Annotated in this window: 53 protein-coding genes and 5 pseudogenes (1 of these 58 cut by a window edge); 28 read left to right on the top strand and 30 right to left on the bottom strand. The window is 71.3% G+C overall.

Annotated elements, in window-relative coordinates:
• A protein-coding gene (locus IF17_RS0134915) for a glycoside hydrolase family 19 protein (RefSeq protein WP_280518097.1) crosses the window boundary here: on the bottom strand, positions 1-455 show its 5' portion. The gene continues 430 nt to the left of window position 1, outside the view; 455 of the gene's 885 nt are visible here — the first part of the coding sequence; its start codon is at positions 453-455; its stop codon lies off the left edge, out of view.
• A 311-nt stretch (positions 456-766) separates the two neighbouring features.
• Here IF17_RS0134915 and IF17_RS1000000140190 point away from each other — a divergent pair.
• Together IF17_RS1000000140190 and IF17_RS1000000140185 are read left to right on the top strand one after the other, a co-directional pair.
• Positions 767-922: pseudogene (locus IF17_RS1000000140190) on the top strand (DUF885 family protein); the annotation flags it as partial.
• A 106-nt stretch (positions 923-1028) separates the two neighbouring features.
• Positions 1029-1307 (top strand): DUF885 family protein, encoded by a 279-nt coding sequence (locus tag IF17_RS1000000140185; RefSeq protein ID WP_256859287.1) that lies wholly within the window; start codon positions 1029-1031, stop codon positions 1305-1307.
• A 605-nt stretch (positions 1308-1912) separates the two neighbouring features.
• Here the strand turns inward: IF17_RS1000000140185 and IF17_RS0134905 are convergent.
• On the bottom strand, positions 1913-2368 hold the full coding sequence (locus tag IF17_RS0134905) for a winged helix-turn-helix transcriptional regulator (RefSeq protein WP_030575063.1): 456 nt from the start codon (positions 2366-2368) through the stop codon (positions 1913-1915).
• A 90-nt stretch (positions 2369-2458) separates the two neighbouring features.
• On the opposite strand from IF17_RS0134905, the gene IF17_RS0134900 reads away from it, so the two are divergent.
• Entirely contained in the window at positions 2459-3706 is a 1248-nt protein-coding gene (locus tag IF17_RS0134900) for an MFS transporter (protein WP_051884209.1), read from the top strand.
• A 700-nt stretch (positions 3707-4406) separates the two neighbouring features.
• Here the strand turns inward: IF17_RS0134900 and IF17_RS1000000139555 are convergent.
• The 3 genes and pseudogenes from IF17_RS1000000139555 to IF17_RS1000000139130 all read right to left on the bottom strand — a co-directional run.
• Positions 4407-4636, bottom strand: a pseudogene (locus IF17_RS1000000139555) (transposase); the annotation flags it as partial.
• Between the two features lie 69 nt (positions 4637-4705).
• Positions 4706-5311, bottom strand: coding sequence for a hypothetical protein (locus IF17_RS0134890; protein ID WP_030575058.1), 606 nt, complete (start codon positions 5309-5311; stop codon positions 4706-4708).
• A gap of 364 nt (positions 5312-5675) precedes the next feature.
• The gene (locus IF17_RS1000000139130; RefSeq protein ID WP_143660173.1) at positions 5676-6026 is read right to left on the bottom strand and encodes a lipoprotein; all 351 of its coding nucleotides are present in this window, start codon (positions 6024-6026) and stop codon (positions 5676-5678) included.
• A 518-nt stretch (positions 6027-6544) separates the two neighbouring features.
• Between IF17_RS1000000139130 and IF17_RS1000000139550 the strand changes: the two genes are divergently transcribed.
• Positions 6545-6721 carry a hypothetical protein gene (locus tag IF17_RS1000000139550; protein ID WP_244890579.1) on the top strand — a complete coding sequence of 59 codons (177 nt, stop codon included), beginning with the start codon at positions 6545-6547 and terminating at the stop codon, positions 6719-6721.
• A 488-nt stretch (positions 6722-7209) separates the two neighbouring features.
• Here the strand turns inward: IF17_RS1000000139550 and IF17_RS0134875 are convergent, their stop codons facing one another.
• The gene (locus IF17_RS0134875) at positions 7210-7518 is read right to left on the bottom strand and encodes a glycosyltransferase (RefSeq protein WP_237666994.1); all 309 of its coding nucleotides are present in this window, start codon (positions 7516-7518) and stop codon (positions 7210-7212) included.
• A gap of 665 nt (positions 7519-8183) precedes the next feature.
• Positions 8184-8699, bottom strand: coding sequence for an HNH endonuclease family protein (locus IF17_RS0134865; protein ID WP_417159503.1), 516 nt, complete (start codon positions 8697-8699; stop codon positions 8184-8186).
• A gap of 169 nt (positions 8700-8868) precedes the next feature.
• On the opposite strand from IF17_RS0134865, the pseudogene IF17_RS0134860 reads away from it, so the two are divergent.
• Positions 8869-9081: pseudogene (locus IF17_RS0134860) on the top strand (hypothetical protein); the annotation flags it as partial.
• A 207-nt stretch (positions 9082-9288) separates the two neighbouring features.
• Entirely contained in the window at positions 9289-9546 is a 258-nt protein-coding gene (locus IF17_RS0134855; RefSeq protein ID WP_030575045.1) for a hypothetical protein, read from the top strand.
• A 102-nt stretch (positions 9547-9648) separates the two neighbouring features.
• Here IF17_RS0134855 and IF17_RS0134850 read toward each other — a convergent pair whose 3' ends face one another.
• The 3 genes from IF17_RS0134850 to IF17_RS0134840 form a co-directional block, all read right to left on the bottom strand.
• Positions 9649-10695 carry a Rieske 2Fe-2S domain-containing protein gene (locus tag IF17_RS0134850; protein ID WP_030575044.1) on the bottom strand — a complete coding sequence of 349 codons (1047 nt, stop codon included), beginning with the start codon at positions 10693-10695 and terminating at the stop codon, positions 9649-9651.
• A gap of 723 nt (positions 10696-11418) precedes the next feature.
• Positions 11419-12564, bottom strand: a complete 1146-nt coding sequence (locus tag IF17_RS0134845) for a serine hydrolase domain-containing protein (RefSeq protein WP_030575042.1) — start codon at positions 12562-12564, stop codon at positions 11419-11421.
• Positions 12565-12637: 73 nt separating this feature from the next.
• Positions 12638-14899: an MMPL family transporter gene (locus IF17_RS0134840; RefSeq protein ID WP_030575040.1), complete on the bottom strand. Its 2262-nt coding sequence runs from the start codon at positions 14897-14899 to the stop codon at positions 12638-12640.
• Positions 14900-15146: 247 nt separating this feature from the next.
• On the opposite strand from IF17_RS0134840, the gene IF17_RS0134835 reads away from it, so the two are divergent.
• From IF17_RS0134835 to IF17_RS1000000140465, 6 genes and pseudogenes are all read left to right on the top strand, one after another.
• Positions 15147-16343, top strand: coding sequence for a sensor histidine kinase (locus IF17_RS0134835; protein ID WP_030575038.1), 1197 nt, complete (start codon positions 15147-15149; stop codon positions 16341-16343).
• Positions 16344-16402: 59 nt separating this feature from the next.
• The gene (locus IF17_RS0134830; RefSeq protein ID WP_030575036.1) at positions 16403-17143 is read left to right on the top strand and encodes a response regulator; all 741 of its coding nucleotides are present in this window, start codon (positions 16403-16405) and stop codon (positions 17141-17143) included.
• Positions 17144-17197: 54 nt separating this feature from the next.
• Complete coding sequence (locus IF17_RS1000000140300; protein ID WP_157851198.1) at positions 17198-17335, top strand: hypothetical protein; 138 nt, start codon at positions 17198-17200, stop codon at positions 17333-17335.
• 20 nt (positions 17336-17355) lie between these two features.
• Positions 17356-17598 (top strand): annotated as a pseudogene (locus IF17_RS1000000140295) (hypothetical protein); the annotation flags it as partial.
• Positions 17599-18369: 771 nt separating this feature from the next.
• Positions 18370-18972 (top strand): hypothetical protein, encoded by a 603-nt coding sequence (locus IF17_RS01000000136835; RefSeq protein WP_030575033.1) that lies wholly within the window; start codon positions 18370-18372, stop codon positions 18970-18972.
• Positions 18973-18988: 16 nt separating this feature from the next.
• On the top strand, positions 18989-19342 hold the full coding sequence (locus IF17_RS1000000140465; RefSeq protein ID WP_373036935.1) for a DUF6886 family protein: 354 nt from the start codon (positions 18989-18991) through the stop codon (positions 19340-19342).
• Between the two features lie 572 nt (positions 19343-19914).
• Here the strand turns inward: IF17_RS1000000140465 and IF17_RS1000000140460 are convergent.
• Positions 19915-20045 (bottom strand): annotated as a pseudogene (locus IF17_RS1000000140460) (MerR family transcriptional regulator); the annotation flags it as partial.
• Positions 20046-21077: 1032 nt separating this feature from the next.
• On the opposite strand from IF17_RS1000000140460, the gene IF17_RS1000000139120 reads away from it, so the two are divergent.
• The 4 genes from IF17_RS1000000139120 (at position 21078) to IF17_RS0134785 (ending at position 24356) form a co-directional block, all read left to right on the top strand.
• The gene (locus IF17_RS1000000139120) at positions 21078-21248 is read left to right on the top strand and encodes a hypothetical protein (RefSeq protein ID WP_157851197.1); all 171 of its coding nucleotides are present in this window, start codon (positions 21078-21080) and stop codon (positions 21246-21248) included.
• A 508-nt stretch (positions 21249-21756) separates the two neighbouring features.
• Positions 21757-21918, top strand: coding sequence for a hypothetical protein (locus IF17_RS0134795; protein WP_157851196.1), 162 nt, complete (start codon positions 21757-21759; stop codon positions 21916-21918).
• 160 nt (positions 21919-22078) lie between these two features.
• On the top strand, positions 22079-22525 hold the full coding sequence (locus tag IF17_RS0134790; protein ID WP_030575024.1) for a hypothetical protein: 447 nt from the start codon (positions 22079-22081) through the stop codon (positions 22523-22525).
• Between the two features lie 514 nt (positions 22526-23039).
• On the top strand, positions 23040-24356 hold the full coding sequence (locus IF17_RS0134785) for a phytase (RefSeq protein ID WP_030575022.1): 1317 nt from the start codon (positions 23040-23042) through the stop codon (positions 24354-24356).
• A gap of 557 nt (positions 24357-24913) precedes the next feature.
• Here IF17_RS0134785 and IF17_RS1000000140180 read toward each other — a convergent pair.
• Entirely contained in the window at positions 24914-25042 is a 129-nt protein-coding gene (locus IF17_RS1000000140180) for a hypothetical protein (protein ID WP_280518095.1), read from the bottom strand.
• Between the two features lie 25 nt (positions 25043-25067).
• On the opposite strand from IF17_RS1000000140180, the gene IF17_RS0134775 reads away from it, so the two are divergent.
• From IF17_RS0134775 to IF17_RS0134765, 3 genes are all read left to right on the top strand, one after another.
• On the top strand, positions 25068-25343 hold the full coding sequence (locus IF17_RS0134775) for a hypothetical protein (RefSeq protein WP_157851195.1): 276 nt from the start codon (positions 25068-25070) through the stop codon (positions 25341-25343).
• A gap of 2 nt (positions 25344-25345) precedes the next feature.
• A complete protein-coding gene (locus IF17_RS0134770; protein ID WP_030575015.1) occupies positions 25346-26383 on the top strand; it encodes an NUDIX hydrolase in 1038 nt (345 codons plus the stop codon).
• 67 nt (positions 26384-26450) lie between these two features.
• Positions 26451-27053 carry a hypothetical protein gene (locus IF17_RS0134765; protein WP_425315178.1) on the top strand — a complete coding sequence of 201 codons (603 nt, stop codon included), beginning with the start codon at positions 26451-26453 and terminating at the stop codon, positions 27051-27053.
• Here IF17_RS0134765 and IF17_RS0134760 read toward each other — a convergent pair.
• Together IF17_RS0134760 and IF17_RS0134755 are read right to left on the bottom strand one after the other, a co-directional pair.
• The gene (locus tag IF17_RS0134760) at positions 27050-27745 is read right to left on the bottom strand and encodes an MBL fold metallo-hydrolase (protein ID WP_030575011.1); all 696 of its coding nucleotides are present in this window, start codon (positions 27743-27745) and stop codon (positions 27050-27052) included. The two genes, IF17_RS0134765 and IF17_RS0134760, sit on opposite strands and share 4 nt — an antisense overlap.
• A gap of 582 nt (positions 27746-28327) precedes the next feature.
• A complete protein-coding gene (locus IF17_RS0134755) occupies positions 28328-28867 on the bottom strand; it encodes a hypothetical protein (RefSeq protein ID WP_030575009.1) in 540 nt (179 codons plus the stop codon).
• Positions 28868-29051: 184 nt separating this feature from the next.
• Here IF17_RS0134755 and IF17_RS01000000136830 point away from each other — a divergent pair, with 184 nt between their 5' ends.
• A complete protein-coding gene (locus IF17_RS01000000136830; RefSeq protein WP_244890578.1) occupies positions 29052-29402 on the top strand; it encodes a hypothetical protein in 351 nt (116 codons plus the stop codon).
• Between the two features lie 158 nt (positions 29403-29560).
• On the opposite strand, the gene IF17_RS0134745 is transcribed toward IF17_RS01000000136830, so the two are convergent.
• The gene (locus IF17_RS0134745) at positions 29561-30925 is read right to left on the bottom strand and encodes a dipeptidase (RefSeq protein ID WP_030575007.1); all 1365 of its coding nucleotides are present in this window, start codon (positions 30923-30925) and stop codon (positions 29561-29563) included.
• 195 nt (positions 30926-31120) lie between these two features.
• Between IF17_RS0134745 and IF17_RS0134740 the strand changes: the two genes are divergently transcribed.
• Positions 31121-32338 carry a geranylgeranyl reductase family protein gene (locus IF17_RS0134740; RefSeq protein WP_030575004.1) on the top strand — a complete coding sequence of 406 codons (1218 nt, stop codon included), beginning with the start codon at positions 31121-31123 and terminating at the stop codon, positions 32336-32338.
• Positions 32339-32355: 17 nt separating this feature from the next.
• Positions 32356-33042, top strand: a complete 687-nt coding sequence (locus tag IF17_RS0134735) for an alpha/beta hydrolase (protein ID WP_030575002.1) — start codon at positions 32356-32358, stop codon at positions 33040-33042.
• Here IF17_RS0134735 and IF17_RS0134730 read toward each other — a convergent pair.
• Positions 33026-33487, bottom strand: coding sequence for a nitroreductase/quinone reductase family protein (locus tag IF17_RS0134730; protein ID WP_030575000.1), 462 nt, complete (start codon positions 33485-33487; stop codon positions 33026-33028). The two genes, IF17_RS0134735 and IF17_RS0134730, sit on opposite strands and share 17 nt — an antisense overlap.
• 214 nt (positions 33488-33701) lie before the next feature.
• Between IF17_RS0134730 and IF17_RS0134725 the strand changes: the two genes are divergently transcribed.
• A complete protein-coding gene (locus IF17_RS0134725) occupies positions 33702-34421 on the top strand; it encodes a TetR/AcrR family transcriptional regulator (RefSeq protein ID WP_030574998.1) in 720 nt (239 codons plus the stop codon).
• A gap of 21 nt (positions 34422-34442) precedes the next feature.
• Here the strand turns inward: IF17_RS0134725 and IF17_RS0134720 are convergent, their stop codons facing one another.
• From IF17_RS0134720 to IF17_RS0134710, 3 genes are all read right to left on the bottom strand, one after another.
• Positions 34443-34757: a DUF6332 family protein gene (locus tag IF17_RS0134720; protein WP_018514808.1), complete on the bottom strand. Its 315-nt coding sequence runs from the start codon at positions 34755-34757 to the stop codon at positions 34443-34445.
• Positions 34758-34886: 129 nt separating this feature from the next.
• Positions 34887-35669, bottom strand: a complete 783-nt coding sequence (locus IF17_RS0134715; protein WP_030574996.1) for a maleylpyruvate isomerase family mycothiol-dependent enzyme — start codon at positions 35667-35669, stop codon at positions 34887-34889.
• A gap of 84 nt (positions 35670-35753) precedes the next feature.
• Positions 35754-36890 (bottom strand): MFS transporter, encoded by a 1137-nt coding sequence (locus IF17_RS0134710; protein ID WP_030574994.1) that lies wholly within the window; start codon positions 36888-36890, stop codon positions 35754-35756.
• 217 nt (positions 36891-37107) lie between these two features.
• Between IF17_RS0134710 and IF17_RS0134705 the strand changes: the two genes are divergently transcribed.
• The gene (locus IF17_RS0134705) at positions 37108-38322 is read left to right on the top strand and encodes an ROK family protein (RefSeq protein ID WP_030574992.1); all 1215 of its coding nucleotides are present in this window, start codon (positions 37108-37110) and stop codon (positions 38320-38322) included.
• A 79-nt stretch (positions 38323-38401) separates the two neighbouring features.
• Here IF17_RS0134705 and IF17_RS0134700 read toward each other — a convergent pair whose 3' ends face one another.
• Together IF17_RS0134700 and IF17_RS0134695 are read right to left on the bottom strand one after the other, a co-directional pair.
• A complete protein-coding gene (locus IF17_RS0134700; protein WP_030574989.1) occupies positions 38402-38920 on the bottom strand; it encodes an ATP-binding protein in 519 nt (172 codons plus the stop codon).
• Positions 38921-39175: 255 nt separating this feature from the next.
• Positions 39176-39493, bottom strand: a complete 318-nt coding sequence (locus tag IF17_RS0134695) for a hypothetical protein (protein ID WP_030574987.1) — start codon at positions 39491-39493, stop codon at positions 39176-39178.
• Positions 39494-39745: 252 nt separating this feature from the next.
• Here IF17_RS0134695 and IF17_RS0134690 point away from each other — a divergent pair, with 252 nt between their 5' ends.
• Positions 39746-40891, top strand: a complete 1146-nt coding sequence (locus IF17_RS0134690; RefSeq protein ID WP_030574985.1) for a PLP-dependent cysteine synthase family protein — start codon at positions 39746-39748, stop codon at positions 40889-40891.
• 50 nt (positions 40892-40941) lie between these two features.
• On the opposite strand, the gene IF17_RS0134685 is transcribed toward IF17_RS0134690, so the two are convergent.
• The 5 genes from IF17_RS0134685 to IF17_RS0134665 all read right to left on the bottom strand — a co-directional run bounded on the left by IF17_RS0134685 (position 40942) and on the right by IF17_RS0134665 (position 46694).
• Positions 40942-41421, bottom strand: coding sequence for an SRPBCC family protein (locus IF17_RS0134685; protein WP_030574982.1), 480 nt, complete (start codon positions 41419-41421; stop codon positions 40942-40944).
• A 70-nt stretch (positions 41422-41491) separates the two neighbouring features.
• Positions 41492-43066, bottom strand: coding sequence for an SDR family oxidoreductase (locus IF17_RS0134680; RefSeq protein ID WP_030574980.1), 1575 nt, complete (start codon positions 43064-43066; stop codon positions 41492-41494).
• A 77-nt stretch (positions 43067-43143) separates the two neighbouring features.
• Positions 43144-45147, bottom strand: a complete 2004-nt coding sequence (locus IF17_RS0134675; protein WP_030574978.1) for a hypothetical protein — start codon at positions 45145-45147, stop codon at positions 43144-43146.
• 122 nt (positions 45148-45269) lie between these two features.
• Complete coding sequence (locus IF17_RS0134670; protein ID WP_030574975.1) at positions 45270-45701, bottom strand: SRPBCC family protein; 432 nt, start codon at positions 45699-45701, stop codon at positions 45270-45272.
• A 138-nt stretch (positions 45702-45839) separates the two neighbouring features.
• Positions 45840-46694, bottom strand: a complete 855-nt coding sequence (locus tag IF17_RS0134665) for a DeoR/GlpR family DNA-binding transcription regulator (protein WP_030574973.1) — start codon at positions 46692-46694, stop codon at positions 45840-45842.
• A 267-nt stretch (positions 46695-46961) separates the two neighbouring features.
• Here IF17_RS0134665 and IF17_RS0134660 point away from each other — a divergent pair, with 267 nt between their 5' ends.
• The gene (locus IF17_RS0134660; RefSeq protein ID WP_030574971.1) at positions 46962-49391 is read left to right on the top strand and encodes a hypothetical protein; all 2430 of its coding nucleotides are present in this window, start codon (positions 46962-46964) and stop codon (positions 49389-49391) included.
• Here IF17_RS0134660 and IF17_RS0134655 read toward each other — a convergent pair.
• The 4 genes from IF17_RS0134655 to IF17_RS0134640 all read right to left on the bottom strand — a co-directional run bounded on the left by IF17_RS0134655 (position 49361) and on the right by IF17_RS0134640 (position 54045).
• Positions 49361-51802 carry a right-handed parallel beta-helix repeat-containing protein gene (locus tag IF17_RS0134655; RefSeq protein WP_030574969.1) on the bottom strand — a complete coding sequence of 814 codons (2442 nt, stop codon included), beginning with the start codon at positions 51800-51802 and terminating at the stop codon, positions 49361-49363. The two genes, IF17_RS0134660 and IF17_RS0134655, sit on opposite strands and share 31 nt — an antisense overlap.
• Before the next feature lie 212 nt (positions 51803-52014).
• The gene (locus IF17_RS0134650) at positions 52015-52605 is read right to left on the bottom strand and encodes an Rv1733c family protein (protein ID WP_030574967.1); all 591 of its coding nucleotides are present in this window, start codon (positions 52603-52605) and stop codon (positions 52015-52017) included.
• A 53-nt stretch (positions 52606-52658) separates the two neighbouring features.
• A complete protein-coding gene (locus tag IF17_RS0134645) occupies positions 52659-53483 on the bottom strand; it encodes an MOSC domain-containing protein (protein ID WP_030574965.1) in 825 nt (274 codons plus the stop codon).
• Between the two features lie 73 nt (positions 53484-53556).
• Entirely contained in the window at positions 53557-54045 is a 489-nt protein-coding gene (locus tag IF17_RS0134640; protein ID WP_030574962.1) for a DUF6643 family protein, read from the bottom strand.
• Between the two features lie 701 nt (positions 54046-54746).
• Here IF17_RS0134640 and IF17_RS0134635 point away from each other — a divergent pair.
• Entirely contained in the window at positions 54747-55427 is a 681-nt protein-coding gene (locus tag IF17_RS0134635) for a 2-phosphosulfolactate phosphatase (RefSeq protein ID WP_030574960.1), read from the top strand.
• 88 nt (positions 55428-55515) lie between these two features.
• On the top strand, positions 55516-56152 hold a 637-nt coding region (locus IF17_RS0134630; protein WP_032773050.1), incomplete at its 3' end, for a TerD family protein.

The following is a 56152-nucleotide window of genomic DNA, read 5'->3' as shown; positions in this document are numbered from 1 at the left end:
TTCAGCCCCACCGACTCGAAGTCGGCGTGGGTCAGGAAGGCGGCCGCCTCCCTGGCCCGGGTCTGCGGCGTCCCGGTGTTGGCGAAGCGCGGGTAGGCGTGCAGCGCGTCGATCAGGCCCTGGTAGGTGTAGAAGGGGTGGCGGTCCGGGAAGATCTCGTCGAACCGCTCCGGGCTGATGACGAAGTCGGAGACCCCTCCGGTGCAGGCGCCCCGGTCGGACCAGGCGGACCCGGCACCCGGATTCTCGTTGCGTGACCACCACTTCGCGGTCCAATTGCGTCCGTGGTGCGAAACGGTGTCCCCGGCGCGGTAGTCGACCGAGGCGCTGTGGAGCGGGGCGCACGGCTCGGCGCCGGGTGAGGCGGCCGACGCGGCGGGGGTCGCTGTCAAGAAGCCGGCGGCGAGCGCGGCCAGGGCCGCCGGTACGGTCAGGAACCTCTTGATGCGGTGCAGGGCTGCTCACTCCTTCGGCGCGGCGCACCGGGGAGTTCTCCGTACCTGTCCGTCCCGTGCCGACGGTGTTCATCGCCCGTGCACGTGAACTCGGGGCTGTCGGCCGCCCGGTGGCTGCCGGGCGGACACATACGCGGAGCACGCTCAACCAGGACCTGACAGCCGCTCGAAGAGGAGACTGGCGCCCGGCGAGTACCTGTCGCGCCCCGGCACGATCTGGTGGACGCGGACCGACCCGGACGCGCTGATTCCGACGTGGACAGTACCGGGCACGATGTTCCACCAAGGGGGTTCCGGGCCATCACCTCCAACTGGGCACGACGGCGCTGAACACCACCACCCTCAACCGGTTCCAGCGGCTGGCGTGCGAACTGCACCCGGGGCATTGCGAAGGGTGGGGTCTGTACGCCGAGCGGCTGGTGGACAAGCTGGGGTACTTCGTCGACCCCGCGCACCGTCTGGGCATACCGGCCACCGGTCAGCTGCTGCGCGCCGCGCAGATCGTCCCGGACGTCGGCCTGCCCTTGAGGCTCCCCCATCCCCGCGGGCGCCGGCTTCCACGAGAGGGAGCCGGTGGACTACCGAACTGGACCGCGCATTCCTCGCCGAGCACTGCGGACTCTGTCCAGCGGGTTCGTCGACTTCGAGATCGACCGGTACCTGGGGAGCCCTGGACAGGCCATCTCTTACAAGCTGGGGGAGAAGGTGTGGCTGGAGCCGAGGGACGCGGCCCGCCGCCGCGACGGCGCTGGCTTCGACCTGAAGCGGTTCCACCGGCGGGCCCTGGACCTGGGACCGATGGGCTTGGACCTGCTGCGCGCCGAGCTCACCCGCGCGGACCGGGTCGGCTGATCACGGAGACCCCAGACAGGACGAACACGAGCGGAGCACATCACATGGCGAGGAGGCGAGCGAGCGGATGATCACGGCATTGGGGCGCTCCGACCTGACCCCGGACACGTGGGAGCTGGTCCGGAACGACCTGCGGGAACGCCTGAAGGGGATGCCGGCGGACGCGACCGGACTCGTACGCGCCGGCGCGGGACTGCCCCTGGAGTTCGGGCGGCTGGTGCGTGAAGCGGGGCAGCGCCTGGTGGCGCTCCTCCCGCAGCGGGCGGGTGTCCTCGCAGGAGCCCGCCCAGGAGTGGGAGGCGCACCGGGAGCTGGTGGCGTTGGCCGAGGGTTACAGATGTGGCCTTTCGATCAGCTGGACCGGAACGCCTGTGTGGCCGTGGACGAGCAACTTGTCAGCGGCTGCGGCAGGGTGCTGGCGGTCTGGGGCGGCTCTGCGTCCTGCGTCCGGGGCGCCACCGCTCACATGGTGGCGTACGCCCGTGCCCACGGCATCCCGGGGGACGTCGTCTGGCCCGCGGGGGCGGCCCGCGTGAACGGTCCGACCGTGCGGCTGCGGCTCAGCGCGCGCGGACAGAGGCGCTGGCGGTCGTTCCGGGCGCGCCTCACCTGCTTTTGCCGGTCTTCCGCACGTTCGTGGAATCGGCCGTGAGGGGGGCGCCGTCGGCCCCGGTCGCTGTGAGGTCCGGAACGCGGACGCCCTGCTCGTCGACCAGGGTGGAGTGAGGCTCGCCGGGATCGAAGGCGTGGCGCTCCCCCCACTGGCGCAGGGTGAGGAGCACGGGGAAGAGGTCGCGGCCCCTGTCGGTGAGCACGTACTCCAAACGGCGGCCCGTGGGCGCGGTCTGCTGGGTGAGGAGCCCGTGGGCACTGAGCTTCCGGAGCCGGTCGCTGAGGATGTTGCGGGCGATGCCGGTGCGGCGCTGGAACTCGGTGAAGGAGCGGGCCCCGTCCATCGCGTCCCGGACGACCAGAAGGCTCCAGCGATCGCCGACAAGGTCGAGCGTGCGGGCGACGGGGCAGTCGGGATCGGTCCAGGCGACGTTCGAGGGGTGCGGCACGACACCTCCTGGATGAGTTGCAGATTGAGACCATTATGCCCTAACCTCAAATGAGTTGCATTATGCTACTTAATTTTGGGTCGGAGAGTGATGGACGTCTGGCGACGGGTGCTACTGGCGGTCGTGTGCGGTGTCGCGGTGGCGAGCGTCTACGCCGCGCAACCCGTGCTCGTGCCGATGGGGGACAGCCTCGGCGTCTCGGCGGGGCAGTTGGGGTGGATCGTCTCGATCGGCCAGTTCGGCTACCTGATCGGCCTGGTGCTGCTGGTCCCGCTCGGCGACGTGATCGTCAACAGGCGTCGGCTCATTGCGGTGCACCTCGCGATCACCGCCATCGGTCTGCTCCTGACCTCCGCGGCCTCGACCGCGTGGATGGCCTTCGCAGGACTCGCTCTGGCCGGGATGTTCGCGGTCGTGGTGCAAACCACGGTGGCCTACGCGGCGTCGGTCTCGCCGCCTGCCGAGCGTGGGCGGAACATCGGGATCGTGACGTCCGGCGTGGTGATCGGCATCCTCGGCGCGCGGATCGTCACAGGCCTGCTCGCCGAGCAGTGGGGCTGGCGGAGCATCTACGTGCTGCTCGGCGTGCTGACGCTCGGGCTCGCCGTCCTCGTCCCGCACGCCCTCCCTCCGGAAGAGCATTCCCGGCGGCCCGCGGGATACGGGCAGGCCCTCACCGCGCTCTGCGCGCTGTTCGGGGAGTGGGTCTTCCTGACGCGCGGCCTCATCGCGTTCTTCCTGTTCGCGTCCTTCGGAACGCTGTGGAGCGGGCTGTCGCTGCCGATGACGGACGCGCCGTGGCATTTCAGCGAGAGTCAGATCGGCATGTTCGGCGTCGCCGGACTCGCCGGCGCGCTCGGCGCCGCACGCGCGGGACGCTCGGCGGACGCTGGGCGGGCAGTGCCGATGGCGGGCGTCGCACTCGCCCTGCTCATCGTCTCCTGGGCCGCGATCGCCCAGCTGTCCTGGTCGCTGTGGCTGCTCATCGTCGGCGTCGTGCTGCTCGACTTCGCGGTCCAGGTCGTCCACGTGAGCAACCAGCACACACTCACCAGCGCGTACACGGAGCGCACCAGCGGCGTCATCGGCGCCTACATGGTCTTCTACTCCCTCGGCTCCGCCCTCGGCGCGGCCACCACCACCTCCGTCTTCACCTCCCACGGATGGGCCGGATCCAGCGTCCTGGGAGCCGGATTCGCGCTCTGCGCCCTGATCACCTGGGCGGTCGGTAGGGGCCGTTCCTCCAACGGCACCAAGCCTGTGCCCGGTGCCGGGGCCCGCAGCTGGGAGAAGGCGATGCAGGAGGCGGAGACCGCTCGGACTCAGCCAGTCAGGTGAACAAGACCGCACCACGCGGTCGAACAAGACCGCGTGAAGCGGTTCCTGACCACACCTCATGACACACGCACTCGACTCGGACGCAGATGGAGGCGTCCCCAATCACGGCGAACGCCTCGACACCGCCCCCGCCTTGCACGATACTCCGCGTCCTGCACCACCTCTCCCGCCAGAGCGCCCCCGCCCCTCCTCCGCCACCGTCACCAGCCTGATGACCTACATGCCCACCGCCACCGCCGTCGGTTACCCCCGCGAACCAGACATGGAACTCCCCCTCCCCGGGAACCGAATGCGCGCGCACCATCCGCAATGGTGCGTTCGAGGAACTCGATGACAGAGACGGGTGGTGCGGCCAAAGGCTGTCCCGTGACTCCGAAGACCACTTGCGGGTGTCCGGTTCAACCTGCTTGACCGGGATCCTATGGAGGCCGCGAGTCGGCCCAGAACCGGACAAGGTGATCCTGCGGCGGCGTCCCGCTGACCTCTGCGTCGAGTTACGGGACAGCCCTTAGGTTCGAAGTGCTCGACCCGCGAATCGAATTCCCAGCTACTCGGCACTCTCCGTAAAAGATTCGTCTATTTCCACCGTGCGTACGCCGTCGTCGAGGAAAATGCCCAAGCCCTTGACTGCGGGCCGCCGCACCAGCGGATCAGGGTCCCTCACCCAGCGAACGAAGGCCTCGGCGCGCCCGCCCCCGAGCAGCTGCTGCCAGACACCGGCCTCGTTCCAGTCCCGCAACCTCCGCCAGCACGTCATACCCGACCCGACCCGAAGCCCAACTCCTGCGGCAGATACTCCCACTGGATGCCGCTGTGCGGCACAAAGAGGTTGCCCCACAGCACCTGCCGCTCCGGCAGCGACTTCCGCCCAGCGTGCCGAAACCGGCGTTCCTTGCGGAGGTGGTCGCTGCCGGCGGGGCGGGTGGGCTCGGCAGTGGCGCGCCTGGTTCCGGTCGCGCGGCTGTCGAGCTGTGGTCAGCTCTCGGGGAAGCTTCCGGGTCAGTGGAGCTTGTTGACGGCGGTCTTCGTCGTGGTGCGGAAGGTGGTCAGCGGGGCGTCCTCGAGGTCGCCGATCTGGCCCCAGCGGACGAGGGTGACGGTGCGGCCGTCGCGGCCGACGGAGAACAGGTGGATGTCGGAGATGCCGATCTGCGGGTCGGCGGTGTCCAGGCTGTAGACCCAGGCGCCCTCCTCGACGGCGAGCTTGCCGTGGGAGGCGCTGACGGCTTGCAGGCCCGGGTTCTGCTGCTCCAGCAGGGGGCCGCAGCCGGCGAGGGCCCCGCGGAGGATGTCGACCAGCTTCACGGCGTCGGCCTCGGTACGGGCGACGGTGGTCACCTGGACGCCGTTGGTGTCGAGCTCGGTGCTGAACTCGCGGTAGCGGGTGTTCTGCGCCGGGATCTTGTACGGGGCACAGAGGACACCGCCGTTCTCCGGGACGCCGGTGAAGACCTGCGTGGCGGTCCACGGCGTCGACGACGACGGCATCTGGGAGGCGGCGAGGAAGGCGGGCTGTGCAGCGGCCTGCGCCGGGGCCGTGGCGAGGGCCGCGAGGCCCAGTGCGGCAGCAGCTGCGGCGGCGAGTGCGGTGCGGAGCTTGTTCATGGTGATGGATCCCCCGTCGGGTCGCTCTTCGGTCAGTGCTCCACCAGCGTGCAGCCGGCGCCCGCCGGCTGCAACGATCACGCGCCCACCAGCCGTCCCGGAACCATCCCACCCCCGCTGACGTGCAAGGACGTGAAGGGGTGGGACGCAGGGGCGAGGGGGATGGAATGCCGAGACTGGCGAATCGACGCCGGGCCGGCCGCAGATCCGGGTCACGATGCAAGGGCTGCGTTACCCGCACGGGAAGCTCGGTGGAGTCACGGCGCTGCGCATCGATCAGCAGCGGCTGCCCGAGGCCGGGTAGCCGACACCGCTGAAGCTCCCGATTACGCGGCGGTGGTCGGGAACTTCGTGGTGCGGGAGGTCAGCTGCCGGTTCGCTTCCAGGTGTCGGTTTCGTTGTCCGGTTCAGTGACGCTCTCGGCGGTCTTGCCGTCGCCGATGACCGTAAAGGTCATGACCACTTCGGTGAGGGGGCAGTCAAGTTCTATGCGGTACTCGCTGCCCTGTCTTTCTGTGGTGCCGTTGCAGCGGAATCCACCGGCTTTGACGTCGGTCTTCCCGTCGCTGTGGATCTTGATAATTTCCGTTTCATCCGGTTCATCAGGGTCCTGAAGTTCCCACGTCCCGGCGACTCCCCCAATTCCACTATCGCTGTTGGAGGAGCATCCGGTGAGGGCGAGCAGCGCTACGCATACGAGAACAGGGCGACGCACGGCGATCCTTAAGGTCAAAGTCAAGTCTCAGGGTCGGCAGTCTGCCGAAGCGCGCCTCCTCCTGGTAGCCAAGTTTCGGCCCCTCTGACGCCCGCTACGGAGCGGGTACGGGGTCCTCTGCGGCGATCCGGCCGTCCAGTTGGCGGCGACAGCAGCCGCTTCATCGCCCTCGTCTCCTTGACCAACGGCCTCCAGCCCGGCCAGATGATCGCCGTCGCAGCACGCCCCGGGCATGGACAAGTGCACCCTCGCCATGGACATCACCCGCTCCTGCGCCGTCATGCACCACATCCCCGCCGCCTTCATCTCCCTGGAGGTGGGAGGCTTCTGCCTCTGCCTGAAACGGACAGCTACACGCGGCTCTGGCCGGTCTCAAGGACAGTTCCTCCCGCCGCCGGCCTCGAGCACCGCGGCCGGGTGGTTGTCGGCTTACGTTCTCGCGGCAACAACACGGCGCGGAGGACTGCAGTGACGAGCTCCGCGACTTCTTCCAGAACGATCGGTAGAGTCTTCCGCACTTGTCGAGCTATGGAGCGCCATCGACGGCCTGGCTGTCATCTCACCAGCGACGTGCCACCACCGTCGTACGTCGCGACGGCCGTGAGCCACTCGGGCCGGGCAGTGCGATCGGCATGATGATGACCGAGCGCGGCATGGCCGCCCCGGCCGTGGGCGGCAGGGTCCTCGCCGACTAGGACACCATCCTGGTGGCGGTCGTGCCCGAGCTCGCCGGGCGGGTTCAGACCGTGGCTTTTGACGCGGAGATCAGCCACCTGGTTTCCCCCGTCTGCCGCTGATACATGCGGGGGATCCGTCCGGACAGCGAGGGCACAATCCGCCGCGAACAGATCAGGGCCTATGTCTTCGCCGCCCCACCCATACCTGCGCTAGCTCGGAGGGCACCGGCCCACTCCTGCTGCGCCTTGCCTGGCACTCTGGCTCACCTTCGCTCGAGCGAAGGTGAGCCGCGGACGTCCGCGCGCCGCGGCAGCCCTTGCCGGTGCTCTCCGCTCAAGAGGGGATGATCGGGGGCGAGGCAAAGGGGCGTCCGCTGTTTCTCGCCCCCCGGGGGGGATGTGCCCGAACGACGTTCCGACCGGACGCATGGCGTTCGCTGGAGCGCCTCGTTGTGGAGGGGGGGCCTGAGGTGTGAACGGGCCCGGCCTGGAGTAGTGCGGGAGCGTCAGATCTGCACGACGGCTTGGTCGCGTATCCAGCCTCGGCCGTCGGCTGCCGCGTCGGTGGTGACGAGAACGTAACCGTACTCGTTGTAGGCGGCGCCTTCGCAGGTCGAGGCGCCGACTATGTCACCGGCGTGCTTGGTCTTGACGACCACGCTGTTGGGGTTCGGGTTCTCGTACACGCCTGCGGTCGGCCACAGGACTTTGTACTGGCATCCCAGCTGCGCGGAAGCGCTGGCTGCGGGGCCGACGGTGAGGATACCGGCGCAGCTGAGCGTGGCGGCCAGAGCGATGGTTCTGAGGCGGGTCATGCGCATGGTGGTGATGTCCTTCAGCCGGCAATGTGTTAGCGCACAGACTTGCAGGACGGCTGCGGTGCTGTCGCTCGCCTCCGTACGTCTTCACCGGTTGTGCACCGGTGGCGTGGGTTTGCTGCTGCCCGAAGGTCCGGCCGTGTTCGGGTTGTTTAGTGTGCTCGCCGAGTTCGCCCTCGACGTAGGCCGGGGATGCAAGAGGGACAGGAAGGGTGACCAGGGGGAGTGCATGGTGGCCGATACGTGCGGCCTCGCTGTGGGACCGCGGCGGTATTGGCCGAAGAACGGGAAGTGGGAGACGAGGCGTTGCCGCTGCTGACCTGTTTGAGCGGCGCCTGGACTTCGGTAGCGCAGGCCACACCCACACGGCCGTGCTGGCCTGGCAGGTGTGGACGGGCGAGCCGCCCGCCGATGACAGCGAGCCGTGGGAAGCGCGGGACGAGGCTGAGATTTACGCCTTGACCGGTGTGCTATCGGTGGAGGCCGCGGCGGGGGATGCCCGTCTCGACCTGGGCTTCGCGGACCGACGGTGGAAAGTGTGGGTCTCGTGTGCGGGGCGGGCGGATGTCGCCCGCCGGGCCCCCGTTGAGGTCCCCGAGGGGGTGGAGCGTTACTTGGCGCAACTCTGGCCCGCCGCCGCGTAGATCCCCACCGCCCGTCGGCTACGGCGCAGCCTCGTACGCGACGACGGAGTCCTCGCACGGGGCGGCGAGTTCGAGGAGCGCGGCCCGCTCGGCGTCGTCCGCGCTCAGGCCCCAGTGTGGCTTGGTTGCGGCCCAGTCTTCGAGGTAGATGCAGCGGGCGGATCCGGCGGGCGGCACCCACGCAGTCGGGTCCTTGTCGGCCTTGGTCCTGTTGGTTTTCGCGGTGACCGCGGCCAGGGACCGCTCGGACCCGAGGTCCTTGGCGTAGGCCTCTCGGCGCTCGGGCATCCAGGTGTGGGCGCCGCTGTTCCAGGCCTCGGCCAGGGGGACCATGTGGTTGATGTCGAGCTTCCTGGCGTCGGTGACCTCGACCTCGTCTAAGTACGAGAGCCAGCTCCAACACTTGGAAGGACCACCGGGACGGGGAGTTGGAAGGCGTCGTGGAACCGCTCCGAGGCGACCAGCACGTGGCGGGGTTAAAGGCCGAAGGCGCCGCCCTTGATGAGGATGAGCAGGCCGATGGGTACCGTGCACTGGGCGCCGGGCGGAATCACGCTGGGTGTCTCGGACCGCCGAGGCGGTCACCGCGCCGGAGCAGGGGGCCAGGTGCTCGCTGACCGGGGCCTGCCCCTGCCCTCTTGGACGCTGTGGTTCAGGGGCGGGGCGGATCTACGTGCCTGCGGGCCAGAACTGTGCCAAGTAATACGGGGGCTACACCAAGCAGCCGGTGAAGCTCCAGTTCAAGAAGAAGGGCGACAGCACCTACACGACCCTCAAGACCGTTACGACGGACAGCAAGGGCAACCTGAGGGCGACGACGAAGGCCACGGCGGACGGCTGCTTCCGCTACTCCTTCACAGGCACGCCCACCACCCCGGCGGTCGCTTCCGCGGCAGACTACGTCGACGTGACGTAACCCTTAGGAGGGTTATCTGTCCTCCAACAAGCGCAGAAGGCCCAGGGGAGGCCCTCTGTGGAGGCTCCGTCTGCCTGCGGAAGCGGCAGCCGCGGTTCCGTCCAGCCGACCCGAGCTCCAGGAAAGCTCCCGAGGGCAGGCGTTGCTCGTCGGCCCGTTCGGTGGAGCGCGACGTGACCTGCCGGGGTGTGGACGCGTTCACCGGCCATGCGAAAGATCATCACCTGCGGCCTGCTGGCCACCGCGGCTCTCTGTTCCGCCACGCCCGCCCTCGCCGACAACGACAGCAACTTCGGCAGCGGCGTCAACGCGGCGAACAACTGGAACTTCACCGCCGCCGACGTATGCATTCAGGAACTCGCCGTGGTTCCCGCTCTGAACGACTGGAGCGGGAACCACGAGAACAACTGCTCCAACGGCAACGACGTCGACCACGCCGGCAGCATGGTGGCCCCCGGCCACTGACCAGCACCACCACCCTGTGTGCCGTTCGCCCATGCGCGGCACGCGGGCGCGGGCGTGTCCTGCTGCCTTCTCCGTACTACCGGGTGTCGTGGTGAAGGTGTTCTATCGGGGGCCGTCGGCCGGCTGCGGGTAGAACCGCTGCGCCCAGCGGCGGAACGGACCGATGGGTCCGTCCCCGGGGGCCAGTCGGGGCGGCTGCTGGTACTGCTTGGTGTGCCAGATCGGGAAGTCCGCGGCGGTGAACTCGCAGCTGGACCTGAAGACGGCGCGGTTCAGAAGGCGGCCCGCGGTACGGCTGACCGCTCGAGCGAGCGGCTTCGGCAGCCTGCCGGGCTCGGCAAAGGCGATGCGGTTCAACTGCCTGAACTGCATTCGGTTGGGTGCGATCGGGGTCGGCATCACCATCGTGCACATTCGAAGCCCGAAGCGCGGCGTATGGACGTCAGCGTGCAGGCAGCCCAGTCCATAGCCGTCCACCTCCACATCGACGGTGAAGTCGCCGATCAGCGGGGCGGTTTCGTGGGCTCGCATGGACACGTGGAAGGTGGCGCCGTCGTAGAGGACGGGTCCACCGATCTCCGCCCTGGCCCAGCCGTGCAGGGTGGCGAAGTGCCCCAGGTCGACGGAGTTCTCGATGACCTCCTGAACGTTTCCGGCCATCTCCCAGGCAGCCGTGCGCGCGGGACGGCTACCGATCTCGTGCCAGAGGGGGATCTCCCAGTCCGGCTCCCGGCCGTCGTAGTGCCTCCAGACGAAGACCGCGCCGTTGGCCTCGTGCACAGGCAGCCGGGTGAGGGTGGAGCGCGGCGGCGGTGTGCCGTACCCGGTGCGCACACAGGCGCCGTCGGGGCCGAAGGCGAAGGCGTGGAACGGGCAGACGAGATCGTCGCCGTCGACCTTCGCCAGGCCCAGGTGGGCCCCGAGGTGCGGGCAGTAGGGCCGTACGGCGCGTAGGGAACCTGAGCCGAGCCTGTAGAGCACGACGTCGCTCCCCGCCAACGGCCGAGTCAGCACGCTGCCGGGCCGTAACTCATCGGAGAAGGCTAGGGCCGCCCAGCCGCTCGGATACGGCAGAGCCGTCGCCCCCGCGGCATCAGCAGGTGTCGGACCCTCCGTGATGGCGCGCCCGTACTCGCGTGCAGTTCCCACGTTGTTCCCTCCCACGGCCGGTCGCCCAAAGAATGCCCATACCGTTCCAGGGATCCACTCGTCGCGCTGCGAGTCAGCCGAACGGGGCGGGGTGGGTAGATCGGTTGACGACCAGGGGAGAGCAACTCGATCAGGGCACGCCGTAGCCCGTACAGCACGACGACCCGGCCACCGATCCTGGTCAGGTCATCGTGCTGGGTGAGTAGGTGAAAGGCCGACACCGTCGGAAAGCGCGGAGTCTCTCGGGAGCCGACAGTGGGTGGGAGGGGTTCAGTCCAGGGAGGCGATCAGGTCGTTGCGCACCTGCTCGCACCGGCGGCAGGCCTCGGCGCACACGCGGCGGTGGTCGTGCGTGTCAGCGTGCCGCCTCTGGCCGGATAGAGGTCTAGACCTATTGCAACCGGGTATACGCAGAACCGGGCCCCGGGGCGACCCCCCTGATGCAGTCCTGCCAGGCCTCCCCACCGCCGGCAGGACGCCCGCCCCGGGGCCTCCCCGCCCATCGCCCGCTCCGCGGGAGTGGGCGAAAGTCCACCTTCCCCTTCCGGCGTCTGGCAGCGGGACGAGACCTGGGTCTACATCGTCACCCAGGTCCAAGCTGACGCAGAGGGGCTGACCACCTGGGACGTGAACGGTGGCTCAGCCGTCTGCCGGGTATACCTGCACCCGCCAAGGCTGTGAGATGGGGATCTCCAGAAGGAGCCGATCCCGCAGCGGCCGCTGTCAGCGGCACATCGCCGTGTCCACGGCGGCAGCCGCCCGCGTACCGGTCCTACCGTTCGGAAGGGTGGTGAGCGTGACGTTCACCGCCCGACCATCCCGGGTGACGCCGCCGTACGTGCTGAAGCCGGGGAGGGAACCGCCGTGGCCCCAGTATCGGCCACCGCAACTCAGCGAGATGCTCTGGACGCCCAAACCGTAACGGGTGCCGGGGGCAACTCCCTCGGCGTCGACGGGGACCGTCGCGCGCATCTCGCCGAGCTGAGCCGGGGCGAGGAGACGGCCAGAGAAGAGCGCCCGGTAGAAGCGGTTGAGGTCGCTGTTGGTGGAGATCATGCCGCCCGCCGCCCACCCCCACGAGGGGTCCAACCGAGTGTAGTCGCGCCAGGGGCCGCCGGCGGCGAGCCGGTGGTAGCCGCGTGGATGCCTGCCTCGTATGGTCGTGTCGCCGGGGTCTGGGAGGTAGGTGTGCCTCAGGCCGACGCTGTCGGTGATCCGGCTTTTGATCTCCTCGCCCAGCGGGCGTCCGGTGACCTTCTGTACGAGCAGCCCTGCGACGATGTAGTTGGTGTTGCTGTAGGACCACCTGGCCCCCGGCGCGAAGTCGGCCGGGTGGTCGAGGGCGCGGTCGACGAGTTCCCTGGGTTCGTAGTAGCGGCGCGGATTGGTGAGTACCGCGTGCTGGTCCAGGTATTCGGGGAGTCCGCTGGTGTGCTGGAGGAGTTGGCGGATCGTGATGGTCCGGCCGTCGATGCCGTCGCCGCGCAGGAGGCCCGGAAGATGCGTTTCCACTGGCTCGTCGAGGGCGACCTCACCCTCGCCGACTAGTTGGAGCACGACCGTCGCTGTGAACGCCTTGGTGTTGCTGCCGATGCGTACGGAGCCGTCGCTGGGCACGGCGGAGCCGGTCGCCAGGTTGCCGGTGCCCGAGGTGTAGTGCCGCGCCCTGCCTCCGGCCTTCACGACGTGGGCGAGGGCACCTGGCACGGCGCTGTCGCGGACCAGCGCGTCCAATTGCCGCTGCACGGGGTCAGGGGTGCGGGCCGGGGTCGCCGCGGCGGCCCCGGGGGCGGTGGCGAGACTCGCGGTGACGGCGGCGAGCGCGGTCAGAGTGGCCACGCGGAACGCGGCCCGGGTGGATATGGACATGGATGGCTCCCTCGGTTGGGGTCGGGCCTGGAGCGTTCGTGTGCACAGGCCGGGGGGTTGGGGAAGGAGGCGGTCAGCGTGCGGGCGGGACGGCGAGGGGACGCGGGTGGTGGTCCGTCGCGGCGTCCTTGGGTGCGGTGGCTTTCGGGTGCTCGCCGTGGCCGGTATGCCTGCGCGGGCGTACCGGCCACCAGATTCCGCGGCCGAGAAGCGCAGCCGCGGCCGGGACGAACACGACCGACACAACGAACGCCGAGAGCAGGATGCCGAGCCCCGTCGCGAAGCCGATCTGCTGGGTTGATGGGTTTGAGCCGACGGCGAGGCTGCCGAAGGACGCTGCAAGGACGATGCCTGCGGTGGCGATGGCCGGAGCGGTGTGCCGTACGGCGCGGGCGACGGCGTCGCGGGTCCTGCGCGGACCCTGCATCTCCTCGCGGATGCGGTCGCTGATCAGGATGTTGTAGTCGGTACCGATCGCGACGACGAAGAGGAACAGCACGAGCGGCAGGACGAAATTGACGCCGGGCTTGTCGAGGGCGTGCTGGAAGACGAGGGTCGACGCACCGAGCGTGGCGGCGAAGCACAGTCCCACGGAGAGCAGCAGGACGACGGGGGCGAGCACGCTGCGCAGCAGCACGAGCAGGATCAGTGCGATCAGGCCCGCGGCCACGGGGAAGACAGTCCTCAGGTCCTCGTCGACCGCGGTGGAGAGGTCCGCGAATATGGCCGCAGTGCCGCCGACATGGGCTTCGAGGCCCTTCGGGGTGTGGGCCGCGACGGTGTCGCGGACCGGACCCGAGACCAGGTCGCGGGCCGCCTGCGTCTGGGACTCGGAGGTCAGGTAGAGGTCGATGCGGGCGGCGTCGCCCCGCTCGTTGAGTGTGGGGGTGCTCACCTTGCCGACGCCTTCGATTCGGGCCAGTTCATCGGAGAGCGCGCCCAGGGACCGGGGGGTGACTCTGTTGCCCTCGGAGGCGGTGATGTAGACGGTGGCTGGGTCGGACACGCCGGCCGGGAGGGCGCGGGCGATCTCTGAGGCGGTGGCGGCGGCCCGGGTCTCGTGAGGGGTTCCGCCTTGGCCGAAGTCCATGCGGATGCCGGTCATGCCCGCCGCGAGCGCGCCCAGCAGGGCGGTACCGGCGAGGAGCGCGGCCAGCGGCCTGCGGGACACGAAGTCTCCGGCGCGCCCGGCGAGTCCGGGGCGTGGCGTGCGTTCCAGGGTGCGGGAGGGCCAGAACATGCGGCGGCCCGTGGCCGCGAGGAGGGCGGGCATCAGGGTGAGGCTGGCGAGGAGCATGACGAGTACGGCCACGGCGACGGCGGGACCGAGCACCTGGAACCCGCCGTAGGTGGCGATGCCCAGGGTGGCGAAGGCGGCCACGATGGTGAGGGCGGCGGAGGTGATGGCAGTGCCGACGCGGGCCCCGACCTCGGCGGCGACGGCGCGCGGGGGCGCCTCTGGGCGTTCCCGCAGGAGTTCGCGGAAGCGGAAGAGCAGGAACAGGAAGTAGTCGACGCCGATGCCGATGAGGACGACGCTGATCATGCTGGGCGTCGATGTGTCGAGATCGGTGCCGGTGAGCAGGGCGCCACCGACGATTACACCGGTCGCCGCGCCGCCCACGATGACGACCGCGAGCAGCGGGATGAGCGCGGCGCACACACTGCGGAACACCAGCACGTTCACCAGGACGATCAGGCCCAGCATCAGCATGCCGACGATGCGCTGGGTGGGCTCCTCGGCGTCGCGGGTGTCGACCTGGTCGGCGAGGCCACCGGTGAACCCGGTTCGCAGGCGCGCCTCGGCGAAGGCATCTTCGCTGTGCTCACGGAACGCCCGGAACAGGTTGTGCATGCCTGGGTCGACGGTGTTTCCCTCCAGCCGCACCGACAGCAGCGTGAACGTGCGGTCCGGAGCGGTCATGCCCACGCCGACCTCGGGTGTCTGCGAGTAGTCCCTAACCAGCAACGGAATCTGGTCGTCGCTCGTGCTTGGGGTGTCCTGCGGGTCCGGCATCGTCACGCGGCGGCTGCCCAGCTCCTTCGCCACGGACACGATGTTCTTCCGGTCGGCGCTGGTCAGGGGCCCGCGGTCCGGTCTGCCGACCAGGACGGTGAACGTGCCGGCGTCGGAGGTCACGCCGAACCTTTCGTCGGCGGTCCGCAGGGCGGCGGCCGAGTCGTAGTCCTTCGGCAGGAAGTCGCCTGTCTGCGCCTGCATCGCGCGGGGCATCAACGCTCCGGCGACTACGGCGAGAAAGATGCCGATCACCGACCACAAGGCGATGACCTTCCAGGGATGGCGGGTCGAGAACCCGGTCAGGGCGCGGATCACAGCGTGCCTCCGGTAGAGAGGTGGTGAGGGTTTGCGCCGGGGGGCCCGGCCTGCCTCTAGGACATCAGCGAGAACGTGCCGGATCGTCCGAGCCGGGAATGAGATGCGGGTCGGGAGCATGGTGCCGCCGAGTCCCGGACCGGGACCCTGCTCCTGGACCGGTATCGTCCTGGGGCCCCACGTCCTCGGCGGGAACCCGGGGAGAATGGTGGTGAGGCGCCCAAGACGGGGCCGAGGAAGGAACACGATGCCCACGGCCCACGCCGAGCCCGCCGCGAAGCACGGCTCACTGCCCTTCGCCGAGGCGCTGCCCTGGACCCGCAACGACGCCCTCGTCGCCGTCGGCGCGGCGGCCCTTGACCTGATCGGCTTCACCCTCAGCAGCCAGGACACCCAGGGGTTCGTCCCCGTGGCCGGCTGTCTGCTGATGACGGTGTCCGGCCTGGCGCTCCTCGCCCGCCGACGAGCCCCGGTGCTCACATTCGCCGCCGTCCTGGCTCTCGGTCTCAGCGTCCATCTCAGCTGGCCGGTGGGACAGGGACTCAACGCCTCTATGATCGTCGCCCTCTATTCCGTCGTACGCGTCCGGGGCGCCGCCGTATATGTACCGGCAGTCCTGGCGAGTGCGGTGCTGCCCCTGGCCGCGCGGGAGCCTTGGTCGCAGGGCTCGCTCCTGAAACTGGCGGGAAACGGTGCGGCCGTGTTGTTCGTGGTCGCCGCCGGGCTCGTGATGAACCGCTGGCAGCGGGAGGTCGACGCCCACCGCGGACTGCTCGCCGAGCGGGCAGTGGCGGACGAACGCCGCCGTATCGCCCGCGAGATGCACGACATCGTCGCCCACCACGTCACGACGATGCAGCTGATGGCGGGCGGCGCCCGCGCCAACCTCGACCGGAATCCCGAGATCGCGCGAGACGCCCTTGTCACCCTGGAGGGCCTGGGGCGCACGGCACTGCATGAGATGCGGGAACTCCTCGACGTCCTGCGGGCCGACGGCGACACGCGGGAGGCGTCGACCGCTCCCCAGCCGGGGATCGCGGACCTGGACCGGATCGTCGCCGAGTCGTGCGAGGCTGGCATGCCTACGGAGTTCGACGTCCGGGGGGCTCCCCGTCAGCTGCCGGGGGGCATGCAGCTGACGGTGTTCCGCGTCGTGCAGGAGGCGCTGACCAACGCCCGCAAGCACGGGGGAAGCGGCGCCCATGCATGCGTACGCCTCACGTACGCCGACCACGAGACGGTGGTGGACGTACGGGACGACGGAGAAGGGGCGGCTGGCAGCTCCGGGTCCGGGTCCGTGTCCGGCTCCGGGTACGGCCTGATCGGCATGCGGGAACGCGTCGCGCTGCACGGTGGTTCCTTGTGGACGGGCCGGAGCCAAGGGCGGGGCTACCGGGTCACGGCGCGGCTGCCGCTGCCGAAGGAAGAAGGGGCACTGCGGTGAACGGAACGACAGACGGTACGAGCGGGCCGGGGGCGGCGGGCATGGCGGGCAGGGCGGATATGACGGGGGCAGCGCACGAAACGGACGGGGCAGACACTACGGACGAATCCGTCCCGGTTGCCATCCGTGTGCTGATCGCCGACGACCAGCTCCTCGTACGCCGTGGCCTGGTACTTATGATCGGGCCCGAACTTGGCATCGAGGTCGTCGGCGAGGCAGCCGACGGCGCACAGGCCGTGGAACTCGCGAGACGACTGCGACCCGACGTCGTCCTCATGGACATCCGCATGCCGGTGCTGGACGGCATCGCCGCCACCGAACAACTCACCCAGCTGGTGCCGGACTGCCGGGTGCTCGCGCTGAGCACCTTCGACATGGACGAGCACGTCGTCGGCGCCCTGCGCGCGGGCGCCTGCGGCTTCCTGCCCAAAGACATCTCGCCCGAGGAACTGGTCACCGCCCTGCGCGTGGTCCACACCGGCGAGGCGGTGGTCGCCCCGCGTCTGCTGACCCGCCTCATCTCCTCGTACGTGAGGGCCCCGCGGCATCCCGTCCAGCCTGCGAGGACCGGACCTGCGGCGGATGTCCTGGACCAGTTGACACCGCGCGAGCGCGAGGTGTGGCGGCTGATCGCCGGCGGCTTGGACAACGCGGGGATCGCCGCCGAGATGTTCATCAGCACATCGACGGTCAAGAACCACATCACCGCACTCTTCGCCAAGCTCCAGGTCCGCGACCGGGCACAGGCGGTGATCGCCGCGTACGAAGCGGGCCTGATAACGGCGGGCGAGCGCAGCTGACGAAGGCCGTCGACGACGGTTGACGGAGGCGGTTCCTCGCCCTCGCGGAAGGCGATGCACTCATCCGCAGCCGCCGACTCCTACCTCGGCCTGGAGTCGACCGCTCCGCGGCCGCGCAGCCAGCCGTCCGCGACCTCACCGCAGGCGGGCGGGAAGGACCAGGCGGTCTCCTCGCCGTACGGGGCGGTGTAAACGCCCGCGTCCAGCTCGACAGGCCGAAATCGCAGGCCCGGCTGCGCGGCGGGTCGAGAGGATGCTGCCGAGGATCGACCTGTCGGACCTGCTGTTCGGGGTGAACGTCTGGGTCGGCCTCCTTGACGCGTTCGCTCGCCTCGGGGACGGCACGACCCGGATGCAGGACCTGTCCACCTCGGTGGTCGCCTGCTCGTCTCGGAGTGCGACATCGGCTAGCCCCTGTGGTGAACCCCGGCTACGAGACCCGGACCCGGGCCCGGCACTGCCGAAGGGGAGATAGTAGACAGATGGAACAGCGCACCCGTGCCGGTCTCTTCGCTCGTGTCCTCGGCCCCCCGCCATGTGCGGGTGCTCCTGCGGTGGTGCTGGTGCACGGACTCGGCTTGTCCGGAAGCTACTTCGGGCCGCTGGCGCGACGGCTCGCGGCGAACGGGGCCACTGTGCTCGTCCCGGACCTACCGGCAACGCGCGATCACGGACCGCGGTGCGCCGGGTGGCCGACGTGGTGCAGACCGCTGATGCCCTCGCCTGCTGGCACCGGCGGCTTGTGCCGAGACCGAGCATGCTGGTGGCCAACTCGGTCGGCTGCCAGGTTGCTGCTGACCTCGTCGCTCGCCACGCAAATCTGGTCCACCGGCTCGTACTGCTAGGTCCGGCGCTCACACCCGGGGCGTCCGTCTGGCGTCAGAGCGGCCAGCTGCTCGCGGACGCGTTTGAGAACCGCCCTCCCCCCTAAAAGTGGCCGGGGCGGACTACCTGTTGACCGGCCCCCTGGCCTTCGCCGCGTCCCTCCGCCACGCCGCACAGGACGCCAACGGGGCATTCGAGGGCCACCTGGCCCGGGTTGGCGTGCCGACGCTCGTCGTACGCGGAGCCAATGACATCATCGTCTCCGAGGCATGGACCCGACGCGTAGCACGGCTGGTCGCCAACGGGCGCACCTCCGAGGTATCAGACGCCGTGCACGCCGCGCACTACAGCGCGCCAGACGCCGTAGCTCGGCTGATCGAGACATTCGCGGAAGAGACCTCATGAAGCCATCGGATGCATCAGAGCCGTCCGTTCCCTCCGACACCTCTGGTAGCTCTCAGCCCTCGCACACCTCTCCCCGGGCGCCGTCCAGCCGCGCGGCCCACCGGTCGCCGTGGCTGCGCCTGCTGCCCGGCATCTCCTCCGAACGCCGCGGCTTCGTTCTCGCGTGGTGGGGCTTCGCCCTCACCTTCGGCGGTATGCGCCTACTTACCTGGCTGATCCATATCGACGTGGCCGGAGTGGGAGACGTACAGGCCGGTGGTGTTCATATTCACCACTATGTGTGGGGAATCCTGCTTCTTGCGGTCGTGGGCGTGGCAGGGCTCGTGCAACGTTCAGCCCGCGCGCGTGCCTGGATGGGGCTCGCCTACGGTGTGGGCATGGCCCTGATCATTGATGAGGCTGCCTTGCTGATCAGTCTGGAGGATGTGTACTGGGACACCGAGGGCTGGGTCAGTATCGCCCTGGCTATTGCAGTGATCGCCCTTGTGGGAGGCGTGCTGGCGGTGACACGCGGACGGCAAGGATCGAACCAGGACTACTATCACAGCTCGGCTCAGGACCGAAGCAAGAGCCGGGGCCGGAACCGGAACGCAGGCTGAGACCATAGCGCCGTCGATGCTCTTCGCCTACCGCCTCCCCTCGACTACTTCCGACCCGTCGGTGAACCTGCGCCGTACGCATACGTGTCCACCGACTCCGTCGAGCCCCTGGCGCCCGCCGAATCTATCGGCGACCTGCTGCGACTGCACCAGGAAGCCGGGCATCCAGCTCCGCGTCCTGGTCAACCTGTGGGACTTCTCGAATGCCGTCACCGCCAGCACTCTGGGCTTCGGCGGCATCCGTTTGCGCGACGCCCCCCGGTGTGATCGTGCCGCGATCACGAGCCCAGAGGGATCGCGGGGCCCGAGTTCGACGATGCAGAGCAGGCCGACGCGGTCGCGGTTTTCACCGCAAGAGGGGTGTCTATGACGCGTCTTCGGGTAGGCGGGCTCGCATGCACGGACACCATGCGCGTCCTACAAAACCTCTGTTCGGCCCGACCTCTCAAGCTCAGGAAATGGCGACCGGTCATAACAGCCACCGGCACTCTCGCCATCGCCGGCCCATGAGCCGCTTGCGGCGTCGACTCCTCGTCTACCGATCGATCGAGTTCCTGTCCTCCCGCGTCCCCGGCGGCACCCGCCCGGACGAGGAATGCCTCCTCCTTGTCCATATCCGCAAGGTCGTCGGCCAGGTCCGCTATCGGATCTGTGACCATTGCGAACAAGGTGTCATCACCGAGGTAACCCTGGAGGAGCGCTTCCGTAGCACCGGCTTGGGGACCCGCGCCCTGTCGCATGTGCGCTCCCGTCACCCGAACGTGAGATGGCGCAGCACCTTGAACCTGCGCGCGACGCGTGATCTCCTGCGCCGCATGTCCATCCCTGCAGCCGGTGCGGCCGGTTTGTGTCCGCACAGTGGAAAGCTGGGTCTTCGACTCCAAGATTCGTCGGAGGCGGTTCCAACCGGCGGCGGGGGCGCGGGTGACCACCGTGGGCGGCGAAGCCGAGCGGCATTATTCGGCGAATGATGACGCGCCGCGTGGCGTCGGTCTCGGTGTAGAGGCGGAACCCGCCCGGAGTGGCAGAGGGATGACCAGGCTGATCTCTTCCCGTACGCGCACCGTCGGCACCCGCGGCTGCTGTCCCGGCTGGCAGGGTCGTGCGCCGGTCCGTACGAGCTGCCTTCTCGTACGACCGCGTTGTCCCATGCCCTTCTCTCGCGCGCTTGGCCAGCGGGATGCCGTCCTGGACGAGTGTGGCGTCGCGGTAGGGCTTGACTGCCGGGTGGTCGGCGGAGCTGTAGCTCCTGTGCCTCCCGTTGTTGGGGATGAAGGCCTGGAGGAGATCAGTTGCAGAAAAGTAGAGAGAAGCGGCCCTACACCGTGCAGCGGTTGGAGGCGTGAATCAGTAGTCCTCCGGTGAAATGCTTCGCAGTGGCGAGGATCGTTGCCGACGGAGACAGAGGGGGGCGGTCAGTGACTTTGCGCTTCCGTAGCTGCATCCGCATCCTCGGTGGTCCTAGGAGTGGGAGCGGGGCTGCGGCTTGGCAGTTCAGGGGCCGCCGGGCTGCACTGTTCTGCCGGAAGGCCGTCCGTTCGTGCTGATCGTCCTTGCGTCATCTCAACGAACCACCAAGTGCCTGCTAGCAGCAATGCCCATAGCAAAGCGTTCGTCACAGCAGTTACCCACGAGGTACCCCCGTGCCACCGCTCCATGGCCGTCATCACGACCCAGGTAACCAGCAGCGCACACGCCACCCTGGTCCTTCGATGCTTGAACATACGCGTCCAGGTACCCACGCCAATACCGATCACGCAGAGAGAGGGGCTCGGACAACGTTGATCGGTACGAAGCGCCGTGGTGCAGCCGACCGTCAGTACGTGCCTACCGTTCCCACGCCTGATGAAACTGGTGCCGCTCTGCCGGGGGCCAGCATACACGAGGGCTCTTCCAGCGTCGTGTGCCGGTTGGAACGCCGGGTGGGCCGGTTGGAACTCGTCGGCGAAGTAGGCCGCGGGTGGGATGCCGGACCGGCGAGGAGTGTTCGCCGGTCCGGCAGTGCCCGATCATGCCGCACGTTTCAGTACCGGGCAGGCAGGGCCGCCCGCGGTCCGCAGCTGGGATGCATCAGGCTGCCTCGTCGTTCGTGGCCTGCTTGCTGGATGGCGCTCCTTCTGGTCGTCGTCGGCTTCCTGGTTCTGGCCGGGGTGGCGTACGTGGCCTACCGCCACCCCCGGCTGGAGAAGCCCATCAGCGTTGCCGCCGCCGTGGCTACCGTTCTGGTCACGGCCGTTGCCGCCGTAGCAGCGGTCGCGGCCCTCGTCGCCCGGTGACCGGGCGGCCTGCCCTGGGCGGCTTGCCGATCCCAGGCTGCCGTCCCCGCCGTGGTTGTGCGGGGTGGTGGTCAAGGGGAGTTGTCCTCGAACTCTGCGGCCACAAGCACGGCGAGGACGTCCCCCGGCCGGGTGAGAGGCTGCGCTGGGACGCCGGTTTCCAACCTTGCCAGGCAGAGCTCGAACGGCGTTCGCATGCTGGCGCACTGGTCTCTGATAACTGTCCTCTGCCCAAAAACATTCTGCACAATATGCCCATACCTGGCAGGCATGCCCGCGCGCGGCTCCTCTTGCGTGGCTAGCCCCGCCGCGTCGCAGTGTGCTGCCACAGCGCCCGACAACCCAGGTTGTCCAGTCCTCGGCGATCCGCCCCGACGCCCCGTCAGCCCCCGCTCACGGCAGGCTGGATCGGATTTTCGCGAAATATTGAATGCCCGGCGGCTGGTGCGGACTGTTGTCCCCGCGCTCACCCGGAGCGCCCCTTTCGAACGTGAAGGAGAACATCGTCATGTCCTCGCTCGTCCTGCTCGTCGCCGTGCTGCTGGTCCTCGTTCTCGTCCTGGTCGTGGCCCTGCTCATCGACCTTGCGCACCGCTACCCGAAGGCGGCCACACCGATGCTGATCGGGCTCGGCGGTATGACCGTCGTCGTCCCGATCGTCGTCCGGTGACACCCCATTCCCTGCTCCCACACCAAGGTTTCCGCCCTCGCCGAACAGGTTGTGACCACCCTCAAGTCCTGGCGGCTCCTCGATGGGCAATTCGCGTATTGGCCGCACCTGGCCAGGTCGTTCCTGGCAACATCAGTGGGAATCGAACATAGGAGGATTCATGCTTTTCGGTGTCCGCTTGCTCACTGTCGCCACCGCTACTGTCGCCGCGGGAGTGCTGCTCGTCGGCTGCTCCTCAACCCCGGCCGAAAAGTTGGAGGACTGGTGGTCTTCGGGGGGTGACGACAGGGTCAAGGCGCTGTCCGACAGCTCGAGCAACGTCAACACGGCGAGCATGCAAGTGATGGACGACAAGCGCACCGCTTGTCAGCAGTTGTTGGCAGCGGTGGCCGATGCAGAGAAGTACGGCACCCCTCCGAGCGAGAAGGCCAAGGGTTTCTGGGCGGAAGCTCTTACCGACTTCGAGCACGGGAGCAACGAGTGTGTCGCCGGGGTCGGTCAGAAGGACGAGCCCCGGACCAACGAGGGCATCCGCGAGGTGCAAAGAGCCATCGGCATCCTGGCTTCCGCGGTCTCCATGATCAGGATCGACTTGGAGGCCAAGTGATCCGGTGATCCGCCGGCATCGCCCGAACCGCTGATCGCCAAACTCCGGGGGCGCACGGCCGGACGCCCCGGCTAACGTGTCGTCGGCTCCGCCGTCCCCACCGGACCCCCACCTGCGTGGGTGCCAGGCGGCCCGGATAGTCGTCGACAGGTGTCCTGGACCGGTTCTCCGCCTACTACGGCAGGACCGGGGCGCCCTGCGCCGGAGGGGTCTCCGACCGTGGAGCGGGGCGCACGGCTCGGCGCCGGGTGAGGCGGCCGACGCGGCGGGGGTCGCTGTCAAGAAGCCGGCGGCGAGCGCGGCCAGGGCCGCCCGTACGGTCAGGAACCTCCTGATGCGGTGCAGGGCTGCTCACTCCCTCGGGAGTTCTCCGTACCTGTCCGTCCCGTGCCGACGGTGTTCATCGCCCGTGCACGTGAACTCGGGGCTGTCGGCCGCCCGGTGGCTGCCGGGCGGACACATGAGCGGACCACGCTCACCCAGGACCTGACAGCCGCTCGAAGAGGAGACTTGCGTGACTCGCTCCACCACCGTCCTGGCACTTGCGCTGACCGTGACGTCGGCCCTCGCGACTGCGACTCTCGCAGCGCCTGCCCATGCCGGCGCCCATGGTCGTGCCGTCATCGATCTGCCGACCGTCACACCTCGCGCGGAGACGCAGGTGCTGCACGACGACGAAGCGGGCGGCAACGCCGACGCGGACGACCCCGCCATCTGGCGGAACACCGCCGCACCCGGCCGCAGCCTCGTCATCGCGACCGCCAAGGAGGGCGGGCTGCGCGTCTACGACCTGAAGGCCCGGACACTCCAGTCCCTGTCCGCGCCGCCGGCCGCCGGAGCCGACGATGCCCCTGGCCGCTTCAACAATGTGGACCTCGTACACGGCCTGAGGCTGTCCTCGGTCCGGGCCGATCTGGCCGTCGTCAGCGACCGGGGCCACGACCGGCTGCGCTTCTACCGCATCGACCGTGACCGCGTCGGCGGCCCGCTGACCGACGTGACCGATCCCGCCGCGCCGCCGGTGTTCTCGAAGAACCAGGCCGAGATCAACGATCAGCGGACCGCCTACGGTCTCGCGACCTGGACGGATCCCTCGTCCGGCAAGTCCTTCGCCCTGGTCAGCCGTCGCGAGCGAACCAGCATCACGCTGCTGGAACTGCGTCCGACGAAGGCAGGAAAGATCACGTACCAGACGGTGCGGACCCTGAACCTTCCCTCCACGTTCCGGCTGCCGAACGGCACATCGTGGTCTCCCTGCGGCGAGCCCGGCGAACTCCCACAGGTCGAAGGCATGGTCGTCGACCCTGACAACGGCACCCTCTACGCCGGTCAGGAGAACGTCGGGATCTGGCGCCTGCGTGCCGACCTGACCGGCGGCCGGCCGAAACTGATCGACAAGGTCCGTGAGTACGGTGTCCCGGGGGTCTACGACGAGGAGACCGAGGAGTGCGCGCCGGGAGACGACCCCGGCTACGGCGGATCCAAGCTCTCCGCGGATGTCGAGGGCCTGACGCTGATCACCGAGTCCCACGGCGGCGGTTACCTGCTCGCCTCCAGCCAGGGCGACAACACCTTCGCCGCGTACGACCGGCGGGCGAAGGGCGACGACGCGTACGAGGGCGGGTTCCGGGTCGCGCCCGCGAACAGCAGGCTCGACGGCTCCGAGGAGTGCGACGGCGCGGCTGCGCTCAACGTGCCCCTCGGCTCCCGGTATCCGAACGGTCTGCTCGTCGTGCAGGACGGCCACGACGCACCGGGCGAGGAAAACCGCCCCGCGACCAACTTCAAGTTCGTCGACCTCGGCACGGTCATGAACGCCCTGCACGACTGACGGTGCCGGAATCCGGGCTCCCCCGGAAGCCGCCACCACGCTCCCGACGAAGACGGCCTCTTCCTCACCCGGGAGGCCGTCCGGCTCGGCTGTGTGCCCCTGTAACGGCGGCCAGGACTCCGGCGGGGGGTTCGCCGAGGTTCAGGGCGTGGGCGGTGATCGTGACCGGGGAGCGGAGGATCACGTGGTCGGTGGAGTCCGTGCCCGGGGCGGTGGCCGCGTGGAGGAGATCACGTACTTCGTGTCGATCACCGAGACCGTGCGGCCATCGCAGTACAGGACCAGGTCCGGGCGCAAGGGGGCCAGGCTGCCTCGTCCAGGCGATGGACGCCCTGCTGGAGCGCAGCGGACGCCGTGACGGACCAGGGCCATTCCGGCGTCGCTGTCACGAAGCGTTCGACGACCCGCGGCAGATCCAGCGGGAAGCCGTCCGATGCGACGCCGTGCAGCTGGGCCTGCAGGCGGGACCTGTAGCCGTGCGACGCGGACGGGCCAGAGTGCCGAACCCGCCAGGGCCTGTCTCGTACTGCTGCGGTCTTCTGCCGCACGGGCCGCGATCAGCTCTCGATGCGGGGTCGGAGCCGGTCGTAGTGGTCGAACCCGGACGTGATGACACCCGGGGCAGCGGCCACGACCGCTCCGAGATCCGCCGCATCACGGTCGCCACCGGTCAGTAACTCGCTCATCCCCGGCGTCTGCCAGGCGGTCCGGATGAAGCGCCGCCGCATCGACCGCAAGACCTGCGAGATCACCATTGCCACCGTCTACGCGGGCACCAGCCGGCATGAGCTGCCCGGTGTGGAGGGTACGTACAGCGGGGTGACGATACCAATGGAGGAGCGGATCGTTGGGTATCTCCAGGAGGTGTGGGAGAAGGAAGCGGTGGGAGCCGGGCTGTGGACACCGCCTTTTCCCATCCGTCTCCCAGACGATCACGCGAAACCCACTCCGCCGCTGGCCAGCGGCCTTCCCACCCTGGAGTACTAGTGATTGTCGTCTGGATCAACGGTGCGTTCGGCGCGGGTAAGACCAGCGTCGCGGGCGAACTGATCGATCTGATCCCGAACAGCACCTTGTACGACCCGGAGCTCACCGGAGCGGGGCTGCGCGGACTGCTGCCCCAGAAGAAGCTGGCCGAGGTGGGCGACTTCCAGGACCTGAGGATCTGGCGGCGGCTCGTGGTGGACACGGCGGCCGCGCTGCTGGCCGAGGCACCCGGGGTGCTGGTGGTGCCGATGACGCTGCTGAGACAGGAGTACCGGGACGAGATGTTCGGCGGGCTCGCCTCGCGGCGCATCCCGGTCCGGCATGTGCTGCTCTCACCTGAGGAAACGATCCTGCGTAGCCGGATAGCGGGCCGGGTGGAGTACCCCGGCGACCGCGAGCAGAGCGAGCGGGTCAACCGGTGGGCGTACGACCACATCGGCCCCTACCAGGATGCCCTCGGCTGGATCACCGCGGACGCCCATGTGATCGACAACAGCGCCCTCACCCCGCGCGAGACCGCCGAGCGGATCGCGGATGCCGTCCGCAGCGGCGCCGCCGGGGCATGCGAGATCGTCCAGAGCCCCGAGCCGACCGGCGCGACCGTCGCCGCCGGGGTGCTGCTCTTCGACGAACAGGACCGGGTGCTCCTCGTCGACCCCACGTACAAGCCCGGCTGGGAGTTCCCCGGCGGGGTCGTGGAGGAGGGCGAGGCCCCGGCGCAGGCCGGGATACGGGAGGTGGCCGAGGAGATAGGGCTCCGCCTCGACCGGCTCCCCGCGCTGCTCCTCGTCGACTGGGAGCCGCCCTCCCCGCCCGGCTACGGCGGACTGCGCTTCCTCTTCGACGGGGGACTGCTGCGCTCCGAGGACGCCGGCCGGCTGCTGCTCCCCGGCTCCGAACTGCGCGGCTGGCGCTTCGTCACGGAGCAGGAGGCGGCGGGGATGCTGCCCCCCACCCGCTACGAGCGGCTGCGCTGGGCCCTGCGGGCGCGGGAGCGGTCCACGGTGCTCAACCTGGAGGCGGGCGTCCCGGTGGGCTGACGGGCGGGTATCAGCCGGAGCGGACGCCCTGACGGAGGGGCTCCTCGGCCGGAGCACAATGCACCACATGGATGACGCGTTCACACTCCTTCGCCAGGCCGCCGACCTGCTGCCCGAGGAGGCCGTGGCGGAGAGCGGCTGGACGGCCGAGGACGTGCGCGAGGACATCGTGTCCTCCGAGTGGGAGCGAGCGCTCGACGCACTCACCGAGATCGGCGATACCCACCCCGTCTCCGTCGGCTTCTGGGAACGCCTCGCCGAAGCCGCCCGCCAGATGATGCTCGACCGCAGTCGCCGGTGGTGCGAGTGGCGGGCCTGGGAAGTCCGGCACGGCACCATCCGGGCGACCCTGACCCTGGTGGCTGCGGGGGAGGGCCTGCGCCGGACGGCCTTCTCCGGCGACGGCCGGCTCCGGCCGATGTGGGACATCGGCAACCGGAATGCCGACGGTGAGCGGGAGTTGAGCATCGCCACGCTGTGGGTGGAGAACGTGCGGGAGTTCGGACCGGGGGAGACCGCCGAGGTCCGGCTGGCACCTCTGACCCCCGAACGATGGGCCCATCTGAGGTGCGGTGACGCGATCACGATGTACGAAGCCCGGCCGGTCGCCGGTTCCGGCAGGGTGACCGAGGTGGTGGCGCCGCGTCCTGGGCCTCCGGCCACCCGCTAGGCCGCCGGGACGCCCGCCGCCTCCCGCATGACCGCCGCCGCGTCCTCGGTGAGCGGGTCGCCGTGCCCGAAGCAGACCGTACGGGCCTCCAGGGCGGCCAGCCGCCGGAACGTCTCCTGGGCCTGCGCCCGGTCCACGTTGAACACGCCGAGCATCACCTCCCCGACGCCCGCCGCACAGTCCCCGGTGAACAGGACCCCGTGGCGCGGCAGATGGAGCGCGACGGAGCCCGGCGTGTGGCCCGGGGCATGGACCACCCGGGCCCCGCCGCCGAACGGCAGCACCTCCCCGTCGGCCACCTCGCGGTCGACCCGGGTGGGCGGCGCCTCGGGGACCGTCAGCCCGTGCTCGTACAACGGCCGTTCCCAGTCGAGCAGGTCCGGTTCCGGTACGGGGAGCTCGCCCCGGATCACCGGCGCGTCCAGCGGGTGGGCGAGGATCTCGGCGCCGTGGCGGTCCGCCAGCTCCTGAGCCGCGCCGTAGTGGTCACGGTGGCCATGGGTGAGGACGATGCGCCCGATCCGGGCGGGGTCGAGGCCAAGGCCCCGTACCGCGTCCTCGATCGCGGACGCCGCACCGATGTCCCCGGCGTCGATCAGCGTCAGGTCCGCCCCGTCACGCCAGAGATAGGCCTGGCCGATCCGGAAGCGGAACATGTGCAGGTGCCCGGTGAGTACCTCGATGAGATCCATGCGGCGAACGTACGCAGACACCTGCATCCGCCCTACAGAACTACGCTTCCGGCGACTTCGCCGAGGGCGAACGACCCACACTTCGGTCCGCCGTGCGCACCTGGCCGAGGTCACGAGGTGGGTCGCGCAGTCCCCCACAGCCCGCCGTCGTGACCCGCTCTGCCGCCGGTGTGCAGTGAAGGTTCCGCCTGCACCGGCGATAGAACGCCTCGTCGTCCTCCAGCATGGCGTGCGCCTGACGTCTGGTGTGGACACCGTGACCACGGACATGCCGCACGCCCGCGAGGAGAGTTCATGACGCGCTGGGGTCGGTCTCGGGTTCATCAGCTCACAGGGGCCCGGCCTGGGAGGAGCGGCGATCTGCGGTACAGCCGGTGCCACGGAAGAAGTTGCCGAAGAAGCGGCTGGCCGCCCTCGGACAGTTGGGCGCGAGCCTCCTCCGCCTGAAAGTCCGATAGGGCTGACTGTACGGAAGTACCCCGCCCGAGCCGGGTCCCGCCTTCGTCGCGCCGATGAGCCGTTCGGACTCCCTGCGGTGTCCGCCCGGAGGAGCGGCCGGCAGGTCCGCCGGAGAGGTGGCGCCTACCCGATGGCTGCGGCAGCGGCCTTGTAGTCGGCAGACTGGGTCGGGGTGAGGTAGTGGCTGACGCGGATGAGCACGGTGCCGCTGACAAAGCCGTACTCGGCAAGCAGGGGCATGCCCTTGGTGACGTTCTTGATGTAGTCGGCGCGGGCCTGGGCGTCGGCCGCTGTCGTGAAGACTTCGATCGCTCCGCCGAGCCCGACGCTGCCGGGCTCCGCGTCGGCGACGTCGTCCACCTTGATGCGGGAGTCCGTGAACGTGACCTTGCTGGTGTACTGGTCGGGGCGGCCGAGGAGATGGTTCGGGTCGTCGTCCTCGGTGACGACGCCCGAGAGCTCGGCGGACGCGACCTTGCCGGAAAGGACCTTGAAGGCGTCACTGGCGGTGAGCTTCTCCACTGACTCCTTGGCCGGGGCTCCGTCGGTTGCAGTGGTGGCGTTCTTGGGTCGGTCGTTCTTCTGATCGCTCCCCGACACGCATGCCGTCACGGTCGCGAAGACCATGACGAGGGTGGCAGCGGACAGGGCGGGCTTACGCATAGTGGCTCCGAGGTGTGGCGAATTCGGGAGTGTTGATCAGGTCGCAGTGGGGCGGTCTGCTCCTGCCGCCCGCACCGCAGTACGACGGAGGCCCCAAGTACCTCGATCCGGACTCGCCCGAAGCGGACTCCGCAGGGTGGTGGTTCGAAGCCGGGATCCAGCGGACCGCAGTCCCTACTCATTCATGATCAGCCCGTCGGGTGAGTTCGGTACCCAGGCAGAAGGATGGGCACCTCTCCACGCGACCGTCGAAGGCTGGGTGGAATCGCTCGCCTTGGCTCACCACGCATCCACTTGGGCCGAACAGGTCACCAAGCTTGTCGGCGATGACGTCGATGGCATCGAACTGAACGGCTATGCGCCGGTGCGCGAGGTGAAGGGCCTGGCAGACACCTGGTGGAGAGGGCCCGACTCGCTGGTGGCCCTCTACAGCGGGGAGGCCGCGTCACTCGACTTCCCCAGGGGCCGCATCGCAGTGATCTACTCCGGCCTCGATGAGTGGGGACTGCGAGGAGGCGTGGACGACGATGGCTGATCTTGTCGTTCCATCCCATCCCGGTTGGGGGCGGATGGCGAAGAAGACCGCACCCGGGCCGTCACGGACGCCGTGCTCGGCGGCCCGTGGCCCGGGTGCGGACAGCTGATCAGTCGCACGGCCCGCGAAAAGTGCAGGTCAAGCGGGCTGGAGGGAGATCAGGCCTTCTTGGACTCCGCGTAGTTGCGCAGGAACAGCGCCTCGGTGACCGACATCCGCTCCAGCTCCTCCGGCGACACGCTCTCGTTCACCGCGTGGATCTGCGCCTCGGGCTCGCTCAGGCCGATGAGCAGGATCTCCGCCTCCGGGTACAGGCCCGCCAGGGTGTTGCAGAGCGGGATCGAGCCGCCCATGCCGGAGGACTGCATCTCCTGGCCCGGGTAGGCGTCCCGCATCGCGGCCGCCATCGCCGTGTACGCCGGGCTGCTCATGTCCGCGCGGAACGGCTGGCCCTGGCCCACCTGCTCCACCGTCACCCGCGCGCCCCAGGGGGCGCGCGACTCCAGGTGGGCGGTGAGCAGCTTCGCCGCTTCGGCGGCGTCGTGGCCGGGCGGGACCCGCAGGCTGATCTGGGCCCGGGCGCTCGCCTGCACGGACGGCGTGGCGCCGACGACCGGCGGGCAGTCGATGCCGATGACGGTGACGGCGGGGCGCGCCCAGATCCGGTCGGCGACCGTGCCCGTACCGATCAGCTCGACGCCGTCCAACACCTTGGCGTCCTGCCGGAACTCCGCCTCCGGGTACTGCAGTCCGTCCCAGTCCGCGTCACCGGTCAGGCCGTCGACCGTCGTCGTGCCGTTCTCGTCGCGCAGGGAGGCGAGCAGCTGGATCATCGCGGCCAGCGCGTCGGGGGCGGCGCCGCCGAACTGTCCCGAGTGCAGGTTCCCTTCGAGGGTGTCGAGCTGCACCCGCAGCATCGTCATCCCGCGCAGCGTCGCCGTGACCGTCGGCAGCCCGACCCGGAAGTTCCCGGTGTCGCCGATGACGATCGTGTCGGCCGCCAGCAGCTCCGGGTGCGCCTCCGCGTACCGCTCCAGACCGCCGGTGCCCTGCTCCTCGGAACCCTCGGCGATCACCTTCACCGAGACCGGGACACCGCCGTTCGCCTTGAGGGCGCGCAGCGCGAGCAGGTGCATGATGAACCCGCCCTTGCAGTCCGCCGCACCCCGGCCGTACCAGCGCCCGTCGCGCTCGGTCAGCTCGAACGGCGGGGAGAGCCACGCCGACTCGTCCAGCGGCGGCTGCACGTCGTAGTGGGCGTAGAGCAGTACGGTCGGAGCACCCTCCGGGCCGGGCAGGTAGCCGTAGACCGACTGCGTGCCGTCGGGGGTGTCGAGGAGGGCGACGTCCGTGAAGTCCTCGGCGCGCAGGGCGTCCGCGACCCACTTCGCCGCGGCCTCGCACCCGCTCTTCGGGAACTGCGCGGGGTCCGCCACCGACGGGAACGCGACCAGCTCGGCGAGCTCCGCCCGCGCACGGGGCATCAGCGAGGCGACGGTCTCGGAAATCGGGCGGGCGGTCATGGGCACGCTCCTCGTAGGTGCGACGTTATGGGGAGGGCACGGTGTGTACGCGCCCGTCGGCGACACCGTGGATGCGGTGTCGCGTACAGGAACAGATCATGGCCGATCCTCCCACAGGGGGGCTCGGCCGGGACGCGCCGTAGGATGCCGTGAGCAGCTTGGGGCCACTGGTCGGATCGGGAGCAGAAGCACATCGTGAGCAGCGAGAACGCAGACGCCGGGCGGGAAAACGAAGAGTCGTCGGCGGTGTGGGACGTCGTCGTCGTCGGCGCCGGACCGGCCGGCGCATCGGCGGCGTACGCGGCAGCCGTGGCGGGCCGGCAGGTCCTCCTGCTGGAGAAGGCGGAACTGCCGCGCTACAAGACCTGTGGCGGCGGCATCATCGGGTTCTCCCGGGACGCTCTGCCGCCGGGGTTCGAACTGCCCCTGAAGGACCGTATCCACGCGGTCACCTTCTCCCTCGACGGGAAGTTCGCCCGCACCCGCCGATCCCGGCGCATGCTCTTCGGGCTCATCAACCGCCCGGAGTTCGACGCCGGGCTGGTGGAGGAGGCGCAGAAGGCCGGTGCCGAACTGCGCACCGGCGTCTCGGTGGTGCGGGTGGAGCAGCACGGGCCCGCGGTCCCCGACCGGCGTACGGTCGCCGTGGTGCTGGCCGGTGGCGAGACGGTGCTGGCGCGGGCGGTCGTCGGGGCGGACGGCAGCGCGGGCCGGATAGGAGCACATGTCGGGGTGAAGCTCGACCAGGTGGACCTCGGCCTGGAGGCGGAGATCCCCGTTCCGGCGACGGTTGCGGAGGACTGGGCGGGCCGGGTGCTCATCGACTGGGGCCCGATGCCCGGCAGTTACGGCTGGGTCTTCCCCAAGGGCGACACGCTGACCGTCGGGGTGATCTCGGCGCGCGGCGACGGCGCGGGCACCAAGCGGTATCTGGAGGACTTCATCGCCCGCCTCGGCCTCGCCGGGTTCGAGCCGTCCATCTCCTCGGGCCATCTGACCCGCTGCCGCAGCGACGACTCGCCGCTCTCGCGCGGCCGGGTCGTGGTCTGCGGCGACGCGGCGGGCCTCCTGGAGCCGTGGACCCGGGAGGGCATCTCCTTCGCGCTGCGCTCGGGCCGGCTCGCGGGCGAATGGGCCGTCAGGATCGCCGAGGCGCACGACGCGGTGGACGCCCGCCGCCAGGCCCTCAACTACGCCTTCGCCATCAAGGCCGGTCTCGGCGTGGAGATGGGCGTCGGCCGCCGCATGCTGAAGCTGTTCGAGCGCCGCCCGGGGGTGCTGCACGCGGTGCTGACCGGCTTCCGGCCGGCCTGGAAGGCGTTCGCGGGGATCACCCGGGGCACGACGTCGCTGGCCGAGCTGGTCCGTACGCACCCGCTGGCGCAGCGGGCGTTGAGCGCGATGGACCGCTGAGCGACGCGGCGAGGGGTCTGGGCGGCCGGGCCGCGGCAGTGCTCGTCCATGGCCTCTACCACCGGCCCGAGCACTTCGGCCCGGTCGCGGACGGCCTGCGGGCGGCGGGGTTCGAGGCGGTGGTCCCCGAGCTCCACCGGGGCTCCCTGGCCGCCGACACGGCAGCGGTCCAGGCCGCCGTCGACGCGCTGGACCGGCCTCCGCTCCTGCTCGGCCACTCCTACGGCGGGTCGGTGATCACCGGCGTACGGGGAGCGCGCCATCTCGTCTACCTCGCGGCCTTCGTGCCGGACGTGGGCGAGAGCGCGGCCGCTCTCGGCGGGACCTCCTCGCAGCTGCGTGACGCTGTCGTGCCTGGGGAGGGGCCCGACGGTACGACACGTCTGGATCCCGGCCGGGCGGCCTATGTCCTCTACGACGACTGCCCCGGGCCTCTCGCCGCCCGCGCGGTCGGCCTGTTGCGGCCGCAGGCCCCGGGGTGCGGGCGGGGGATCCCCGAGCACCACAGCTGGAAGCTGATCCCCTCGACCTATGTCGTCTGCGCCGGGGACCGGGCGATCGACCCCGCCCTGCAACGGACGCTCGCCGCCCGCTGCACCGCCGTACGGGAGTGGCCGACGGGCCATTCGCCGTTCGTGTCCCGGCCCGCGCTCGTGGTGGACCTGGTGGCGGAGCTGCTCGGCACGGTCAGCTCTCGAAGGTGATGCGGAAGACCGGGTGGTCCGGGCCGGCGGCCAGGAGTTCGGCGTCCGTGGATTTCGCGGTGACGCCCTGGAAGTACTGGTTGACCTCCCAGCCCCACCGCTTCAGGTAAGCGCGGAGGATGCGTGCCTTCTGTGCGTCGTCGGCGATCTCCACGGCGGTGAAGACCCGGGTTCTGCGTCCCACTCGCAGCTCGCCGCCGCCCGCGACGCGCATGTTGCGCACCCACTGGGAGTGGCCGCGGGCGGAGACGAGGTACTGGGCGCCTTCGTAGGGGTGCGGGTTGACGGGGATGCGCTGCATCCGGCCGCTCGTGCGTCCCCGTACCGACATCTCGGCGGAGCCCATGAGGCTGATGCCGTGCCGGGCGAGCCGGCCGATGACGTTGTTGAGGCGGGTGGCGGTTGCGCCGGCCCGGAGGTAGTACGGCTGCGGCTGCTGCGACATGGTGACTCCCAGGGACGGGGCGGGGCGGTGGCGGGGGCGTGACGGGATGATCCCGGTGGCGGTGAGAGAGCGGTGCTTCCGTTATGAGAGCGGTGCTCTCAATGAGAGAGCGGTGCTCTCGCTTGAGATCAGTGTGCAGGAGGTCGGCGCTCAAAAGCAAGAGCACTGCTCTCGTTGTTGTTCGGTGCTCTGAACGCGTGGCAGACTGACGGCCATGAGCACCATCCGAGGGGCCAGGGAGCGCGCCCGCATCGAAGTGACCGCCGCCATCAAGGACGAGGCCAGGAAACAGCTGGCGGCGGAGGGCGCGGCCAAGCTCTCCCTGCGCGCCGTCGCCCGCGAGCTGGGTATGGCCTCCTCGGCGCTCTATCGCTACTTCCCCAGCCGCGACGACCTCCTCACCGCGCTGATCGTCGACGCGTACGACGCCGTCGGTGAGGCCGCGGAGACCGCCCGCGCCACCGCCGACCGGGCCCGCCCGCGCCCCGCCCCGTACGCCGACCGCTGGGTCGCCGTGGCCGGTGCCGTACGGGAGTGGGCGCTCGCTCACCCCCACGAGTACGCCCTGATCTACGGCTCACCCGTCCCCGGCTACAGCGCCCCCATGGACACGGTGGGCCCCGCCTCCCGGGTCGGCATGGTCCTCATCGGTCTCATCCGCGACGCGTTCCGGGAGGACGGGCTGGCGGTGCCGCCACTCGCGGCGGAGCTGCGCGCCGAGGCCGAGCGGATCGCCGCCGACATCGCCCCGGACCTGCCGCCTGCCGTCGCCCCGGCCCTCGTGGCCGCCTGGGCCCAGCTCTTCGGCCTGATCTCGTTCGAGATATTCGGCCAGTTCAACCGGATGGTCGAGGCGCGCGAGCAGCTCTTCCGGCAGGCGGCGGGGGAGCTCGCCCGCTCGGTCGGTCTGCGCGGGAGCCCGGCCGCAGGCTGAATCGCGGGACGCCCGCCCCCTCTACGTTGCGGAGTCGGCGGAGCCGGAGCGGCCCGCCCTGTCCGGGGCTGGGGCCGGGCCGTCCAGGCGGCGGCCCTCCCGCCGCGGAAAGCGCCACAGGACATGGACGACCCTCGCGACGAAGGCCAGTACGGCGGCCGCGGTGGCGAGGCCGAGGACCACCGTCCGCGCTGTGCGGCCGAGGTCGAAGAGGAGGAGGGCGGGTGCTGAGGCCGCCGCGAAGGTGAGGGCGGCCAGTACGGCGGAGCTGACCAGCGCATAGCCGATCTCGACCGTCATCGCGTCCCGCTCCGCCTGCGTCCGCCGTTCCCCCATGGCCGCAGTGTCACAGGCCCGTCGCGCTCCCGGCAAGCGTGCGGCCCGCGTCCGGCAACCGCACTCAGCCCCCACGCCCGGCCCCCGCGTCGGCCCCCGCACCACAAGCTCCGCGTCCGCCGCCCGAGTTCACCAGGTGACCGCGGAGTTGTCCGTCCAGAGCCTCGCCACCGAGCGGTCGCCGCGCAGAGTCACGGCGGCGAGCGGCAGGCGGTTCCAGAGCGTGAGGTAGAGCCCCTCCGCCGTCCCGCTCAGCTCGCAGTCCACGCGGTCGTCGCCGCCGTCCTGGTTGCCGGCCGACCCGGCCCCCGCCCCGGCGGGCGTACGTACGGTCTGCGGCGGCTCGTCCGAGATCCGTACGGTCCACACCGCGTCCGTGTCCACGGCCCGCACCCGCAGCGTGCGCGGGACCGAGGAGCGCACCCGGCTCTTGGGGCGGGCGTGGAAGCCGGCCAGGAGTTCGTCGATGCCGTCGGCCGCCCGGTCGGCGTCGACCGACGTCAGCGGTCCGCCGAGCGCCGACTCCGCGTCCACCCGGTGCACGGTCGTCTCGTGCAGCTGGCGGCGGGACCAGAACGCGAGCGGGGAGGGGGCGGGCATGAAGGTCCAGCAGTTCAGGTCGGCGGGGGCGGCCTTCAGTGACCGGACCAGATGGCGGTGGCCCGCCCGGAACCAGTCGAGGAGTTCCTCGCCGTCGAGGTCCGGCTCTCCGCCGTCGGGCTGGGGTGTGGTGTGGCCCTCGGTGATGAGCTCTGCCGCCCAGCGGTGCACCATGCCGGTGTGGCGCAGCAGGTGGCGTATCTGCCAGCCGGGACAGGTCGGGACCGAGGCCCCGGGGCCCGCCTGTTCGGCGGCCGCCGCGAGGAGCCGCCCTTCCTCGGACAGGGATGCGATGTACTCGGTGATCTCCATGGCCGGATTGTGCCAGGGGGTGCGGGCGGCCTGAGGGTGGAGGCGGCCCGGGGGTGCGCGGACGGCCCGGGTGGGTCGGCCCGCTCAGGCGTGCGTCGCGTTGCGGGCCCCGTACCCCAGGGCGGCAGCCGCCGCGGCCAGCAGGGCCACGGTCGTCAGGGCGATCGGCAGCGAGAACCAGTCGGCCAGGAAGCCGATCGCGGGCGGGCCCAGCAGCATGCCGCCGTAGCCCAGCGTCGAGGCGGCGGCCACCCCGCTCGGTCCGGCCAGTTCGCCGGCCCGGCCCACGGCGACCGGGAAGATGTTGGCCAGCCCCAGGCCGGTGACCGCGAACCCGGCCAGCGCGAGCCAGGCGGTCGGCGCCAGTGCGCCCAGCAGCATCCCGGCCGCGGCGACCGCACCGCCGAGGACCAGGGTGCGGGTCTGGCCGAGCCGTTCCAGCAGCAGCGTCCCGGTGAGCCTGCCGATGGTCATCGTCAGGGCGAACAGCGCGTACCCGGCGGCGGCGAGGCCCGGATGGGCGTCGAGGTCCTGCTCCAGGTGGAGTGCGCCCCAGTCGGCGAGCGCGCCTTCCCCGTACGCCGTGCAGAGGGCGATCACGCCGAACAGCACGACGATCCGGCGGGCCCGCGGGTCGAGTTTCCGCTGGGGCTGCCGCTGGGACTGGCTCTGGGGCGTGTGCGCTTCGGGCGCCGTGCGGGCCGGGCGGTTGCGCAGCAGCGCGGGCCCCGCGAACGCCGTGACGAGCAGGCCGACGCCGGCCAGCAGGAACAGGTGCGTCGAGGCGGAGAGGCCGCCCGCGACCAGCCCGCCGAGTCCGGCACCGACCATGCCGCCGAGGCTGAACGCGGCGTGGAAGCTCGGCATCACCGGCCGGCGGAGTTCGGCGACCAGGTCGACGGCGGCGCTGTTCATCGCCACGTTCATCCCGCCGTACGCCGCTCCGAAGACCAGCAGGACCAGGCCGAGCGAGAGCGCCGAATGGGTCTGCGCGGGCAGGGCGATGCTCAGCGGGAGCAGCACCCCGCAGGCCACGGTCACGGCGTGGCTGCCGTAGCGGCGGCAGAGCCGGCCGGTGAGCATCATGGTGATCACGGCGCCCGCGGAGACGCCGAGCAGGGCGAGGCCGAGGGTGGAGGCGGAGGCGCCCGTCTGCTGCTTGATGGCCGGGATACGGACCACCCAGCCGGCGAAGAGGAAGCCATCGAGGGCGAAGAACACGGTCAGCGCGGTACGGAGGCGGGCCGGCGAGGGTGGGGCGGTGTCTCCGCCAGGTCCCCCCGGTAGGGCCGTCCGCAGTTTGTTTAGTTGCGGCACAAACTCAGCATAGGGGTGGGTGGAGGGCGGGCGCAACATGGCTGACGGGGGCGGGTTCTCCCCGTCCCGGCGGGCTCCCTCGGCGTCCGTGACACCTCCGGATCATGGGAGACTCGCCCTCATGAACGGCAAGGCGACCACCACCCGGACGAAGTTGGAGAGGGGCCGCAGTGCGCTCGGGCCCGCACTGGAACTGGTCCACACCGGGCGCGCCCCCACGCGCGCCGTCCTCACCTCCGAGCTCGGCGTCACCCGGGCCACCGCCGGGGCGGTCGCCGCGGAGCTGGAGGCGCTCGGGCTGATCCGGGTCGACTCCAGCCCCGGTTCCGCGGCCGGTTCGCAGGGCCGCCCCTCGCACCGGCTCTCCGTCCTGGAGGACGGGCCCGTCGTCCTCGCCGCCCAGGTCCACGCCGACGGCTTCCGGGCCGCACTTGTGGGGCTCGGCGGCCGGATCGTCGCCACATCGCCGGGCTGCGTCGCGGTGATGGCCGACCCCGCGCAGGTGCTCGGCGAGGTCGTGGCCGCGGGGTCGCAGCTGCTGCGGGAGACCGGGCTGCGCTGCGTCGGTGCCGGGCTCGCCGTGCCGTCGGCGGTCGCCGAACCCGAGGGCACCGCGCTCAACCCGCTGCACCTCGCCTGGCCCGCGGGCTCGCCGGTCCGCGACATCTTCGCCGCCTGTGTCCGGGACGCGGGCATCACCGGACCCGCCTTCACCGGCAACGACGTCAACCTCACCGCGCTGGCCGAGCACCGGCACGGCGCCGGACGCGGCGCCCAGCACCTCCTCTGCGTCGCCACCGGCCACCGGGGCGTCGGCGGGGCCCTGGTGCTCGACGGCCGCCTGCACAGCGGGAGTTCAGGGCTCGCGCTGGAGGTGGGCCACCTCACCGTGAACCCCGAGGGGCGGCCCTGTCACTGCGGCGGCCGCGGCTGCCTCGACGTGGAGACCGACCCGCTCGCCTTCCTCACCACCGCGCGCCGCGACCCGGGCCCGGAGGAGTCGCTCCTCAAGCAGGCCGGGGACCTGCTGCGTACGGAGTACGAGGACGCCGACGTACGTAACGCCGCCGAGGCGCTGATCGACCGTCTGGGCCTGGGCCTCGCCGGGCTCGTCAACATCCTCAACCCGGACCGGATCATCCTCGGCGGGCTCCACCGCGACCTGCTGGAGGCGGACCCGGAGCGGCTGCGGGCCGTGGTCGCCGACCGGAGTCTCTGGGGTCGCAGCGGCAGCGTGCCGATCCTGCCCTGCACCCTGACCCACAACAGCCTGGTCGGCGCGGCCGAACTGGCCTGGCAGCCGGTCCTGGACGACCCGCTCGCGGTACTCGCCTGAGCCGGAAGCCGGAAGCCGGAAGCCAAGTGCGGCGGTGCGGCATCACGCTCACCGCACCGCCGCACCCAGGTACTTCACCTCAGCCGACCACGGCCGACCGGGCCGGGGCCGCCGCGACGGCCTCGGGGCTGATGGGGACGGACCCGAACGGCCCGTCGGTGATCGACCCGTAGACCGCGAGCGGCGGCAGGGTCGAGGTGGCGCAGACCGCCGGCAAGGTGAACCAGACGGCCTTTCCGGCCGCGCCGCTCGGCCGTACGCCCCAGCTCTCGCTGACCGCGGCGATCAGGGCCAGACCCCGTCCCGAGGTGGCGAAGGAATCCGCCTCGTTCACCGTGGGGACACGGGGGTCATGGTCGTGGACGGAGACCGTCAACCGGTCGAGCAGCAGCTCGATGTCGACGGTGCATGACTTGTCCGGCTGTGCGTGCCGGTGGACATTGGTCAGGAGTTCGGTGACGCCCAGGGCTGCCTGGTCGATCAGGGGATCGAGATGCCAGTAGCGCAGTTGGGCCGAGATGATTCTGCGGACCTGACCGATCCGCGACGGCAGGGCTTGGAGCTCCACCGTGCAGTGCCTGCTTGGCTCGCTGATCACGGCTGCGACTCCCCGAAATAGGTCCGGAAGAAGAAGACGGACGAACGGAGCCGGCGGGACGACTGACTGCCGAATCCGCTCTGCTCTTGTCGTGTCTCTCATGTCGCACGATCCGGTCCCGCGGTGTCCCGTGGGAGCGAATCGCTCTGTCACCGAGGGTGCACCTTCAGTGACGTGGGTCCAGCGTGGCCCAGCCCGAGCAGCTCCGCAACTCGCGGAGCCGCGTACGGCGCCCGAGGAACCGGGGCCCGGGGCTCAGCCCCTGCGGCCGCCCGCGCTGCGCAGCGCCTCCAGGAAGCGGCGCAGCGGGGCCGCTCCGTCGCGTCTGCGGTTGCGCTGCCCCATCGTCAACCGGTAGCGCACGCCGTTCACCCGGGCGATGGCCGAATCCGCCGCGAAGAACCACCGTTTCCCCGCACTCACCGTGCCCACCGGGGCGCTGTCGATCTCCCGCCCGTTGCTCATCAGCAAGGACAGCCGGCCGTCCTTGACGACCACCTGACCGGCCCTGGTCAGCGACCGGGTGAACCGCTCGATCCTGACCCCCGACGCACTGAACTCGGCGTCCGCCATCGCGGCTTCGCCCCCCTTCGTCACCACTTCTCCTGTTGCAGTGTGCCCGGCCGCGCGCCCGGCCGCCAGAGGGCACGGGAGCCCGCCGCGCGCTCCTCGCACCGCCCGCCCCAACTGCCCCCGAAAGGCCTGCCCAAAGGCAGGGCTATGGACCATCAAAGTCAACGTTTGCGCAGGTCGGGGGCCTATCGTGGAGGCAGGAGTACCGGGCGGACGAACAGCGGCGAACAACGCACGAACAGGAGCACGGCGATGGACACCCATGAGCTGGGACAGGAGCGCGGGGCCACGGGGGCGGTCATGGGGACGGTGGACGTCGACCGCAGCGACCCGGAGTACCGGGCCTGGCTGAAAGAGGCCGTCCGCAAGGTGCAGGCCGACGCCAACCGTTCGGCCGACACCCACCTGCTGCGCTTCCCGCTGCCCGAGGAGTGGGGCATCGACCTCTACCTCAAGGACGAGTCGACGCACCCCACCGGCAGCCTCAAGCACCGGCTCGCCCGCTCGCTCTTCCTCTACGGGCTCTGCAACGGCTGGATCCGGCCGGGCAAGCCGGTCATCGAGGCGTCCAGCGGATCGACCGCCGTCTCGGAGGCTTACTTCGCCAAGCTGATCGGCGTGCCGTTCATCGCCGTGATGCCGCGCACCACCAGCCCGGAGAAGTGCCGGCTCATCGAATTCCACGGCGGGCAGTGCCACTTCGTCGACGACTCCCGCAAGATGTACGAGGAGTCCGCGTCCCTCGCCGCTGAGAGCGGCGGGCACTACATGGACCAGTTCACCTACGCGGAGCGCGCCACCGACTGGCGCGGCAACAACAACATCGCCGAGTCGATCTACCAGCAGCTCCGGCTGGAGCGCTATCCGGAACCCGCCTGGATCGTCGCCACCGCCGGGACCGGCGGCACGTCGGCCACCATCGCCCGCTATGTGCACTACCTCCAGCACGACACCCGCGTCTGCGTGCCCGACCCGGAGAACTCCTGTTTCTTCGACGGCTGGACGCGACACGACCCGTACGCGAGCAGTGATTGCGGCTCCCGGATCGAGGGCATCGGCCGCCCCCGTATGGAGCCGAGCTTCGTGCCCGGCGCCATCGACCGGATGATGAAGGTGCCCGACGCGGCGAGCGTCGCCGCCGTACGCGCCCTGGAGCGGGCCATCGGCCGCAAGGCGGGCGGCTCCACGGGCACCGGGCTGTGGAGCGCCTTCAAGCTGATCGCCGAGATGGTGGAGCTGGGGGAGAAGGGCAGCGTCGTCACGCTGCTGTGCGACCCGGGCGACCGCTACCTGGACAAGTACTACTCCGACTCCTGGCTGGAGGAGCAGGGGCTTGACATCGCCCCGTACACCGCGGCGATCGACGGCTTCCTCGCCACCGGAACCCTGACCGGCTGACTGTCCGGAGCGGCACCCAGGCCGCCGGAGGGCTCAGGCCGCAGCAGCGCTCAGGCCGCCGGAGCCGTCAGCCGCCCGTCGAGCCGGCGCACCGCATCCCGGAAGGACCGGCCCATCCCCAGCCGCGCGACCCCCAGCACCGAGCGGAACGGGCCCGTCCCGTCGGCGGCGAAGGTCCACTGCACCCGGGTCCCGGTCCCGTCCGCGGTGAGCCGCCACTCCTCCACCAGGGCCCGCAGCCCCGGCGCGTTCGTCTCGTCGACCCGGTAGGCGTAGCGCTCGCCCGGCTCGGCGGCCACGATCGTCTCGCGGAACCGGACCCCGCCGCGCAGCCGCACCTCCCGGCCCGCGCCCCCGTCGGTGGGCGTGGCCCGGGTGACGGCGGTGAACCAGGAGGGCCAGGAGGCGACGTCCTCGGCGAGGGCCCGGTAGACCACGTCCGGGGGTGCGGACACCTCGGCGGCGAACACCAGACGAATCGGCGCGGATTCGGTGAACTCCAGTCCTACGGTACGGAGTCGGCGTGCCATCGCGTGCACCTCCCGGCGGTCTGCGCCTTATGGGGCGCTCATGGGGAGGGACACCATAGCGGCCGGGGCGTCAGTTGTCTGTACCACTGTCGGCCACCGGTTCGCGGCCCTGCTGCCGTGCCCGGGCGGCGGCCTGGGCGGCCGCGGCGATGTTGCGGGCCATCCCGCCGAAGACCACCGCGTGGAAGGGCGACACGCCCCACCAGTACGCATGGCCGAGCAGCCCTTGCGGGTGATACAGGGCGCGCTGGCGGTAGAGCGTGCGCCCCTGGTCGTCGGTGGCCACCGACAGTTCCAGCCAGGCCAGGCCCGGCAGCCGCATCTCCGCCCGCAGCCGCAGCAGTTCGCCCGGCACGATCTCCTCGACCCGCCAGAAGTCCAGCGAGTCCCCGACCCGCAGCCGGTGCGCGTCCCGCCGCCCGCGCCGCAGCCCGACCCCGCCGACGATCCGGTCGATCCAGCCGCGCACCGCCCAGGCGAGCGGGAAGGAGTACCAGCCGTTCTCGCCGCCGATGCCCTCGATCACCCGCCACAGGTCCGCCCGGTCCACCGGCACGGCCAGCTCCCGCTCGTCCCGGTAGAGGCTGCCGCCCGCCCAGTCCGGGTCGGTGGGCAGCGGGTCGCTCGGCGCGCCCGGTAGTGAGGCGGAGGACCAGCGGGTGTCCACCCGGGCCTCCTTGATCCGCTGGAGGGCGAGGCTCAGCGCCCGGTCGAAGCCGATCGGCCCCTCCGGCGGATCGGGGACGTACCGCGTGATGTCGTGCTCCCGGCAGACCACCTCGTGGCGCAGTGACTCCGCGAGCGGCCGGGCGATCGACCGGGGGACCGGGGTGACCAGCCCGATCCAGTGGCTGGAGAGCGTCGGGGTGAGCACGGGGACCGGCACGATCACCCGCCGCGGCAGCCCCGCCACCCGGGCGTAGCCCTGCATCATCTCCCGGTACGTCGTGATGTCCGGGCCGCCGATGTCGAAGGTCCGGTTCACCTCGGGCGGCAGGGTCGCGCTCCCCACCAGGTACCGGATCACATCCCGTACGGCGATGGGCTGGATCCGGGTGGAGACCCAGCTCGGGGTCACCATCACCGGCAGCCGCTCGGTCAGATAGCGCAGCATCTCGAACGAGGCCGACCCCGAACCGATCACGATCGCCGCCCGCAGCACCGCCGTCGGCACCTGCGAGTCCAGCAGGATCCGCCCCACCTCGGCCCGTGACCGCAGGTGCGGCGACAGCTCCTTCTCCGGCACCCCCTCGGGCGTCAGCCCGCCCAGGTAGACGATCCGCCGCACCCCGGCGGCGCGGGCCTTCTCGCCGAAGTTGCGGGCGGCTTGCCGGTCGGTCTCCTCGAAGTCCGAGCCGGAGCCCAGCGCGTGCACCAGGTAGTACGCCACGTCGACGTCCCGCATCGCCTCGGTCAGCGAGTCGGCGTCGGTGACATCGCCGCGCACCACCTCGACCCGGTCCGCCCAGGGGTAGTCGCGCAGCTTCTGCGGCGTCCGGGCCAGCGCGCGGACCTGGTGGCCGGCGTCGAGGAGCGCGGGCACCAGTCTGCCGCCGATGTAGCCGGTGGCGCCGGTGACCAGGCAGCGCAGCGGGGTCTCGTCGGGGACATCACGTACGTCGGGTTCCTCAGGAAGATCCGTCACCTGTCCGAGTCTCGCACCCGACGGCGTACGAGGTGGGGACGAGGACTCCGTACGGCGGAGCGCGCGCTGCCAGCGGCTCAGCGCACTGCCGCCAGCGTCCCGCCCTCGCGCAGCCTCGCCGTCAGCTCCACGGAGGCGTCGCGCGGCGCCCGTACCGCCAGCGTCGGGCCGCCCGCCGTACCCCGCACCTGGCCGGTGGCCTCGATCCGGTTCACCGCCCGGCTGCCCGCCGCCAGGACGTACCACCGGCCGGAGGCGGCCTTCCAGTGCGTGCCCGCCAGGATGTGCTGCCCGAACCGGCTGCACAGGGCGGTGTCGTTCCGGTCGGCGACCACCGCCGCCGGGGCGGTGGGGGAGGCGGCGGGCTGGAGGAACTGCACCAGCACCCGGCCGGGGCCGCGCCAGGTGTCGGCGCGGGTGCAGAGCCACTCGGCCGACGCCTCGCCCTCGGGCAGCCTCTGCTCGGCGAACGCCCAGTTGTTCACCGCTCGCACCCCCGAGCCCGACAGCGCCCGCAGCGAACACGCCGTGCGCGCCCAGGCGAGCAGAGCCTCCGGACCCGTCGCCTCGCGGGGCTGCCGGGCGGGTGCGCCACGGCCCGGCTTCGGCGTGTACGTCAGATGGGCCGGGGCCAGGTCGCCCAGATCGGTCACCAGGAACGCGTGGTTCTCCACGATCCGCTCGGAGGAGCGCAGCTGGAGCACCGGCCAGGCGTCGCAGCCGCCGCCCGCCGCCGGGCGCTCCACCGGGGCGGTGATCCCGTCCGGGCCCACCTCCAGCGGCCGGCCGGGTGTGTCCGGCGCGAGCAGGTCCCGGGTGGTGGTCTCCGAGATCCAGGGGGCGAGCAGGAACCGCGCCTTCTCGCCCGTACGGCTCACGACCACGGCCGCCCCCGTCGTCACGTCCGCGTCATCGGTCCGGGCGAAGTCCAGCGCCGCCCCGCCACCGCCCGCCAGCGGCTCCGCGTACCGCACGATGCGGACGCCGCCGTCGTGGAACAGCACCACGGCCGCCCCGTCCACCTCACCCGCGAACAGCAGCCGGGGCGGCTGCGCGGGCGGTACGCCGACCGTGCCCGGCGTGGTCGACACCTGTACGTTCCCCGAGGGCTCGGACCAGGCCCGCAGCGCCCGGCCCAGCAGCTCCCCGTCGCCCCGCCGGTCACCGCGTACGGGCCAGGCGGTGAAGTCGATGCGTGAGGTGTCCGCCCACTGCTCCGCCGCCGTACGCAGCAGGGCCGCCGGGTCGAGGGCCGGGACCGTCACACCGGCTCCCGGCGCCTCGTCCCGTACCTCCTTCCCGGCGGCCACCGCGAGCGTCCCCGCCACCACGCACAGCGCCGCCGCGAGGGCCGCCGCCCGTACCCGGTGCCTGCGGCGCAGCAGATCGCTCGGCCGGGTCTGCACGGTGCACGGGTCGAACTCCCCGGACCGCAGCAGCACTTGGGCCGCCACCGGGTCCGGCCTCCCCAGCCGGGCCGCACGGCGCACCGCCCCCGCCGGATCGTCCACCCCCGCCTCGGCGAGCAGCGCCCGCACCGCGGTCTCCGGCAGCCCGTCCAGCAACTGGAGCGCGAACGCGGCCCGTACGGCACCCGGCACCTCCGACAGCGCCCGGTCCAGAGCCAGTTCGTCGACGCCGCCCGCCCGGGGGAAGAGCCGCAGCCCCCACACCACGGGCAGCGTCGGCCGTAGCGCGGCGGGTGCCGGGAGCCGGCCGGGCCACCAGCGGGGCCTGCGCTCGTACGCCAGCGCCGTCCGCAGCACCCGCAGCCGCATCCACGCGTACGGGGCGCTCGCCGGGCCCTCCGCCCGCGCCGCCCGTGCCGCCTCCGGGGAGCGCCGGGACTGGGCGGGCACCCGCACCCGGTCCGGGGAGGTCCTGGCCCCGGGCAGGGCCCGCTGCACGGCACCGTGCGCGGCCAGGACCCGGCGGTGCCGGCCCAGGGAGGGCGGCAGCACGACATAGGCGAGCCGGACCAGACGCGGGTAGTGCTCCACGAGGGCGGCCTCGGCCTGCTGGACGCCCAGGGGCTCGCTGGATGCGGCGGCGGAGCGTTGCTGCGGTTGATGGATCGGCATGAGTTCGGTGCCTTCCGGGGCCGTGGCGGGGAGTGTCATACCGACAAACGAGTCAATCGTGTGACGGTCACATCACCCGCACCGGTCACCGGCGTCGGATCGGCCCTCGCGCCGGACGCCCCCTAGGCCAGCAGCTCGTCCAGCACCCCGCCGAACAGCCGCCGCCCGGCCGAGGCCAGCAGCGGGTCACCCCACCGCGGCACCAGCCGCACCCGCAGCTCCTCCACCCACACCACATGGGAACCGGAATGCGTCGGCAGCACATCGATCGAGGCCCGGCCCAGCACCACGGAGCCGCGCTTCTCCAGCAGGCAGATCCCGGCCCGGCCACCGGCCGGCGGCGTCCAGCGGACCACTTCCATCGGATCGTCGAAGGCCAGCGGGCCCACCCCCGTACGCGCCGTGAACACCGTGCCGACCCTGGTCGGCGGCCCGCCCGCCACCGAGATGGCGGTCAACGGGACACGCTCGGCGTGCCGTTCCCAGTCGGTCACCCGGCGCCAGGCCTCGGCTGCGGGGAGAGGGGAGAAGCGCTCGATCCGGAAGACGGCCATTCCCCGATCCTAGGACGTCACGGCCGGACGGCGACCCGAGCGGAATCCGGACAGCCGCAGGTGGTGAGCCGCGCCCCGGGGATCAGTCGGGGAAACGGCCTCCCCGGGGATCAGTCGGGGAAACGGCCTCCCCGGGGGTCAGCCGGGGGAGACGGCCTCCCCGGGCGACTCGTGCCCCTCGCCCGCCACCACCAGGCCCGGCAGATGCTCGCCGATCTCCTCGCGCGCCCCGGGAGCCAGCCCCGCGTCCGTCACGAAGGTGTCCACCTCGTCCAGTGTGGCGAAGGAACTCAGCCCCACCGTGCCCCACTTGGTGTGGTCGGCCACCACCACGACCCGGCGGGCCGACCGGACGAAGCGGCGATTGGTCTCCGCCTCCGCGAGGTTGGGGGTCGACAGACCGGCCTCCGCCGAGATCCCGTGCACCCCGAGGAAGAGCAGGTCGAAGTGGAGGGAGTCGATGGCCCGGTCCGCCACCGGCCCCACCAGCGAGTCCGAAGGCGTCCGCACCCCGCCCGTCAGCACCACCGTCGCCGTCCCCGGCCGCGCACCCCGCCCGGCCACCGGACGCTGCGCGTCGTGGAACACGTCGGCGACCCGCACCGAGTTGGTCACCACCGTCAGATCCGGTACGTCCAGCAGATGGCGGGCCAGCGCGTAGGTCGTCGTACCGCCCGAGAGGGCGATCGCGCTGCCGGGCTGGGCCATCGCCGCCGCCGTCCGCGCGATGTCCTCCTTGGCGCTCAGCTCCAGCGCCGACTTCACCTCGAAGCCGGGCTCGTGGGTGCTCGCCTCGACCACGGGCACGGCACCGCCGTGGACCTTCTCGATGACCCCCTGCCGGGCCAGCGCGTCCAGGTCCCGACGGATCGTCATGTCGGACACATTCAGCCTGCGGGTCAGCTCGTTGACCCTCACCCCGCCGCGCCTGCGCACCTCGTCGAGGATCAGGGCACGCCGCTGCTCCGCGAGCAGGTTCTGATTCTCGCTCAACGCCGTCGCCCGGTCCTTCCCTCTGCTCCTACGGTCCGCAGCGGCCTGCGGGACAGGCTCATCCTGCCACGCAGGCATGTCCGGCGTACCACCTGGGGAGATTCCGTGAGACCGCTCACGCACCCGCCCCGCCTCCGGGATTCTGGGGCCGGGCCGGAGCCCTCGGCTCCCCGCCCGCCTTCGCCCGACCTCCGTCATGTCCTGCCCGACCCCTGTCATGTCTTCGCCGGCCCCGCGCGGCCGGCGCGCCCGAGAGAGAGTGCCGCCTTGGCCCCTGCCATCCCGCCCCCGTCGCGACCCCCGCAGAACACCGGGGCGGCGCTGGAACTGCTGGTCCACGGCGTCGGAGGCGCCACCCCGCAGGAGATGCTCGGCGATCCCCGTACCGTCCGGGTCACCGGGGACGCGACCGCCGCCGTCTACCGGCGCACCGAGGACGCCCACGGCGAGAAGCACCCCGAGCGCTACCGGGACGAGCCCGTCGCCGAGGCGTACTGCTGGTCCGGGCTCACCTCCGGCAACGGCTCCCGCGCCCTGTGGCTGCTGCTCCTGCCGTTCATGGTGGTCAACCTCGCCCACTGGATGCGCCCCACCGCCGCCGGCCGCACCCGCGCGGTCCGGCTGTACGGCGTGGCGGTGCGGCTCGTCGCGCTCAGCCTCACCGTGCTGCTCACGGCGGCGGCCTGCGAGGTGGCGCTGGACCTGGTGGCCTGGCAGTGCGCGGGCACCTCCGCCTGCTCCGAACGCCGTTCCTGGCTGGGCTTCCTGTCGAGCCATCAGGGCGGCTGGTGGTCCCAGCCCGGGCGGCGGCTCGCGCTCGCCGCCACCGTGCCGGCCGCCCTGGTGGGGCTCCTGTGGTACCTCTCCAACCGGACCTGGAGCGCCTACGAGTCCCAGAGCCCCCTGGACGCCACGGACGACGACGCCTGCGACCCGGACGGCACGGAGGAGACCCACGGGCCCGGCGCCCCGGACAACGCCGACGACCCGGAGTCCGCGCGTCCGGTGCCGCCCGCGCTCAGCAGGCCCGGCTTCTGGTACGGCCGCCGGCTCGTCTCCCGGCTCCGCGCCGCGCACACCGCCGCGGGCTTCCTGACCGTCGCGGCCTTCGTCATGGGGGCCGCGACCCTCCACGACCGGACCGTCGGCAGCTCGGTACCGCCGGTGTTCGGCCTGGTCATCCAGGGGGCGCTCGTCCTCTGCGCCGTGGTCGTCGTCTGGGTCATCTGCCGCCGGGGCCGCAGCGAGAGCGTCCGGGACAACCGGGTCGACGGCGCCCTCATCACGTACCTGCCCGGCTCCGCGCTCGCCCTGCTCGGCCTCGCCGTCGTGCACGCCGGCTGGTCGCGCCCGGAGTGGGTCTCCTCCGGCAGCCTGTCCGGTGAGACCGCCTTCCGGCTCCTCGCCCTCGGCCAGGGCCTTCTCGTCGTGATCATGGCGCTGGTCGCCCGCAGCCTCTACCGGCGCACCCCCGAATCCCGCACCACGCTGTACGGCCTCGGCGGCCCGTCCGTCGCCATGCTCGCCTGCGCCCTGGGCGGCGTGATGACCGGCGGCGTGGCCCAGCGCGTCGCCGACTGGCTGGACGGCCCCGGCACCCCGGGCACGGGGCGCGGCTCCATCATCGAGGGCCCGCCCGTCCTGCTCAGCTGGCAGGCCTCCGTCATCCCCGTACTCCTGCTCCTGCTGCTCGTCCCGGTCGTCTTCCTCGTCGTCCGCACCGCCCGCCGGGCCCGCCGCATGGGCCCGGACATCGAGGCGGAGTACGCCCCCGAGCCGCCCGACCCCGGCCGGACCCGGCGGATCGCCCGCATCCGCGCCACGGCGGCCCTCACCGACTCGGCCCCCTGGATCGTCGGCGTGGTCTCCGCCGCCACCCTGCTCCTCGGCGCGGCGGCCGTCGCGGGCTCCTGGGCCAGCGGCGAGGTGCCCGGCCTCGCGACGGACGGGGCCGCGGCGCCCGTCGAATCGCTCGCCGAGGCCGCCCAGTCGACGGGCTCCTGGCTCATCGGCTTCGGCTTCATCCTGTTCGTCGCGGGCGGGCGCCGCGCCTACCGGGACGCCTCCGCCCGGCGCACCATCGGCATCCTCTGGGACGTGGGCACCTTCTGGCCGCGCGCCGCCCACCCCTTCGCGCCCCCCTGCTACGCCGAGCGCGCCGTCCCCGACCTGGCGTCCCGGATGTGCGCCTGGACGGCGACGACCAAGGGCCGGCTCATCATCTCGGGCCACTCCCAGGGCAGCGTCCTCGCGGCCGCCGCGGTCTGGCAGCTCCCCGACACGGCCCGCCGCCGGGTCGGGCTGCTCACCTACGGCTCCCCGATCGAGCGGCTGTACGGGCGCTGGTTCCCGGCCTACTTCGGAGCCGTACCCCTGCTCGGGCTGAACCGTTCGGTGCACTGCTGGCGCAACCTCTTCCGGGCCACCGACCCGATCGGCGGGCCCGTCCGGCTGAGCACCGACCCCGACCCCGACACCGGCGTCGACCGGGGACCGCTGAAGGACCCGCTGGCGTACGGGCGCACCACCGCGCTCCCGCTGCCCGAACCGATCCTCGGCCACTCCGACTACCAGGCCGACCCGGTCTTCGCGAAGGAACGGGCCGCGCTCCTCGAAGAGCTCGGACCCCGGCTGCCCCGGCAGGGCGGGGAAACCCTGGAGAAGGGTCAGAAGAGCTCGGGGAGGTCCTCCGGGTAGAGCAGGGTCAGGTCGTCCGTGCTCGTCTCGGCGAGCTGGGCGACCCGGCCCGCGTGCCGCTCCACCATCGACTCGAAGGTCTGCCGGGCGGTGCGGCCGTTGCCGAAGGCGGGGCCCTTGGGGAGCGCGGTGAAATACTTCAGCAGCGCTTCCCCGGTCCCCTCCGCCAGGCTGTACTCGTGCTCCTCGGCCTGCTGCTCGACGATCCGCAGCAGCTCCTCGGGGAGGTAGTCGTGGAAGGTGATGGTCCGCGAGAAACGGGACGCCACACCGGGGTTGACGGTGAGGAACCGCTCCATCTCGTGGGTGTACCCGGCGACGATCACCACCACCGCGTCCCGGTGGTCCTCCATCAGCTTCACCAGTGTGTCGATGGCCTCACGGCCGAAGTCGCGCCCGGAGTCCTCCGGGGAGAGCGCGTACGCCTCGTCCACGAAGAGGACCCCGCCGCGCGCCCGGTCGAACGCCTCCTGGGTCCTGATCGCCGTCGAGCCGATGTGCTCCCCGACCAGGTCCACCCGGGAGACCTCCACCAGGTGGCCGCGCTCCAGCACCCCGAGCGAGGCCAGGATCTCCCCGTACAGCCGGGCGACCGTGGTCTTTCCCGTACCGGGGGAGCCGGTGAAGACGAGGTGGCGGCGGACCGAGGCGGCCTTGAGCCCGGCCTCCGCGCGGCGGCGGCCCACCTCGATCATGTCGGTGAGCGCCCGCACCTCGCGCTTGACGCTCTCCAGGCCCACCAGCGCGTCCAGTTCACCGAGGACCGCCGCGGAGTCCCGGGCGGGCTCGGCCGCCGGAGCCACCGGTTCGGGCTCCACGGCCCGCTGCCCGGGCATCGTGGAGAGCAGTCCGGGCGTCGCCTGCGTGGCCGTCAGCACGGCGGGGGCCGGAGCCGGTGCCGTACGCAGACCGCTCTCGTCGCTCGTGCAGTCCGTGACCACCGGGCCGGAGCCCCCGGCCCCGTCGCCCGCCGGCCCGGCGAAGCCCTCGGGGAACTCGTAACCGCCGCGCGCGCACCGCTCGGTGCGGCAGCGGGTCAGCGTGGTGCGGCAGCCGTCCATGACATGGAAGCCGTACCCCTCGCTGCCCGTCACCCGGCAGCTGTCGAAGGTGCCGCGCCCCTCGGCGGAGACGTAGAACCCGGCCTCGGCGGGGTTGGTGACCGTGCACCGCTCGATCACGGGGTCGGCGCCCTTGGTGACGATGACCCCGGTCTGGGCCGCGTCGATGGTGCAGTTGTTCAGCGTGCCGCCGCTGCCGTGGTCGCGGAACCAGGCGCCGGTGGAGGCCTCCCGGATCCGGCAGTCGTCCAGCTGGGCGGTGGCGCCGTCGCTCACGGAGACGGCGGTGTTGCGGATCTGGGAGAGGTCGCTGTCCACCACATCGGCGCGCGATCCCCGGTCGAGGACGAAGAGGGCATCCGGCACGTCATGGACCCGGCAGGCGTCCAGTATCACCGTCGCCCCGTCGCTGACCCAGACCGCCGGGTAGTCGCCCGTACTGTCGTGGATCTCGCACTGGTTGGCGTCCACGCGGGTGCCCGGGTCCCAGACCGAGAGACCGTTGCGGCCGAAGCGGCGGACCGTGGAACGGGTCAGCGTGAGCACCGAACGCGACCGCAGGTCGATCGCGTTCTCCGGAATGTCGTGGATGTCGCAGTCGGCGAGCGTCAGCACCGCATCGGTGTCCAGCGTGACGCCGTCGCCCGACGTGCGGTGCACCGTGCAGTCGGTGAGGTGCGCGGTGGCGCGGGCGGTGACCTGGACGCCGCTGCCCTTGACCTCGTACACCTCGCAGCCGATCGCCTCCAGACCGCTGCCCTCGCCGGTGACACCGATGCCCGCGCCGGAGGAGTGGTGGATCCGGCAGCGGTCCAGGCGGGGGTGGCCGCCGTCGCGGACCGAGACACCGGACTGCCCGGCCGAGACGATCTCGCACTCCTCGAAGACCCCGCCCGCCCCGTCGAGTACGGCGATGCCGACGCCGGCCGGATTGTCGACGGTGCAGCGCCGCACGGTGGGCCGGGCCGCTCCCCGTACCTCGATACCGGCGGCCGAGCGCGTCACGATCCGCAGGTCCGAGAACTCGGGGGTGCCGTCCTCCACCAGCACGGCCGGGGCCGCGGAGTCCTGCCCCTCGATGTGGAGATCCTGGACGATCGCGGAGGCGCGCACCGTCAGCGGTACGCCGTCGACCGGCGCGATCCGCACGGAGCCGACCGACCCCTCCGGGCCGCGCAGGGTCACCGCGCGGTGGAGGACGAGGTTCTCCCGGTAGGTCCCGGGCGCGACGGTGAGGACGTCACCGTCGGCCGCCGCTTCCAGGGCCGCGGAGAGGGAGGCGTACTCGCCCGTGCGGCGGCGCCATCGCGAAGTTCCGGTGTGCGTCACCTGGACCGTGCCCTGTGCCATGGAGTTGCTCTGCCCCCACCTCGTGCTGTGCTGCCTCGGGTCGTGCTGTGAAGCCCTGGGCCGTGATGGCCCGGGTCCGTCCGTCCGCCCGCCTGTCGAGGAGGCGGACGCGGTCGGACCACCGTAGCGCGCGGGAGGGGCGGGAGTTGACGACTCGGGCCGCCGGGGTGCTGTCGCCGCCCGCCGTACGCGGCCGAGGTGGCCGCCCGCCGTCAGCTGCCCGTTCCGGCCCGGCCCCAGTCCGGGCCCGCCTCGGCCCACTCCCGGTCCCAGAGCGCGTACCGCTGCCGCACCAGGCGCCCTACGATCAGCCGCCTGCCCGCCTCGACACACCCGGCGGCGAGCAGGAAGACGCCGATCCCGCCGAGCACCGCGTGCGTACGGGCCGCGTCCGTGTCCATCGGCGGTGGTACGGGGAGGCCTGCCGCGTCCGTCCAGACCCGCACCGGCGCCCCGGGCTCCCGGGACTTGGACGTGGTGACCTCGCCCGTCCGCCGGGTGCCGTCCGGCGCCCGCCAGACTGCCACCACCGAGGTCCGCCCCGACTCGGCACCCGGGTCACCGGCGAACCGACGCGCCTGAGGCACCGGTCCGACCACGACCGCGGTGACGGGCCGCCGCTCCTCGTGCTGGGCCCGTATCTCCTGCTGGAGCGAGGCGTCGGCGAGCGCACCGCCCGCCCACCCGGCCGCCGGCGCCCCCAGCGCCAGGAGCACCAGCGCGCCGAGCGTCACCCACGCCTCGCGGCGGTCGGTGGCGCGCCACAGCGGACTGTGCCGCCACCTGAGGACTCCGATGCCCATGCTTTTCCCCCCGGTCGTTCCCATGCTCCCCCCGGGGCCCGGTCCCCGTGTCCTCAGTCGAGGATCTTGACGGGGTCCCCGACCCGGATCACCCCGGTCCCGTCCGGAATCAGATTCTGGCCGAAGAGCAGCTGATTGCCGACCCGGCGGTGGCGGGCCAGCGTGAGCAGCGGCTCCTTGCCGCGCTCGGCGGTCCGCTGGTCGGTGGTGGTGATCACGCAGCGGCCGCAGGGCTTCACCACGGAGAAGGGCACATCGCCGATCGCGATCCGCCGCCAGTCGTCCTCCACCCACGCCTCGGTGGAGTCGATCACGACGTTCGGCCGGAAGCGGTCCATCGGCAACGGCCCCTCGTGCGGCCGGTCGCCCGCCGCGATCAGCGAGTTGAGGGCGTCGAGCGAAGCGGTGGTGGTCAGCAGCAGCGGATAGCCGTCAGCGAAGGAGACCATGTCCCCGGGGCGCGCGTACGCGGGGTCGACGGCTCTGCGGCGCGCCGGATCGTCGAGATGCACGAGCCGGGCCTCCGAGCCGAGGATCTCGCTGAACCAGGCGTGGGCCTCGTCCGCAGCCTCGGCGACCGTGACGGTGTCCCGGTGCAGCTCCACATCGACCAGGCTCTCCGGCCCCGGCACCTCCACCCGCAGGGGCGGACGGCCCGGGGCGGAGAGGGCGATCCCCCCACCGGACAGCGGCACCGCGGAGATCCGCGCCAGAAACGGCTGCTGTCGTTGGGTGATCACCCGCGGCGCCTTGTCGACCAGCATCCAACGGCGGTCGCCGTCGAGTCCCCATGGCTCGACGGCGATCTCGTCGGATGTCTGGGCGCCCAGCGATTTGACCGGATACAGGTGGACGGACCGGAGCACGGGAGAGGCCATGCGCCCCATCCTGCCAGTCACCTATCCATACCTACGCACGGTTTGTTCGCGGAGCCCGCGGCGGTCCGGAGGGTCAGTATCCCCGGCTCTGGTACGGCCGGTTGTACGGGTCCTCGTACGGCGACGGGGCCGGCGCGGGCCGCGGCGAGGCCGGGCGCATCGACTCGTACCCGGTGCCGGGCGCGGGGCGCTGCGGCTGGGACTGCTGCGGGTAGCCGCGGACCGCCGAGGGCTGCTGCGGGATGTACGGCGCCGGGGCGCTCTGCAGCCCGCCGCCGTACATGGGCGCGCTCTGCGCCGGGGCCTGCTGGTACTGCGGCATCGGCTGGTGCTGCTGCGGATAGCCGTAGGAGCCGACGGGCTGCGAGGGGGCGGCGGGCAGGGCCGGCAGCGCCGACGGCAGGGCCGGCAGATAGCTGCTGGACGTGTCGTACGCGGCAGGGACGCGGATCGGTGCGATCTGCGGGGTGCCCCGCTCCGCGACCAGGGAGTCGTAGATCGGAGTGTCGGGGAACGACGCGGCGTAGTAGCCGCCGCCGAAGGCGGAGCGAGGGGAGGTCATGGCACCTAAGTTAAGCCCACGATGTGCCGGTTGGGGAGCCCCAATCTTAGGGTCATCCGTTTTTACGCCTGCTCTCTCGGCCGGGACCACCAAAACACCGCTAATCCCTCGCCTATCAGAGGCATTCCCTCTTGGCGGGCCATTGTCGACGAGAAGTGTCGGGCGGGTTACAAAGGGCGACAGCGGGCCCGCTTCGGGGGAGAGCGGTCCCGTTCGGCGGCGGGTCACGCCCGTTCGGGCGGACGCTGCTTTCGGAGGAGCCCGTCCCGGGGGTACCCGCACCCGGCGGTTTCGGCCTGTGGCCGGTGGCCGGGACCACGCCACGTTCTCTGCCTCTCGGGGGTGCGCTCTCATCGGCCGAGGCGACGACCTCTTCGCGGCCGGCCGCCCGCGGTGGCCTGCTCGGGTTCGGCCACGTCCCCGCGTTCCCGGTCACCGAGCGCGTCGGCGGCACGCTCCTGCGACAGCGGCCCCTGCCCCTGTCCCCAGGTTGCGGCCGCCGAACTCATAGACAGTCACGCGGCTTCCGATGAGGGCCTGTTCGCCGCACATTGCCGGGTCCGGCCGGTAAAACAACAGAGGACGGCGCCGACGTCGGCACGCTCGGTTTCGTGGAATTTCGGCCCGATGGAATGCCCGGCCGGTGAACGGCCGCGTCGCCGTCCTGGTGCTGTGGGCCGGGTCTCCGCGATCATGACCGGATGAAAGCTCGATTCCTCGGCATCCCCGAACTGGTCGAAACCCCGCCCGTGGCGGTCGTGGTCGACGTCATGCGCGCCTGCACCGTGGCCGCCTGGGCCTTCGCCCAGGGGGCGGAGAAGATCGTTCTGGCCGAGTCCCTGGACGAGGCCCTGGCGCTCAAGGCCCGCCACCCGGACTGGGTGGCGCTCAAGGACGGCCCTCCCGCGCCCGGCTTCGACGCCGTCAACTCGCCGGGGCTGCTGCGCTCCCTGGACCTCGGCGGACGGACCGTCGTGCAGAAGACCACGGCGGGGACGGTCGGCGCGCTCGCGGTGAAGGACGCGTCGCTGGTGCTGTGCGCCAGCTTCGTGGTCGCGGAGGCCACGGCCCGGTTCCTGCGCGAACGCGGCGGTGACAGCGTCACGTTCGTGGTCACGGGCGAGGACGGGCGCGCCGATGAGGACCTGGCGTGCGCCCAGTACATCGCCCGGAGGGTCACCGAGGACGCGACGGACGCGGACGGCTTCCTCCGCCGCGCCGGTGCCTCGCGCGCCGCCAGCGAGCTGGCGGAGGGCGTGCGCCAAGGAGTCCATCCCGATGACATCGCCCTCTGTCTCGAACTCGACCGGTTCCCCTTCGCCATGGTGGCGACCTCGGAGGACTCCCTCATGGTCCTGCGTCCCCACCCGGGCCACGCGTAGTCGCCGAACCCTTCCGGTGGCCGCCCGGCGGAGGGATTAGGTTGTGCGGAAAGGCCTGCGGGCAGCCGGAACCGTGATGGGGGCGAGCATGACCATGCAAAAGGGAACCAACGTTCCGGTGCCTGCGGGCACCGTGCGCGTCGAACTGGGGTGGCGGGCCGCCGCGGGCACCCCTGATGTCGACGGTTCCGCACTCCTGTTGGTGTCGGGCAAGGTCCGCGACGACACCGACTTCGTCTTCTACAACCAGCCGGCCCACGCCTCTGGCGCCGTCCGCCACGAGGGCAAGCGGACCGCAGGTGACGGGGTCACCGACACCCTGCTCGTCGACTTCGGCAGGGTCGAGCCGGCGATCGACCGCATCATCGTCGCGGCCTCGGCGGACGGCGGCACCTTCGGCCGGGTGAGCGGACTGTACGTACGGGTCGTCGACGCGGCCGGCGGCGCCGAGCTCGCCCGCTTCGACTCCACGGACGCCACGATCGAGACCGCGTTCATCCTCGGTGAGCTGTACCGGCGCCAGGGCGCCTGGAAGTTCCGCGCGGTCGGGCAGGGGTACAGCAGCGGGCTGGAGGGCCTGGCGACGGACTTCGGCATCTCCGTCGACGAACCGCAGCAGGCCGCAGCGCCCGCACCGGCCAGGCCCGCCGCCCCCGCCCCCGTGCCGCCCACGCCTCTGGCGCCGTCCGCCACGAGGGCAAGCGGACCGCAGGTGACGGGGTCAC

Origin of the sequence: Streptomyces cyaneofuscatus (assembly GCF_000718135.1) — a bacterium.
Lineage (GTDB): Bacteria > Actinomycetota > Actinomycetes > Streptomycetales > Streptomycetaceae > Streptomyces > Streptomyces cyaneofuscatus.
The sequence above is the reverse complement of the archived record's forward strand: the minus strand, read 5'-3'. Positions and strand labels throughout refer to the sequence as shown.

Coding starts and splice junctions, on each gene's coding strand:
- IF17_RS0134900 (WP_051884209.1), top strand. CDS start 2,459: ATGGACGTCTGGCGACGGGTGCTACTGGCGGTCGTGTGCGGTGTCGCG.
- IF17_RS0134890 (WP_030575058.1), bottom strand. CDS start 5,311: ATGAACAAGCTCCGCACCGCACTCGCCGCCGCAGCTGCTGCCGCACTG.
- IF17_RS0134875 (WP_237666994.1), bottom strand. CDS start 7,518: ATGACCCGCCTCAGAACCATCGCTCTGGCCGCCACGCTCAGCTGCGCC.
- IF17_RS0134855 (WP_030575045.1), top strand. CDS start 9,289: ATGCGAAAGATCATCACCTGCGGCCTGCTGGCCACCGCGGCTCTCTGT.
- IF17_RS0134845 (WP_030575042.1), bottom strand. CDS start 12,564: ATGTCCATATCCACCCGGGCCGCGTTCCGCGTGGCCACTCTGACCGCG.
- IF17_RS0134835 (WP_030575038.1), top strand. CDS start 15,147: ATGCCCACGGCCCACGCCGAGCCCGCCGCGAAGCACGGCTCACTGCCC.
- IF17_RS0134830 (WP_030575036.1), top strand. CDS start 16,403: ATGACGGGGGCAGCGCACGAAACGGACGGGGCAGACACTACGGACGAA.
- IF17_RS1000000140300 (WP_157851198.1), top strand. CDS start 17,198: ATGCACTCATCCGCAGCCGCCGACTCCTACCTCGGCCTGGAGTCGACC.
- IF17_RS01000000136835 (WP_030575033.1), top strand. CDS start 18,370: ATGAAGCCATCGGATGCATCAGAGCCGTCCGTTCCCTCCGACACCTCT.
- IF17_RS1000000140465 (WP_373036935.1), top strand. CDS start 18,989: ATGCTCTTCGCCTACCGCCTCCCCTCGACTACTTCCGACCCGTCGGTG.
- IF17_RS1000000139120 (WP_157851197.1), top strand. CDS start 21,078: ATGGCGCTCCTTCTGGTCGTCGTCGGCTTCCTGGTTCTGGCCGGGGTG.
- IF17_RS0134795 (WP_157851196.1), top strand. CDS start 21,757: ATGTCCTCGCTCGTCCTGCTCGTCGCCGTGCTGCTGGTCCTCGTTCTC.
- IF17_RS0134790 (WP_030575024.1), top strand. CDS start 22,079: ATGCTTTTCGGTGTCCGCTTGCTCACTGTCGCCACCGCTACTGTCGCC.
- IF17_RS1000000140180 (WP_280518095.1), bottom strand. CDS start 25,042: ATGAGCGAGTTACTGACCGGTGGCGACCGTGATGCGGCGGATCTCGGA.
- IF17_RS0134775 (WP_157851195.1), top strand. CDS start 25,068: ATGAAGCGCCGCCGCATCGACCGCAAGACCTGCGAGATCACCATTGCC.
- IF17_RS0134765 (WP_425315178.1), top strand. CDS start 26,451: ATGGATGACGCGTTCACACTCCTTCGCCAGGCCGCCGACCTGCTGCCC.
- IF17_RS0134760 (WP_030575011.1), bottom strand. CDS start 27,745: ATGGATCTCATCGAGGTACTCACCGGGCACCTGCACATGTTCCGCTTC.
- IF17_RS0134755 (WP_030575009.1), bottom strand. CDS start 28,867: ATGCGTAAGCCCGCCCTGTCCGCTGCCACCCTCGTCATGGTCTTCGCG.
- IF17_RS01000000136830 (WP_244890578.1), top strand. CDS start 29,052: ATGATCAGCCCGTCGGGTGAGTTCGGTACCCAGGCAGAAGGATGGGCA.
- IF17_RS0134745 (WP_030575007.1), bottom strand. CDS start 30,925: ATGACCGCCCGCCCGATTTCCGAGACCGTCGCCTCGCTGATGCCCCGT.
- IF17_RS0134730 (WP_030575000.1), bottom strand. CDS start 33,487: ATGTCGCAGCAGCCGCAGCCGTACTACCTCCGGGCCGGCGCAACCGCC.
- IF17_RS0134725 (WP_030574998.1), top strand. CDS start 33,702: ATGAGCACCATCCGAGGGGCCAGGGAGCGCGCCCGCATCGAAGTGACC.
- IF17_RS0134720 (WP_018514808.1), bottom strand. CDS start 34,757: ATGGGGGAACGGCGGACGCAGGCGGAGCGGGACGCGATGACGGTCGAG.
- IF17_RS0134715 (WP_030574996.1), bottom strand. CDS start 35,669: ATGGAGATCACCGAGTACATCGCATCCCTGTCCGAGGAAGGGCGGCTC.
- IF17_RS0134705 (WP_030574992.1), top strand. CDS start 37,108: ATGAACGGCAAGGCGACCACCACCCGGACGAAGTTGGAGAGGGGCCGC.
- IF17_RS0134695 (WP_030574987.1), bottom strand. CDS start 39,493: ATGGCGGACGCCGAGTTCAGTGCGTCGGGGGTCAGGATCGAGCGGTTC.
- IF17_RS0134690 (WP_030574985.1), top strand. CDS start 39,746: ATGGACACCCATGAGCTGGGACAGGAGCGCGGGGCCACGGGGGCGGTC.
- IF17_RS0134685 (WP_030574982.1), bottom strand. CDS start 41,421: ATGGCACGCCGACTCCGTACCGTAGGACTGGAGTTCACCGAATCCGCG.
- IF17_RS0134675 (WP_030574978.1), bottom strand. CDS start 45,147: ATGCCGATCCATCAACCGCAGCAACGCTCCGCCGCCGCATCCAGCGAG.
- IF17_RS0134670 (WP_030574975.1), bottom strand. CDS start 45,701: ATGGCCGTCTTCCGGATCGAGCGCTTCTCCCCTCTCCCCGCAGCCGAG.
- IF17_RS0134655 (WP_030574969.1), bottom strand. CDS start 51,802: ATGGCACAGGGCACGGTCCAGGTGACGCACACCGGAACTTCGCGATGG.
- IF17_RS0134650 (WP_030574967.1), bottom strand. CDS start 52,605: ATGGGCATCGGAGTCCTCAGGTGGCGGCACAGTCCGCTGTGGCGCGCC.
- IF17_RS0134645 (WP_030574965.1), bottom strand. CDS start 53,483: ATGGCCTCTCCCGTGCTCCGGTCCGTCCACCTGTATCCGGTCAAATCG.
- IF17_RS0134640 (WP_030574962.1), bottom strand. CDS start 54,045: ATGACCTCCCCTCGCTCCGCCTTCGGCGGCGGCTACTACGCCGCGTCG.
- IF17_RS0134635 (WP_030574960.1), top strand. CDS start 54,747: ATGAAAGCTCGATTCCTCGGCATCCCCGAACTGGTCGAAACCCCGCCC.